This window comes from Aquabacterium sp. TM01, from assembly GCF_057808345.1.
On the sequence record NZ_AP046529.1, the window covers coordinates 113,791 to 169,816 of the forward strand.

Sequence of the window (56,026 nt, forward strand, 5' to 3'; positions counted from 1 at the left end):
CCCACAGCGAAGCCACTTGCACGGCCAGCACCAAGGGCGCCACCACCAGCAGGTTGCCCACGATGCCGGCCACCTGGGAGCGAATCAGGTGGGCCACCTCGTCAACGAAAGCCTCCACACCGGCCTCGCTGCGGGTGTCCTCCAACTTGGCGGCCATGGCCGGCGCGGTCATCGCCGGCTGCTTGGTGGCCACCGTGAAGTGCAGCCACTGCACCACCACAAAACTGGTCGCGTAGTTCAGGCCGGCGGCCATGCCGCCCCAGAAAGGCGGCAACCCCAAGCCCAGCATCAGAAACTTCATGAAGGTGGTCACCGCCATCACCGCCCCCCCGCCGGCGGCACTGCGCAGCATCGCGCGGTATTCGCCGCGCGTGCGGGTGATGTAGTGCTCGCCCGTTTCGGCGCTGCGCTCGGCCACCTTGCGCGCCAGCATCGAGTAATGCTGGGTGAACAGGGCGCGCACGCTGCGGCGCTCCTCGCTCACCTGCAGCAACTCGATCAAAAAGCGCCGCAGCACCGGGCCGGGCTTGGGGCTCAGCACGGCTTCCAGCAGGCGCTCCATGCGCCGGCAACGCTCGCACAGCTGGTCAATCTGAAAGACCAGGTCCATCGAAATGCCGTGCTCTTCCAGGTGCCCGTGCAAACCACGCGCGGCGCTGGCACAGGTGTCCAGCAGGGCGCGCAGGTACTGGGCCTCGTGCAGCAAGGCCGCCGAGGGCGGGGCATCGGGTCCGGCTTCCTCGGCGTGGGCCAAGGCCAGCTCATGCACCCGCTCGGTCGTTTGCGACAGGTGGCGGAAGGCATGCCGGGCAGTGGCCTCGTTGGAGCGCCCCTCCGCCTGCGCCATCTTGGTGTCAAAGTCCACGTCCACCCGCACGCCCATGCGCGAGCGAAACGCCGGCGAGAAGCCCGCCGCGCGGATCTGCGTGGCCAGATAGAGCATCGCGTCGTGGAAGGGCTCGCGCCAGCCCAGCGGACAGGCCGCACCGTTGCAGCGCGCCGGATCCAACTCGTGCATGGCATCGGCCCACAGCGTGCCGATGGCGTTGAGCGTGGGCTCGTCCAGATCGGCCAGCCATTGCGCGTCGGCCGGGTCATCGAACAGCAGGTTGAACAGCGTGCCCAGGTCGTCCGTGTCCGGGCTCAAAGGCAGCATGCGACGACGCAGGCGCTCGCCCAGCTCATTCAGAAAGGACGTGCGCGGCGAAAAGCCGAAATCGGCCAGCAACGCGGCCACGTCCCCATCGCGCCAGATGCTGGCCAGCATGCTGACCACGCGGGCACGGCGCGCCGGGTCTTGCTGAAGCACGGCCACCAGCGCACGGGTGCCCGGCAAAGGCTCGGCCCGCCGCACCCAGCCGAGCACGCGGATCAACCACAGGTGCCGCACGGCCTGGGGCGCTGCAGGATCGGCCCCGTCCAGCAGCGCCAAAAGTTCAATGTCTTGTCCGGGGCGGGACCACCAAGGGCCCCGTCGCCACCATTGCGTGATGCGGGAAAGCCTCTTCATCGATCAGTGCAGGGATTGCTGGCGCGCCAGCGTGAAGGCCGGAATCGGCGCCTCGAACGCTTCGGCGGTGTCGGTCATGCAAAAGTAGGTGCCCTGCATCAGGCCGTGGGGCGTGTCCAAGCGCGTCCAGCTCGTGTACTCGAAGCGCTCGCCAGGTTTGAGCAAGGGCTGCTGGCCCACCACGCCCAGGCCGCGCACCTCTTCGGTGCGGCCCGTGGCATCGGTGATCACCCAGTGGCGGCCGATCAACTGCGCCGGCACCTCGCCACTGTTGACGATGGTCACCGTGTAGGCAAAGGCGTACTCGTGTCGCACGGGGTTGCTCTGGTCCTCCAGGTACTGGGGAACCACGGCGCAGGTGAATTGGGCTTTGCTCATGCAGCCCATTCTAGGCAATCCCTTTTCATGGGCTCTGTGAGATACCCTGGCAAACCCTGGGGCTGTCTTTCTACAATGGCGTACCCCTCCACCGAAAGACCCTTCCATGTCGCGCACCTTCCGCATCGCTCCCAGCATCCTCTCCGCCGATTTCGCCCGCCTGGGCGAAGAGGTTCGCAACGTGATCGATGCGGGCGCCGACTGGATCCACTTCGACGTGATGGACAACCATTACGTGCCCAACCTCACCTTCGGGCCCATGATCTGCGAAGCCTTGCGCAAGCACAGCGTCAAGGCCGACGGCACGGCCGTGCCCATCGACGTGCACCTGATGGTGCAACCCGTGGACGCCCTGGCCCAGGCCTTTGCCAAGGCCGGCGCCGACATCGTCACCTTCCACCCCGATGCCTCCACCCACGTGGACCGCACCCTTCAGCTCATCAAGGCCGAGGGCTGCCAGGCGGGCCTGGTGTTCAACCCCGCCGCCTCGGTGGAGGTGCTGGAGTACGTCATCGACAAGGTCGACGTGGTGCTGTTGATGAGCGTGAACCCCGGTTTCGGTGGGCAGAGCTTCATCGACAGCACCTTGCGCAAGGCCGAGAAAGTGCGCAAGATCATCGACGCCTCCGGCCGCGACATCCGCCTGGAGATCGACGGGGGCGTGAAGGTGGACAACATCCGCCGCATCGCCGATGCGGGCGCCGACACCTTCGTGGCGGGCAGCGCGATTTTTGGCAAGCCGGACTACAAGGCGGTGATCGACGCGATGCGCGCCGAGCTGGCGAAGTAAGCCTTCGGCCGGGGCGTGCGCTCAAGCTATCCTTGCCGCCATGCCCAGCTACCCCCGCCCCCTCACCTCCCGCCTGCCCCAGGTCGGCACCACTATCTTCTCGGTGATGTCGGCCCTGGCGCAGCAACACGGCGCGCTCAACCTGTCGCAAGGCTTCCCGGACTTTGACGCGCCCGCCGACTTGCTGACCCTGCTCGACCAGCACGCCCGCGCCGGCCACAACCAGTACGCCCCCATGACGGGTGTGCCGGTGCTGCGCGAGGCCATTGCGGCCAAAGTGAGCACGTTGTACGGCGCGCAATACGACGTCGATGCCGAGATCACCATCACCGCTGGGGCCACACAGGCCATCTTCACCGCCGTGGCCGCCCTGGTGCATCCGGGCGACGAGGTCATCGTGTTCACCCCGGTGTACGACAGCTATGCACCCTCGGTCGAACTACAGGGTGGCAAGGTCGTGTACGTCCACCTGACCCTGCCTGACTACCGCCCTGATTGGGACGAGGTCACCCGCCTGATCACGCCGCGCACGCGCATGATCATCCTCAACTCGCCACACAACCCCACCGGCACGGTGTGGACGGCCGAGGACATGGCCCGGCTCGAAGCGCTGGTGAAAGACACCGACATCGTGCTGCTGAGCGATGAGGTCTACGAGCACATGGTCTTCGACCAGGCGCGCCATGAAAGCGTGCTGCGCTACCCCGGCCTGGCCGAGCGCAGCGTGGTGGTATCGAGCTTCGGCAAGACGTACCACATCACCGGCTGGAAAGTGGCCTACTGCCTGGCCCCGCGCGAGCTGATGGCCGAGTTCCGCAAGGCGCACCAGTTCATCGTCTTCACCGTGCACGCGCCTTCGCAGTACGCCCTGGCCGACTTCATGAAGCGCCCCGGCTGGTACGAGCAGCTCAAGGCGCTGTACCAAGGCAAGCGCGACATTTTCCGGCAGGCCCTGGCAGGCTCACGCTTTGAGCTGCTGCCATGTGAGGGCACCTACTTTCAGTGCGTCAAGTACGGCGCCATCAGCGACGAGGGCGACCGCGCCTTTGTCGAACGCCTCACGCGCGAACACGGCGTGGCGGCGATCCCCGTGTCGGCCTTCTACCCTGATGGCGAAGACCATGGCGTGATCCGCTTTTGCTTTGCCAAATCGGCGGCAACGCTGGAGCAGGCGCTGGAGCGCTTGATCAAGCTTTAAGGGCTTGGGCGCTCGGATGGCGCTGCAAGGTGGGGCTGCCGCTTGCGTTGATGCCAGGCCTCAGCGCGCGAACAACCGGGCCGCATGCAGGCCCAGCCCCGTGGCCACCGAGGCCATCCGGTCGCCGCGTGCCGCCCGGGCACCCGGGAAAGCCGCTTCCAACTGATCGGTCAGCAGTTTCAGGCCAGTCGAGCCTCCGGTGAAATACAGGGCGCTGATGTCGCTGAGCTGGATGCCAGCCTGGGCGACCGTCTCGTGCGCGCAGGTCACGATGCGGGCCAAGTCGTCGTGCAAGGCGGCTTCGGCCTGCGCACCGGTCAGCGGGCTGCGCAGGCCAGCTTCGATCAGGCTCAGGTCGATGTCGGTGTCGCCGCCTTCGGCCACCGCGATCTTGGCCGCTTCAGCGCGCCCCACCAGGGCGTGGCCCAGGCGCTCGCGCACCACTTTCATCAGGCGCTGGTGGTGCACCGGGTTGCCGTAGAAGTCGGCCATGCTGCGCAGCTCGGCCATGCGCTGGGGCTGGTACACCGTGTTGATCAGGTGCCAGGTCGTCAGGTCAAAGTAGACACGGCTGGGCACCGGACGCGGAGGCTGCCCTTGGATGCTCGGCCCGAACTCGCCATAGCCCAGCGGCGGCATCACGCTGGCCAGCGACAGGCGGCGGTCAAAGTCGGTACCGGCGACGTGCACACCGTGGTTGGCCAGGATGTCGTCGCGGCGATCCAGGCGGGGCGCACGCTGCGGCCCCACCCGCACCACCGAAAAGTCCGAGGTGCCGCCACCGATGTCGGCCACCAGCACCAGCTCTTCCTTCTGCGCGTGCTGCTCGTAGTCGAAGGCCGCCGCGATCGGCTCGAACTGAAACGCCACGTCGGTGAAGCCCACGGCCCGCGCCGCAGCTTCCAGCGAGGCCTGCGCCGCCGCATCCCGCGCGGGGTCGTCGTCCACGAAAAACACCGGGCGGCCCATCACCACCTGGGTCAAGGGCTGGCCGCCAGCCTTCTCGGCCAGACTGCGCAGGTGGCGCAGGTAGCCGGTGATGATGTCCAGGTACTTCACGCCCAGGCCATTGCCCACTTCGGTGGTCTGGTCGACCAGGGCGGTGCCCAGGATGCTCTTCATCGAGCGCATCAGGCGCCCCTCGTAGCCCTCGATGTAGGCCTGCACGGCGGCGCGCCCGAAGGTGCGCGGCAGGCTGTCGTCGAGGTGGGTGCCGCGCCAGGTGCCGGGGGGCAGGTCGTCGGCGTCGGTGCAATAGAACACCGCCGTCGGCATGGTCAGGTGTTCACCTTCCAGCGGCACCAGGCGCATCCCCGGCCCCTCGGTCGGCGCGCGCGGGATGGCGATGGCCGAGTTGGAGGTGCCGAAGTCGATGGCGCAGTAAGACATGGTGCAGGCCCGGGCGGGCAAAGAAACAGCGAGGCGGGCGATTGTAGGCGCCCTCGTCCTGGCACGTGCCGCAAGGTGGAAACGCCCCAGCGCGTAACGCTTGATTGCAATTTCCCCCCGCAGGCGGGGGGAGGCCGCGCGGACGGGCCTCAGACAATGTCCGGATACGACAAATGTCAGGTGAGTGATTCATGAGTTTCCCGTCCCTCGGTGAGGTGGGGGCGCGCACGGGCGCGTCCCTGCAGTCGCTGGCGTCGGCCGCATCGGCGGCGGCCCAGGCCCAGGCGGCCGCGCTGGGTGCGCCCCTGGTGTCGCGCCTGCAGGCCGCCCTCAAGCTGGGGCAGGCCACGCGCTTGCTCCAGATCGAAACCGCGCTGCCTTCAGCCTCGCTGGTGGTCGAGCGCTGCCGCATCACCGAAGCCGTGCACGCCACCGAGCCCCTGTGGGCCGAGGTCGACTGCGTCAGCACCCATGCCCTGCTGGAGCTCAAGGCGCTCAACGGCGAACAGGTCACCCTGCGCCTGATGCTGGCGGACGGCAGTTGGCGTGCCTGGCACGGCTATGTGGTGCAGGCCGCGCAACTAGGTGCCGACGGCGGCCTCGCCCGCTACCGCCTCACCCTGGCGGCCTGGACGCACTGGCTCACGCTGCGCCGCGACACCCGCATCTTTCAGGACCAGACTGCCGCCGACATCGTGAGCAGCGTGCTGTCGGCCTACCCGCAGGCGCACTTCAAGCTGGACGTGGCCGCGCCGGGGCCGGTGCGCGCCCTCACCACCCAATACCGCGAGACCGATTGGGCCTTCGTGCAGCGCCTGATGGCCGAAGAGGGCTGGAGCTGGCGCCTGTCTCACAGTGGCGCGCCCAAGGGGGCCATGGCCGGTGCGCGTGCGGCACGCCACACCCTGGTGATCTTTGATGCCCAGGCCGAGACGCCGGAGCTGGGCGCCCTGCGTTTCAGCCGCCCCGATATGCGCGGCGCGGGCGTGCTGGGCACGGGCCTGTTCGACACCGGCCTGGCCCAGGACACGGTGACCGCCTGGCAGGTGGGTCAGCAGCTCACGCCGAACGCCGTGACCTTGGGGGCGTGGGACGAGCGTCAACTGGCCGGCGTGGCGGCCGATGCGCGCAGCGTGGCCGAGCACGGTGACGTCCCCATGCTGGAACACTACCGGGGACACGGCGAGCGCCGCCATGCCGACGGCCGGGTGGACACCGCCCAGCCGGGCAGCCGCAGCGTGGCCGAGGCCCGTGCCGAAACCCGTCTGGCCGCCCACACCCTGACGCATCGCTTTGCCGAAGGCCGCAGCGCCGTGCGCGCGCTGCACGAGGGCGCGTGCTTTGCCCTGACCGAACACAGCCTCTATGGCCTGGATGCGCAAGCCTCCGGGGCCAACCGTTTTGTGGTGCTGCGTGTGACTCACGAAGCCGCCAACAACCTGGGCGCGCAAGCTGCCCAGATCCTGCTCGCCACCGACATCGAGCAGGGCAGCTACCGCAACCATTTTCAGGCGGTGCCGGCCACCGCTCGCCTGGTCCCTCCCCCCATCGACCGCCCGACGGCACCCGGCCTGCAAACCGCCACCGTGGTGGCTGCCGAAGGCGAGCCGCTCACCACCGACCGCGACGGTCGCATCCGCATCCAGTTTGGCTGGCAACGCGGCACCGTGCCCCTTCCAGGTGGTTTGGGCGCGCCGGCCAGCCCCACAGGCGCGGCCACCGGCCATGCCCCGGGGAACGAGCTCAGCGGCACCTGGGTGCGCGTGGCGCAAAGCGTGGCCGGCCCCAACTGGGGCGCGGTCTTCACCCCCCGTGCGGGGACCGAAGTGCTGGTGGACTTTGTGGACGGCGACATCGACCGCCCCATCGTGGTCGGCCAGTTGCACAACGGCCAGCACGACCTGCCCTGGCCGGCGGGCGTGGACGCGTCGGCCAACCACCCCGGCACCGTGTCGGGCTGGCACAGCCAGCACCTGGATGGCCAAGGGGCCAACCAATGGCTGATTGACGACGCCACCGGCCAGTTGCGCATGCGCCTGGCCAGCCACAGCGCGGCCACCGGCTGGAACGAGCTCAGCCTGGGTCACCTGATCCAGCACAGCGGCCAAGGCGGTCAAGGCCATGCCCATCGCGGTCAGTGGCTGGGATCGGGCTTTTATGGCGCCACCGACGGCTGGGCCGTGGTGCGTGCCGCCCAAGGCCTGCTGCTGACCACCAGCAGCCGGCCGGCGCAGGGCTCCAGCGTGGCCAGCACGCAGATGGATGCGGCCGAAGCGGTGGCGCAACTCAAGGCGGCGCGCCAGCTGGGCGAAGCCCTGAGCCAAAGCGCCCGCCAGCAAGGCGCACAAGGCCTAACCAGCCACGACGGCGCCCAGGCCTGGCAGCATCACACCGAGCAGATGGACCCGCAAGCCCAAGGCCGCTTTGAGGGCAGTGTGAGCGGACAGGAAGCTAAGAAGGCCCAGGGGCGCACCCTCACCGACCCGGTGGAGCGCTTTGCCAAGCCCTTGCTGCACCTCGACACCCCGGTGAGCGCCAGCTTCGTCACGCCCACCAGCATCCACCTGTTCAGCGGGCAAGACACGTCGTTGAGCGCCCAGGGGGATGTGCACAGCACCAGCGCGCACAGCTTCAGCGCGGTCAGCGGGCAGACGACGAGCTTGTACACACACTCAGGTGGCATCAAGGCCATCACGGCCAATGCGGGCTTGAGCTTACGCGCCCACACCGATGCCCAGCAGATCTGGAGCGAGAAAGACCTGACGGTGCAGAGCACCACGGATGAGATCCGCATCCAGGCCAGCGAAAGCATCACCTTGTCAGCAGGCCAGTCGGCCATCGTGATCAAGGGTGGAGACATCACCTTCACATGCCCGGGCAACTGGACGGTGAAGGGGGCTACGCATGATTGGGGATCGGGTGGAGGCGGTATTTATACATCGTTGGAGCTACCCACTGGATTGGCGCAAGCCAGTGCGCCCTCTACAGCATTGGCCTCACCCAAGCCTGATCAGTACAGCCAAAAACTGGTTGTGATCGATCCAGTGACTGGCGAGCCAATGGTTGCGAAGTACACCCTTATGAAGAGCGATCAAGTGATTCAGAAAGGTAAAACAGACGCAGATGGGCTGACATCGCGGCACCTGGATAAGGATAGTGGTGAGTTGGAGGTCTTGATTGGGGCAAGCGATCCTTGGTCTGTCGAGTACCACAGTGGGCTAGACCAATTGCCCTTGGCATATACCGACGAAGACTATTTGCAGTTGAGGGGCGAATCAAATGAGTGAGCCAAGTACCCTGATCGAGGAAAACGACACGAGTCCACATCCTCCAGAGCCTCAGAAAACGGCAGCACCTTCTGCCGAAAAGCCATTGACGACTAGCGATGCTGATGCCGGTGAAGGAAAGTCAAACTATTTTGCGGTCTTGTTTCGTGATGGGCTTGATATGCCTATTGATGGGCTGACATTCATCGCAACTTATCCATCGGGTTTTATGTGTACAGCCGAATCGACAGCGGCCGGAGCGATTGCATTGCCTGTTACGGATCAAGACAAGGGTGAAGTAAAAATTGAAGTGAAGGACTCGACGGGTAAGACGCAATCGGTTTGCTCCATCGACCCTTCGAAATGTGATGGTCCTGTAATCGTTCGCAGCCCTAAGACCAAGGCAAAGGTTGCAATGCAGCCGCACCAACAGGTTGCGCCTGCTCGTCCACCTGCGCAGGCCGCAAGTGCGCCAAGTAAAGGCAAGGAAGCAGAAAAAAAGAAGCAGACCGAAAAGCCCAAGGACACGCCTCAAAAAATCGATCAGTCGCAAGGTTGGTGGGGCGCGAATGGCTCGTTGGGCAAGGCGTGGGCTTGGCTGAGTTCGCGGCACATCTTTGGTACATCCCAGACATCCGCTGGAACAGCCAAGTCGCCGGCTCAGGGGCTCTCGAGTGCAGGACAACCCGTCGCTGCAATAGTCGGGCCGGAAGCTGACAATAAGGACAACCTCAGGTTGGGCCGAAACAATGTCTATCGCCAGCAAATTCTCGATGCGTCGAAGAGGTTGGGGCTTATTCCCCAAGCGCTCTGTGCCTTGATGGATTGCGAAGCTGGTAAGGTAACTGAGACAGTGCCTGTCGTGAACCCGGACGGTACAACCGCAAAGGACAAGAAAGGTCGCCCGCTTACAAAAAAAGTGCGAGAACTCTGGAATGCAAATGCTGGTAACGCAGAGAGTGGCGCAGCAGGCCTGACGCAATTCTTGGCAAGTACATGGCTAACGCATGTATTGATTCCTGGCTATTACATCCACGAGAAGAGCGTTGCCAACGGGTGGGTGAAGCAGGTTTCTGATGCCAAGGGCAGAAAGCAATGGATGTTTGTGCTCGCCGATGGTACGACAAATACAAAGCCGTATGCGAAGCGCCAGAGTGACGTGAATGTCAAAAAATGTCTGGCAATGAGAATGGACCCTGCTTGGTCCATCAATGCGGCTGCGGATTATGGAAATACGAACTTGAAGGTGCTTGAGCGAGCCGGGTTCAAGTTGTCCGGATTGAGTGACATGGATAGAGCCAAATTGATGTACTTGCTACACCATGAAGGCGAGGGTGCCGGACCAATGTTTCTGAAAAATTCGCTAGCCACCGGAAGAGGAGGTGCCGCGGCACTCAGAAGAAAGTTTGTTATGCAGCTTGGACGAAATGGCGAAGCGAAAGTGGACGAGCACGTAAAGGCAGCAAAGGGCGATGTGGAGTTCGCCTATCGTCGATGGTTGTCAAAATATATCGACAACAATTTTCGGCAAGCCACAAAGTATTTCTTTAAAAATCCCGTCAGCCCGAAGGACTTGTCCGATCTGGCTGAAATGATCGGTGGGGAGGCCGTAGAGTGAGCATGAAAACATTCCTACTGATTGGACTACTCATGCAGGTTGCAGCGTGTTCGGCACAAGTGACTTGCAAGGCTGGCCGCGCCATAGATACCCCGGCAGGAGATCTCGTAATTAGTCGGTGTGTTGATCAAAATCGGCAACCTGTTAGGAGGTTTGTTTCCGTGGCAGGCGAGAAGGTGTTGGAAGCGACCTATCTGAGCAACGAAGACTCCGACAAGGGACGAATGAAGTGGGTGTTTCGTGGGGATGCGCTGCGTGAAACAGGGTGTCCAGACAGGCTATTTTTGCTGGATTTATCTTATAAGCCATTTAGAGTTTTCTCGTTTGGCGTTCGAAAGGCCTGCAATGAATTTCAATGGTCGTCTTGGGGCAAGAAGCGAAGTGTTATTGCACTGAAGAATAACGTTGCTTTTTTCTACGAAAAAGGGAAATTCTCACTTCCAGCAGCGGGGGAGAAGCTGTGGAATTCGATCGAGCCTCCTCATGCAGGGGCAGGTATGACGATTGAAGACGCCGTTCCATTTGCGGAAGAGCTCGCCTTGCCGTGATTTGATGTCGCCAAGACGGGCGGTTGTAGCTGTCGCAAGGGCTTTTTGGCTATTCTTTGCCTGCGGGAAGGCTACCTGGGCCACGGCGAGCGCCAATATGCCTATGACCGCGTGACCGATGCCCAGCCCCTGTGTCAGGATAGTTGTCGCCCCGATAGAACCGAGAATCAAGGGGGCGAGAACATGAGAGACAGAAGTGGCCCGATACGGACAAGAATTAAAGAACAGGGCCGCAAAACCCTCGCCAGCGCTTCAGCGCCGAGATGGCCGATCCCTCAGAGCCTGGCGATGGCACGGTGCCTGCAGAGCGGTCGGCACAAGAACCTGTACGCCAGGGGAAGGCGCGCATCGCCTATCAACAAACCGGCTATGAGCACCAAGAAAGCTTCAAGGACGATGCAGTGATTTCATCCACCTTGCACGCAGTTTGCAAAATCGCCCTGCAATCTTTCACATGGAAGACCTGTTCATGAAGCGGCGTCACCTCACCACAGCCCTGTGCACGATACCGATCGCGCTTGCCTGCATCTCCCTCCCAACCGACGCCCGCAACATGACCACGCCCCGCATCGACCAAATGTTTGCAACGACCAAACCCGTTTGCTTCGGGCGTTTCGTGATGGACGTGCCCGCCAGTGCTAACGTGGTGCTGGGGTCGCAGGCGTTTGGGCCGGACATCGAGTCTTTGCCGAACGATGTGAAGTCACTGGCTCGCAGGGCCCAAACCAAACGAAATGTGATTCAGGCCAAAGCACACACGATAGACCGGGCGGAGGTCATCGCACTCAACGAAGGGCCGACGCCAAACAGCTGGATATTGCGCTATTGGGACAGTGACATAGCAAAAGAAGTTGGTGTGGAGACATTTGAAGTATTTCTTGCGTCTTCGCCTCATGGATTTCTCTACAAATCAAGCACAGCAAAAAGTGTTGGCCGCACCCGTGAAAAACTGATGCAAAACGTCACCTACGTCGCCACCCAACTCCGAGCCCGCGACCCCAAAGAAGTCCCCACCGAGCCCGGCGTGTGCCTGGACGTGGGCTTCATCGCCGATGACAGTGGCAAGTTCCAGGAAATCTTCGGCATCGGTCTGCGCTTCCCAGAGTTGCCCGATGCAAGCTTCTCAGTGTCGTCCAACAAGGACGCACAGCAAGGCGACAGCTTCGAAGACCGCCGTCCTGAGGCCAAACGAGCGGCATTCATGGTGGCGCCACTGACCTCCTTGTTCAACAAGGTCAAGACCCTGCGCGAGGGCAAGTTGAAGGTGCAGCAGGGTCAAGGCAGCGAGGCGCTCTTTCGTCGCCCCATGGAAGAAGGAGACGGCCACTGGCATGAGTTTCAGTTCGAGTACACCGGCAAGCAGTTTGACCACCGCAACCCGTCTTGGGATGCCTCCTTGTTCACGGGTGTCAGCCACGACCAGGCAGGCGCCAAACCCAGCAGCCTGACGGACGCAGAGGCCATGGCCCTGTGGGACAGGCTGATGGCATCAGTGCGTCTGCGCGTGCCAAACAAGTAATCGCAATGAGTGCCATGGGGTTGAGGGTGAGTCAATTTTTAGCTGAGCTGCTCAAAGTGATGCGGATGGGAGCGTTTGCTTTGCTGTGCATTGCTGGCCCAACCGACGCCCGCACCATGAACACGCCTCGCATCGATCAAATGTTTGCAACGACCAAACCCGTTTGTTTCGGTCGCTTCGTGATGGACGTGCCCGCCAGTGCCACCGTGGTGCCGGGCCCGCAGGCGTTTGGGCCGGACATCGAGTCTTTGCCAAACGATGCGGTGTCTCTAGCCAGCAAGGCCAAGGCCATGCGAGATGTGGTTCATGCAAAAGCACGCACAATTGATCGCGCAGAGGTGATCTCGTTTTCGTCGGGTCCGACCAAAGGGAGCTGGGTTCTGCGATATTGGGAAAGTGACACCTCAAAAGAGGTTGGCCTTCAGAACGCAACCGGTTTACTTGCCGCCGGCCCGCATGGCTTTATTTATCCCGACGAGACCGGCGACAAAGAAACACCCGAAGACCTCCAGAGGAACATCACCTACGTCGCCACGCACCTGCGACCTCGCGATCCACAAGAGGTTCCTAGCGAGCCTGGAGTGTGTCTGGATGTTGGCTTCATCGCAGATGACAGCGGCAGGTTTCAAGAGATTTTCGGCATCGGTCTGCGCTTCCCCGAGCTGCCCGATGCAAGCTTCTCGGTCTCGTCCAACAAGGACGCACAGCAAGGCGACAGCTTCGAAGACCGCCGCGCGGAGGCCAAACGAGCCGCATTCATGGTGGCACCACTGGCCACCTTGTTCAACAAGGTCAAGACGCTGCGCGAGGGCAAGTTGAAGGTGTCGCAAGGCCAAGGCAGCGAGGCGCTGTTTCGTCGTCCCATAGAAGACGGAAACGGCCACTGGCATGAGTTTCAGTTCGAGTACACCGGCAAGCAGTTTGACCACCGCAACCCGTCTTGGGATGCCTCCTTGTTCACGGGCGTCAGCCACGATCAAGCAGGCGCCAAACCCAGCAGCCTCACGGACGCAGAGGCCATGGCCCTATGGGACAGGCTGATGGCATCGGTACGGCTGCGCGTGCCAGGCAAGTAATCGCTATGAGCGTATGACCGAGAGGCTTGATGAGGATGGGCGCCTGCGCTTGCAGGCCCACCTCGGCTCGATCAACAAGAAAACAGCTCCGGCACGCCTCCTGCTTCATCTCGTTGCACCACACCGGCCTTCCTCCGCATACGATGAACGCCGGCTTCCGCAACCCGACGAGCACCCCATGAGCACCCTTCACCTCATCACCCACCCCCTGGTCCAGCACAAGCTCACGCTGATGCGTCAGAAGGACGCGAGCACCAACAGTTTTCGCCGCCTGCTCGATGAGCTGAGCACCTTGATGGCCTACGAGGTCACGCGCGACATGCCGCTGCAGGACGTCGAGATCGAGACGCCGCTGGAGACCATGACCGGCCAGGTGATCGACGGCAAGAAGTTGGTGCTGGTGTCGATCTTGCGCGCGGGTGATGGTTTCCTCGACGGCATGCTGCGCGTGGTGCCGGGCGCCCGCGTGGGTCACATCGGCCTGTACCGCGATCCGGCCACGCTGCAGCCGGTGGAGTACTACTTCAAGATGCCGTCCGAGATGAGCGAGCGCGATGTGGTCGTGGTGGACCCCATGCTGGCCACGGGCAATTCGGCCGCCGCGGCGGTGGCGCGCATCAAGCAGCTGAATCCAAAGTCGATCAAGTTCGTGTGCCTGCTGGCGGCGCCCGAAGGTGTGGCCGTGATGCAGGCCGCGCACCCCGATGTGGACATCTACACCGCTGCGGTGGACCGCTGCCTCAACGACCACGGCTACATCCTGCCCGGCTTGGGCGATGCGGGCGACCGCATTTTCGGCACGAAGTAAGCCCGAGGCTCTCACGCAAGAAAGGCTGCGGCCCCGTGAAGGGCGCAGCCTTTTGTTTGCGCGCTCGGCGACGGATGTGAAAGCTCGGTCTCCGAGCACCCCGGTCAACGAGGTGACCGCCTCACAGCCCCAGCTTCTGCGCCACGTAGTCGGCGTCCTTGTCACCACGGCCCGAGAGGTTGATCAGGATGTGCTGATCTTTGGGCAGGGTGGGGGCCACGCGCATGGCCCAGGCCACGGCGTGGGCGCTTTCCAGCGCAGGGATGATGCCTTCGACGCGCGACAGGGTCATGAAGGCATCCAGGCATTCCTGGTCGGAGGCGGTCTGGTAGTCAACCCGGCCGAGGTCCTTCAAATAGCTGTGCTGCGGGCCGACGCCTGGGTAGTCCAGGCCAGAGGCGATGGAATGCACAGCCGACGGCGTGCCGTCTTCGTTTTCCAGCACGTAGCAGGCCATGCCGTGCAGCTCGCCGGGCTTGCCCTTGCTCAGGGTGGCGGAGTGGCGGCCGGGCTTGTCCAGGCCTTCGCCGGCGGGCTCGACGCCGACCAGGTGCACGCCTTCGTCACCCAGGAAGGCGGTGAAGATGCCCATGGCGTTGGAGCCCCCGCCCACGCAGGCGGCCACGTGGTCGGGCAGGCGGCCGTGCTTGGCCAGGAACTGCTCGCGCGCTTCCGTGCCGATGATGGACTGGAAGTCACGCACCATCTTCGGGAAGGGGTGCGGGCCGACCACCGAGCCGATGGCGTAGATGAAGTTCGTGGGGTCCTTGAGGTATTCCTCGAAGGCGCTGTCCACGGCTTCCTTGAGGGTGGCGGCGCCGCGGGTGACGGGCACCAGCTTGCAGCCCAGGATCTTCATCTTGGTGACGTTGGGGTGCTCTTTTTCGATGTCGACCTGGCCCATGTGGATCTCGCAGGGGATGCCGACCAGGGCGCAGGCGGTGGCCAGGGCCACGCCGTGCTGGCCGGCACCGGTTTCAGCGATCACCTTGCTCTTGCCCATGAACTTGGCCAGCAGGGCTTCGCCCAGGCAGTGGTTGATCTTGTGGGCGCCGGTGTGGTTGAGGTCTTCGCGCTTGAGGTGGATCTGCGCGCCGCCCAGTTGCTCGGACAGGCGGCGGGCGTGGAAGATGGGGCTGGGGCGACCGACGTAATCGGCGAACAGCGAGGCCAGTTCTTCCTGGAAGTCGGCGCGCTGGCGGATGGTTTCGTAGGCGACGTTGATGTCGTCCATGGCCTGCTTCAGGTGCGGGGGCACCAGTTGACCACCGTAGGGTCCGAAGTAGCCTTCGGCGTTGGGCATGGGGGCGAAGGAAGTGGGCGTGCTCATGGGTGACGGGGCCGGGTCAGGCGGTAGGGTGGTTCAAGGTCGGGGTCAGCGTCGGCCCAGTGGGTGCGGTGACCCGCAGGCCAAAGGTGTGAGGATAGCGCGGCACGGTGCCGCCGTCGCTGGATGACTGTCAGCTTTGCTCGGGTTCCGTGGCTCGGGTCTCGGTGCAGTGGCCCGGTTCAGCGGCCCCATTCACCGACCCCACTCACCGACCTCGGAAAGCGGACGGGCTCATGCCGGCCCAGCGCTGAAACGCATGGATGAAGGCGGCCGATTCGGCGTAGCCCAGTTGCTGGGCGATGGCTTCCACCGGCAGGGTGGTGTGCCGCAGCAGGTGCTGGGCTTTGGTGTAACGGGCTTCGGCGAGCAGGTCGCGAAAGCTCTGCCCTTCCTCGCTCAGGGCGCGGCGCAGGCTGCGCTCCGACAGGCCCAGGGCGCGTGCCACCTCTTCGGCGCCGGGGTAGCTGCCGCTGAACAGGCCCAGGTGGGTGAGCACGCGTTCGGCCAGGGTCTCGGTGGTGGCGGCCTGGGCCACCAGCTGCTGGTCGCACATGCTGCGGTACATGGCGTGCGCGTTGGGGTCGGCCGAGGGCAGGCGCAGTTGCAGGTGCTCGTTGCGCAGCCAAAAGCGCGCCTCGGTCTCGCCAAAGCGCACGGGGCAGCCAAAGTAGGCTTCGTAATCGGCGGCTTCGGGCGGGCGCGGGTAGGGCATGTCGATGCGCTCGGCGTGGATGTCCACCCCCAGGGTGAGCTGCATGTCGCGCACCAGCTTGTAGGTGCCCGAGACCTCGCCGTCGACCCGAAAGCGAAAGGCGTGCGGCGTCATGGGCATGGGGGTGAGCACCAGGGCGCTGAGCTTGTCGCCGGGCTCCAAGCGCAGGGTGCCGAACAGGTAGGTCAGGTCCTGGTAGCGGATGCCGACCTGGAAGGCCTCGTAGGCGGTGGCGCAGGTCATCAGCAGCATGATGAGCGGACCGTAGCCGGCCAGGCCGTAAAAGCCCCCGAGCCGCAGGCCCACCAGCGGGTCTTTGACGGTTTCGGCGAGGTCGGCGTAGATGCGCATCTCGCGCGAGCGCTCGATGCGGGTGCTGGGGTCGAGCTGGGCCAGGCTCAGCCCGTGGCGGGCGAGCACGGGCTCGGGGTCTTCGCCCATCTGCTTGAGGCCTTGCACCATGTAGATCAGGCCGAGGATGGATCGGGTGCTCATCAGACTGTCAATTCAGGGGGAAGGGTTGACCCGTAAATTGCGGGGTTTTGGCCGAAACGATCAACTTTTGGTCGAATCTAGCATGGCCCAGATCAAGTCTGGATCGCACCATGGCAGCACTTCACCCCCTCTCACAGTTTCCACCGAGGTGCCGCATGTCGGATTCGATCACTCCCTCCCAGAACGTTCACCATGTCGAGGTGGCCATTGCGGGCGCCGGTTTCGGCGGGCTGTGCATGGCCATCAAGCTGCAGAAAGCCGGCATCACCGACTTCGTGATCCTGGAAAAGGGCGACGAGGTGGGCGGCACCTGGCGCGACAACCAGTACCCCGGCGCGGCCTGCGATGTGCAGTCGCACATGTACTCGTACTCGTTTGCGACCAGCCCGAAGTGGACCAAGCGCTACGCGCCGTGGAACGAGATTCAGCAATACATCTTGGATGTGACCGAGCAGTACCGCCTGCGCCCCAAGGTTCGCTTCCACCAGGAAGTGACGAGTGCGGTGTTCAACGAGGGCGCGGGCCGCTGGACGGTGAAGACGGCCGGGGGCGAGACCTACCTCTGCCGTCACTGGATCCTGGCGTCGGGCCCGCTGCATGTGCCGTCCATCCCGAAGATCAAGGGGCTGGACCAGTTCCAGGGCAAGGTGATGCACTCGGCGCAGTGGGACCACGGCTACGACCTGCGCGACAAGCGTGTGGCGTCGATCGGCACGGGCGGCTCGGCCATCCAGTACGTGCCCGAGATCGCGCCCAAGGTGAAGCAGTTGCATGTGTTCCAGCGCACAGCGGCGTGGGTGATCCCGCGTGACGAGCGCTCGTACTCTGCCTTTAGCAAGAAGATGTTCGCCGCCCTGCCCGTCACGCGCACGCTGCACCGCTGGCGCTGCTACTGGACCAACGAGTCGCGCGTGTGGCCCATCTTCCACCCCTCACTGGCCAAGGTGGGTGAGTTCTTCCTGAAGAAGTTCATCAGCTGGCAGGTGAAGGACCCTGCGCTGGTCCAGAAGCTCACGCCCGACTACACCCTGGGCTGCAAGCGCATCCTGATCTCGAACAAGTGGTTCCCCACCTTCAACCGCCCCAATGTGGAGCTGGTGACGGATGACATCCGCGAGTTCACGGCCACCGGCATCATCACGAAGGACGGCCGGACGCGTCCGCTGGACTGCGTGATCCTGGGCACGGGCTTCGTCGTCGACCCGCGCGTGTACATGAAAAGCTTCGAGCTGCGCGGCTTGAACGGTCACACCATCCAAGAAGACTGGAAGGTGAGCCCCACCGCCTACCTGGGCATCACGGCAGCCAACTACCCGAACATGTACCAGCTGGTCGGGCCGCACACGGGCCTGGGCCACAACTCCATCATCTTCATGATCGAGGCGCAGGCCGACTACATCGTCAACTGCGTCAAGCTGGTGCAGGCCAAGGGCGGCGGTTACCTGGACGTCAAGGAAGCCGCGCAAAACCGCTTCCTGGGTGAGATGACGCAGGCGCTCAAGGGCACGGTGTGGGATTCGGGCTGCAAGAGCTGGTACCAGACGGCCGAGGGCATCAACTTTGCGATCTGGCCCAAGTCGACCTGGCGCTACTGGCTGGCGACCCGCAAGGTGAACGAGGCCGATTACCGCTTTGTGAAATGCGCCGGACCGTCGACCCAGGACACCGCCCGGGTGCCCGGCGGCCAGGCGATGGCGCAGACGGCGGCACGTTGAACCCTCCACAGGGCAGATGCCCAAATCGTAACGGTGCGTGTCAAATTTTGTGAGGCGGCAGGCGTGACCAGAGGGCGAGATTCCGCACAATAGACTGCGTATGGAGTCGCCCATGGAAAACAACACGGTTCAGTCCCCCCCAGCCGCCTGCCTGCCCCCCCGCATGGATGGGCTCGTGTTGCGCACACCCGCTGCCGTGTGGAATGCGATCCGGGGAGATCACCCCATGGCGCCGCGCCATCGGCTGGGCGAAACCTTGGTGGTGCATGGGCTCAGTGAGCCGTCCGACATCGAGCGGGCCCTCACCTTGCAGCGCAAGGGGCAACCTCGGGCCTTGGGTCAGATCCTGCTGAGCGAAGGCATGGTCGTGGAAGACGACCTGAAGATCGCGCTGGCGGCGATGGCCGGCATGCCGGTGGTGGACTGCCTGGCCGTGCCGCCGCAGGACGACGCCGTGATGCTGGTGCCGCAAGGCACGGCCGAGCGCGCCCGCGTGCTGCCGCTGCTGCGCGAAGGCAGCACCCTGGTGGTGGCCATGGAGGACCCCTGGCACCGCCCTACGCTCGATGAGCTGCGCTTTCTGAGCAACCTGCACATCGAGGCGGTGATGGCCTTGCCGGGCACGCTGGCGCAGGCCCAGGCCAACGCGTATGTCGCCGCGCAGGACCGCGTGCGCGAATTGCACGCCCGCACCGACGTGCATGAGCTGGCCGCCGAGCTGGCCGTCGAGCTCGGCACGAATCACAACGATGCGGCCAAGGAGGTCATCACCGAGTCCAGCAGCACCCTGGTGCGCCTGGTCAACACGATGATCGAAGACGCCATCAAGCGCAACGCGTCCGACATCCACATCGAGTCCAGCTCGCCGCACAGCAAGGTGCTGATCCGCTTCCGGGTGGACGGGGCCTTGACGGTGTACCTGGAGCTGCCCTCGGAGTACCGCCCGGCGCTGGTGGCGCGCCTGAAGATCATGTCCGATCTGGACATTTCCGAGCGCCGCAAACCGCAGGACGGCAAGATCGACTTCTCGCGTTTTGGTGATGCCAAGGTCGAACTGCGCATCGTGACCGTCCCGACCACCCACGGGGTGGAAAACGTGGTGCTGCGCCTGCTGAACGGCGCCAAGCCGCTGCCCATCGAGCAGATCGGACTGAGCGAGGGCAACCTGGAGGCCTTGCGCAAGGTCATCGCCAAGCCCTACGGCCTGGTGTTGGTGTGCGGCCCCACCGGTTGCGGCAAGACCACGTCCTTGCACTCGGTGCTGCGCGAGCTCAACCAGGGCGATCGCAAGATCTGGACGGCCGAGGACCCGATTGAAATTTCGCAGCAGGGCCTGTGTCAGGTCCAGGTGAACGCCCGGATCGGCTGGACCTTTGCGGCGGCCATGCGCACCTTCCTGCGTGCCGACCCCGATGTGATCATGATCGGTGAAATGCGGGACTCGGAGACGGCCAACATCGCCATCGAAGCGTCGCTGACGGGCCACCTGGTGTTCTCGACCCTGCACACGAACTCGGCGGCCGAGAGCATTGCTCGGCTGCTGGAAATCGGGCTGGACCCGTTCAACTTCTCGGACTCGTTGTTGGCGGTGCTGGCGCAGCGTCTGGTGCGCCGGGTGTGCCCCGCGTGCGGCGTCACGGCCGAGGCCACGCAGACCGAGCTGGACGTGATGCTGTACGAATACCTGCACAGCGCCCGTGATGCCAGCGAGAGCAGCCGCGAGGCTTTGCTGAGCAGCTGGCGCAAGCAGTATGGCGATGCACAGGGCCGCATTCACCTGCGCCACCGTGGTGCCGGTTGCCCGACCTGCAACCAGCGCGGCTACAAGGGCCGCATGGGCATCCACGAACTGTTGGTGTCTGATGACGCCATCCGTTTGCACATTCGCCAGCGCAGCTCCGCCATGGAGATTCTGGCGACCAGCCTGAAGGGCGGGATGCGCACGCTGCGCCAGGACGGCATCGACAAGGTGTTGCAGGGGCTCACCGATGTCAAGGAAGTGCTGGCGGCCAGCAACAACTGAGATGATGCGCCATGCAGGCGGGTACTGACTCATGAGCCGTGCGCGTGGCACCGAAGCCGGGCGCTGGCTGCGCCATGCCCTGAAGTGGCTGGCGCTGGGCGTGGGCGTGGCTTTGCTGGCCGGCACGGCCTCGGCTTGGTTTCTGCTCGCGCTGGCCTGGGCCACCGAGACGCGCGAGGCGCACCGCTGGTTGCTGGCACTGCTGCCGCTGGCGGGCTTCGTGGTCGGCTGGGTGTACCTGCGGGTGGGGCAGCCGGTAGAGGCGGGCAACAACCTGTTGATTGACGAGGTTCACGACCCGCGCCAGGTGGTGCCGGTGCGCATGGCGCCGCTGATTTTCCTGAGCACCGTGGTGTCGCACCTGTGTGGCGCCTCGGTGGGGCGCGAGGGCACGGCCGTGCAGATGGGCGGAGCCTTGGCCGACCAGTTCACGCATGTGTTCCGCCTGCGCGCGGAAGACCGGCGCATTTTGTTGATGGCGGGCATCAGTGCAGGCTTTGCCTCGGTGTTCGGCACGCCGCTGGCCGGCGCGGTGTTCGGGCTGGAGGTGCTGGCCATCGGGCGCTTGCGCCATGAGGCGTTGTGGCCGTGTGTGGTGGCTGCCGTGGTGGCCGATCAGGTGTGCACGCTGTGGGGTGTGCACCATGGGGTGTACAGCGCCGGGTTGCTGCCGGCGCTGTCGGTGGGGACGCTGGGCGCCGCCATCGTGGTCGGGCTGCTGTGCGGGCTGGTGGGCATGGCGTTTGCGCGCGGCACGCACGGGCTGTCCGCGTTCATGAAGCAGCGCGTGGCGTATGCGCCGCTGCGGCCCTTGCTGGGCGGCATCGTGCTGGCGGGGGTGATCTGGGCCACCGATGCGTGGCGCTATGCGGGCCTGAGCCTGCCGGGCTTGGCCCAGGCTTTTACCGAGCCGCTGCCATGGTGGGACTTTGCGCTCAAGGGCCTGTTCACCAGTTTCTCGCTGGGCGTGGGCTTCAAGGGCGGTGAGGTGACGCCGCTGTTCTACATGGGCGCCACCTTGGGCAACGCGCTGGCCCCGCTGCTGCACCAGCCCTTCCCCTGGCTGGCGGCGCTGGGTTTTGTGGCGCTGTTTGCGGGGGCGGCCAACACCCCGCTGGCCTGCGTGTTCATGGCCATGGAGGTGTTCGGCGTCGGCATCGGGGCGCATGCGGCGCTGGCGTGTGCCATGAGCTATCTGGCGTCCGGCCACGCGGGCATCTACAAGGCGCAGCGGGTGGAAGGCTCGAAGTTCCGCTGGCGGCGGTGAGCGCCTACATGCGGATACCGATGATGCGAATGGGTTTGATCGCGCATTCATGAGTTGATTGCGGTTGCATATGCATTCATCAAATATCAACTGAGGAATGCGAAACAAGTCAGTTGGCGTGTGAGGCGGCCCCCGCCAGACTGAGCCGGTCTGTGTAAGGGACCCGCCGCCATGTCGATCACGCCGCTTTTTCAGAGTCAGAACCCCGAGTTCCTGTCGCCCACTTCCTGGCAATTGGGCCGCATCGTGGCTGAGCTGCGGCAGTCCCGGGAAGTCACGCACAACGTGCGGCACCAGGGGCGCTTGCGTGAGTTGCCCGCGCGCGAGGTGCTGTCGCGCATCGTGCTGGGGCTGTCGGCCGCGCTGTTTCCGACGCATTACGGCCGCCCCGATCTGAGCGACGACAGCATCGACTACTTCGTGGGCTACACGCTGCACAGCACGCTGCAGGAGCTGGTCGAGCAGGTGCGCCGCGGGCTGCTGTTCGTGCGCCCGGACGTGCACAGCGATGACCCGGACTTGGCCGAAGAGGCGCGGGGCATCACGCACGCGTTTGCGGCCGAGCTGCCCGGCATCCGCGCCCTGCTGGTGAGCGACCTGCAGTCGGCCTACCAGGGCGATCCGGCGGCCACCAGCATCTCCGAGATCCTGCTGTGCTATCCGGGCATGACGGCCATCATCCACCATCGCCTGGCGCATGCCCTGCACCAGCTCGGCGCGCCGCTGCTGGCGCGCCTGATTGCCGACATCGCGCATTCGCGCACCGGCATCGACATCCACCCTGGCGCGCAGATCGGCCCAGCCTTCTTCATCGACCACGGCACCGGCGTCGTCATCGGCGAGACCACCGTGATCGGTGAGCGCGTGCGCCTGTACCAGGCCGTCACGCTGGGCGCCAAGCGCTTTCCCGCCGACGAGACCGGGCAGTTGCTCAAGGGCCAGCCGCGTCACCCGATCGTCGAGGACGACGTCGTGATCTACGCCGGGGCCACGGTGCTGGGCCGCATCACGATCGGCCAAGGCTCGTCCATTGGCGGCAATGTGTGGCTGACCCACAGCGTGCCGCCGGGCAGCAGCATCACCCAGGCGCAAAGCCGGCACAGCGACTGAGCGGCCAAACAAGTTTCCCAACCCCACCTCAAACAGGAGAACGAGCCTCATGGCCAACACCCACGAACACAGCACCGCCTTGGGCGACATCGCCGCCCGGCAACTTGCCATCGCCACGCGCACCGTGCCGCAGATGGGCACGATCACGCCGCGCTGGCTGACCCACCTGCTGCAGTGGGTGCCGGTGGACGCCGGTATCTACCGTGTCAACCGCGTCAAGGATGCGTCCAGCGTGACCGTGGACTGTTCGGGCCGCGATGAGCGAGAACTGCCGCAGACCTTTGTGGACTACATCGACAACCCGCGCGAGTACCTGTTGTCGGCCGTGAACACGGTGCTGGACGTGCACACCCGCGTGTCGGACCTGTACTCCAAGCCCTACAACCAGATCGCCGAGCAGCTGCGCCTGACCATCGAGACGATCAAGGAGCGCCAGGAAGCCGAGCTGATCAACAACAAGGAATACGGCCTGCTGTCCAACATCGCGCCTCAGCAGCACATCCAGACGCGCACCGGTGCGCCCACGCCCGACGACCTCGACGAGCTGCTGGCCAAGGTCTGGAAGGAGCCTGGCTTCTTCCTGGCCCACCCGCTGGCCATCACGGCGTTCGGCCGTGAGTGCACCCGCCGCGGCGTGCCCCCGCCCACCGTCTCGCTGTTCGGCTCGCAGTTCATCACCTGGCGCGGCATCCCGCTGATCCCGTGCGACAAGATCAAGATCGAGGACAACAAGACCAAGATCCTGCTGATCCGCACCGGTGAGAGCCGCCAAGGCGTGGTGGGCCTGTACCAGCCGGACCTGCCGGGCGCGCAAAGCCCCGGCCTGGCGGTGCGCTTCATGGGCATCAACCACAAGGCCATCGCGTCCTACCTGGTGTCGCTGTACTGCTCGCTGGCGGTGCTGACCGACGACGCCATCGCGGTGCTCGAAGACGTTGAGATCGACAAGTACCATGAGTACAAGTGACCTCGCCGGCCTGGGTGTGCCCGATGCGCAAGCCTTGGCCCAGTTGGCCAACCAGTTCTTCTCGGCGCTACCTGGTTCGGCACCGAGTGGGGCCGCGTTGCCAGCCGGGTTGCCGCCAGGCTTGTCGCACCTGAGTTCGCCCACGGCCGCTCATCCTTTTGCCGTTCCGCCGGTGTCCAACGCACCGGTCGGTCCCGTGTCGACCGGCTACGAGGGCGTGCCGGCCTTGCCCACCGTGGCCGCACCCGGGCAGGTGCCGCCATCGCTTGCCGGCGACCTGCCTTTGGACGTCAACCCGGCCTCGCGCACAGGCGGTGTGCAACCCATCCTGACGCTGAACCCGCTGGACTGGGGCCTGCCGTCGGATGCGGAGCTCAGCGAGTTGCTGGCGCTGCGTTCACCGTCGCGGGCTCCGCAAGCCGCGGGGGCAGGGGCGACGCCGTCGTTCTACTTCCTGGGGGCAGGCTTGAGCGGCCTGGCAGGCCATGCGCCGGGCCTGCAGGTGCCGGGGCAAGCCGCTCAGCCGCTGTCGCCGCAGGCCCAGGGCTTTGCGCCGCCGTTTGACGTCAACCTGGTGCGGCGCGACTTTCCGGTGCTGCGTGAGCGGGTGAACGGCAAGCCGCTGATCTGGCTGGACAACGCCGCGACCACGCACAAGCCGCAATCAGTAATCGACCGCATCGCCTACTTCTATGCGCACGAAAACTCGAACATCCACCGCGCGGCGCATGAACTGGCCGCGCGCGCCACGGATGCCTACGAGGCGGCGCGCGAGAAGGTGCGAGGCTTCGTGAACGCGCGCTCGGTCAACGAGATCGTGTTCGTGCGCGGCACCACCGAGGCCATCAACCTGGTGGCCAAGAGCTGGGGCGAGGCCAACATCGGTGCCGGTGACGAGATCATCGTCAGCCACCTGGAACACCACGCCAACATCGTGCCGTGGCAGCAGCTGTGTGCCCGCACGGGCGCCAAGCTGCGCGTGATCCCGGTGGACGACGACGGTCAGGTGCGCCTGGACGAGTACGCCAAGCTGCTCAATGCGCGCACGAAACTGGTGTCGTTCACGCAGGTGTCGAACGCGCTGGGCACGGTCACGCCGGCCAAGCAGATCGTGGCGATGGCACGCAGCACCGGCGCCAAGGTACTGGTCGACGGAGCGCAGTCGGTCTCGCACCTGCGCGCCGACGTGATCGACCTGGACTGTGACTGGTTCGTGTTCTCGGGCCACAAGGTGTTCGGGCCGACCGGCATCGGTGTGCTGTACGGTAAGGGAGCGCTCTTGAACGAGACGCCCCCCTGGCAAGGCGGCGGCAACATGATCAAGGACGTGACCTTCGAGCACACCGAGTACCACGATGCACCCGGCCGTTTCGAAGCCGGCACGGGCAACATCGCGGACGCGGTGGGCCTGGGGGCGGCGATCGACTATGTGCAAAATCTGGGCATCGACCACATCGCGGCCTACGAGCACCAGTTGCTCCTGTACGGGACCCGACTGCTGCAGGACGTGCCGGGCCTGAAGTTGATCGGCACGGCGCCAGACAAGGCGGCGGTGCTGTCTTTCACCTTGCAAGGGTTCAAAACCGAAGAGGTGGGCGCGGCGCTGAACAAGGAAGGCATCGCGGTGCGCTCGGGCCACCACTGCGCGCAGCCCATCTTGCGTCGCTTTGGTCTGGAGGCCACGGTACGGCCCTCGCTGGCCTTCTACAACACCTGTGCGGAGATCGACACCCTGGTGGCGACGCTGCACAGGTTGAGCAGCAGCCAGCGGCGGGTGTACTGACCCACAGGCTCAGTTGCTGAGCGACCAGAGGCGCCAGCGGCCAGTCTTGGCCCTGGCGCCTTTCTCATGCCCAGGTGCTGCCTGACGGCATCGCATAACCGTTTTCCGGATAAGGATGGGACAAATCCTTCGTTTTCGCGCAGATGGGGACTGCCTACGATCGCGGCATTCCTTTTGTTGTCGCTTTCGCGAAGATCGTCATGTCCACACGCCAGGATCGCCTGATTCACTGGCTGCTCGGCAGCCTGGAACTGCAGACCACCTTGTTCCACCTGGGGCAGTACTGTGGCTCATGGAAAGCCTCCACGACCGGACTGGCGCGGGCGGGCTTTCATGTCATCCTGAATGGGGACTGTTGGCTGCACCTGATCGACTCGGGCGAGAAGCACGCGCTCAAGGCGGGCGATGCCGTCTTCTTCCTGAGGGATGTGCCTCACCTGCTCAGTCCACATGAAGAGGTGGCGCAGGCGTCTGCGGCGCCGCGCTCCACCATGGAACCCGTGGACCTGTCGGTGCCCTGCAGCACGGCCCTGGCCTGTGGCTTCTTTGACTTCAAGGCGCCGCTCAACAACGTCTTCCTCGGCTCCTTCCCGGCCCACGTGATCGTGTCCCGCGAACGCTCGGCCCTGCAGGAGATCCGCCCCATCTTCGATCTGATCATGGCCGAAGCCCAGCGGGAGGGCGAGGAGCCTTCGCCGCTGATCACCCGTCTGGTGGACCTGCTCTTCTTCTATGTGGTGCGCGAGCTGTGTCAGCGCCATGAGGTGAGTGCCGGGTTGTGGGCGGTGCTGGCGCGGCCCGAGTTCACCTCGCTGCTGGAAGCCATCGTCCACGAGCCCGGCCGCGACTGGAGCGTGGAGGACATGGCCGACCTCAGTCGCATGTCACGCGCCACCTTCTTCAAGCGCTTCACGCAAACGGCGGGCACCTCGCCCAGCCAGTTTCTGGCGCAGGTCCGCATGAAGCTGGCCACGCAGTTGATCGGCGAGGGCATGTCCCTCGCGCGCACGGCCGAGGCGGTGGGCTACCAATCGGACGCGGCCTTCTCGCGGGCCTTCAAGAAGATCACCGGCACGCTGCCCGGCGCGTTCCGCCGCTCGGGGCATGGGGTGGAGCGGCAAGCAGCCTGAGGGGAGTGAGGGCCGCGTGACCTGCGCTGGCCGTGCATCGCATCGAGACGTTCAAGCAAAAGAACGCGACGTTTGCGCATTGAGGCCAAACGCCCCCCTCGGGACAATCAGCTCAACCCCTTGAATCGGAGTCTCCATGTCCCGCCTCACTGTTCAAACACTCGAATCCGCGCTCGAAGCCAGCCAACCGTATCTGGCCAAGGCCAAGGCCAAAAACGGCTTCATCCCCAATCTGCTGGGCGTGCTGGCCAATGCCCCCACGGCCATCGAAACCTATGTCACCGTCTCGGAGATCAACGGTCGCACCAGCCTGACCTTGGCCGAACGCGAAACAGTGCAGATCACGGCGGCGACGAATCACGGTTGCGCGTTCTGCGTGGCCGGTCACACCGCGGTTTGCTACAAGGTGGGCAAGCTCGAACCTGAGCTGGTCAACGCGATGCGCGACCAGACGCCGCTGCCCGACGCCAAGCTCGAAGCTGTGGCCGAGTTCACCCGTGCGGTGATCCGCAGCCGTGGCGCCGTGACACCCGATGAGCTGCAAGCGTTCACGGACGCAGGCTATGGTGAGCAGCAGGTGCTGGAAGTCATCCTGGGTGTGTCGCTGGCCACCTTGTGCAACTTCGCCAACACCCTGGCCGGCACCGACCTGAACCCCGAGCTCAGCGCCTACCGCTGGGAACGCAAGGCCTGATGATGAGCCAGGAAAATGCCCTGCTGGCCGCACGCCAACTGGCGTTTTCCTACGGCCATCGCCCGGTGTTTGAGGGCGTCGACCTGCACATTCAGCGGCAGGAGATCGTCTGTCTGATCGGCGCTTCGGGCTGCGGCAAGTCCACCTTGCTGCGGCTGCTGGCCGGTTTGGCCGAGCCCACCACCGGCGAGGTGCTGATGTACGGCGCGGTGCAAGCCGACCGGGCTGCCCGGGCCAGCGTGGTCTTTCAGTCGCCGGCCTTGCTGCCCTGGCTGAGCGTGGCCGACAACGTCGGCTTCGGCCTGGACTTTGCCTGCCGCACCCCGGCCTGCCGCGCGCAACGCCATGAGCGTGTCCAGCAGGTACTGCAGCAAGTCGGGCTGAGCGAGCACGCGAACAAGAAGCCGCACGCCCTGTCGGGCGGCATGGCACAGCGGGTGTCGCTGGCACGGGCCCTGGCCCGCAACCCCGAGATCATCTACCTGGATGAGCCCTTCTCGGCGCTGGACGCCATCACCCGCGAGTCGATGCAGGACCTGCTGGTGGCGTTGGCGCACCAACAACAGAGCGCCGCGCTGCTGGTCACGCACGACATCGACGAGGCCCTGCGCATTGGCGACCGGGTGCTGTTGCTGGCGGGATCGCCGGCCCGCATCGTGGGCGAGTGGCGCCCCAGTGGCACCGCACCGCGCCAGCACCGCTCCAGCGACCTCAACGCGCTGCGCGAAGACATTCTCAACGCCCTGTCCAGTCCCGAAGCGGCCTGGTATCCCATTTTGTGAGGACCCCCATGATCGACAAACTGCTCTCGAACCTGTCTGAAGATCTGCCCGTGTCGCGGCGCGACATGCTGCGCCTGTCGGCCTTGCTCAGTGGCGCCGCCACGATGCCGGTGCTGGCCCAGGCCGCCAACCCCAACGACCCGGTGCGCATCGGCTACCTGCCGATCACCGACGCGTCCCCGCTGCTGGTGGCCCACGCGCGCCAGCTGTTCGAGCAACAGGGCTTGCAGGTGGAAGCGCCGCGCATGTTCCGCTCGTGGGCGCAGATTGTCGAAGCCTTCATGGCCGGCCAGGTCAATGTGGTGCACCTGCTCTCGCCCATGACCGTGTGGGCGCGCTATGGCAGCCAGTTCCCCGCCAAGGTGGTGGCCTGGAACCACATGAGCGGCTCGGCCCTGACGGTGGCCCCCAGCATTCGCACGGTCAAGGACCTGGGTGGCAAGAAGGTGGGCGTGCCCTTCTGGTATTCGATCCACAACGTGGTGCTGCAACACCTGTTGCGCGAAAGCGGCTTGAAGGTGGTGACCAAGCCAGGTGGCGAGCTCAAGGCCAATGAGGTGGCGCTGTCCATCATGGCACCGGCCGACATGGGCCCGGCGCTGGCCAATGGCGCGATTGCCGGCTTCATCGTGGCCGAGCCCTTCAACGCGGCGGCCGAAACCAATGGCATTGGCCGCGTGTTGCGCTTCACCGGCGATGTGTGGCGTGACCATGCATGCTGCGTGGTCACCATGCACGAGCGGGATCTGCAAGGCCGCCCGGAGTGGTCGCAAAAGGTGGTCAACGCCATCGTCAACGCCCAGCACTGGCTGCGCGATCACCGCCCTGAAGGCGCCCAGCTGCTGTCCAAAGACGGCGCGGGCAAGTACACCCCCTTCCCCACGCCGGTGCTCGAGCGCGTGCTGGTGGCCAATGCAGCGCGCGACAAGCAGTACGCCGCAGAGGGCGCGATCCGCCACCCCGAGTGGAAGGATGCCCGCATCGACTACCAACCTTATCCCTTCCCGTCGTACACCGAGCAGCTGGTCAAGCTGCTCAAGGTCACGCAGGTGGAAGGAGACAACCGCTTCCTGAGCAAGCTGGACCCGGCCTTTGTGGCGCGCGATCTGGTGGACGACCGTTTCGTCAAGAAGTCGATCGCCGCGCTGGGCGGGCTGAAGGCCTTTGGCCTGCCCGAGTCCTTCACCCGCAGCGAAACCATCGTTGCCTGAGCCTGACCCGCACCCTTCCCCATGTCTGATCGCTCCTCTGCTTCTGCCCGTCCTGTGGGCGCGGCCCTGCTCAGCGTGGCCTGGCCCGTGCTGGGCCTGCTGCTGACCATCGGCCTGTGGTGGCTGGGCGTGCATGTGTGGGGCCGGGACTCGCTGATGGCAGCACGCTTCGCCCCCGAGCAGACCTGGGATGCCGCGATCGAGCTGGCCCGCCACGGCGACATCTGGCTGCATGCCCGCTACAGCCTGCAGCGGGTGGGCCTGGGGCTGCTGATCGCGACCCTGGTGGGCGTGCCAGTGGGCCTGTTAGTCGGATCGTGGCCGGCCTTCAACCGCCTGACCTCGGCCACCTTCCAGTTCCTGCGCATGATCTCGCCGCTGTCGTGGATGCCTCTGGCCGTGATGGCCCTGGGCGTGGGCGAGGCGCCGGTGGTGTTCCTGATCGCGTTTGCGGCGGTCTGGCCCATCGTGCTGAATGTGGCCTCGGGCATTCAGGCGATCGATCCCTTGTGGTTGACGCTGGCCGACAGCCTGGGTGCCAACCGGCTGGAGCGCTTGTGGCGCGTGACGGTGCCCGCGATTGCCACCCACTTGCTCACCGGCATCCGTCTGGCCATCGGCCTGATCTGGGTGGTGCTGGTGCCCGCCGAAATGCTGGGCGTGCAGGCCGGGCTGGGCTATTTCATCCTGGACACGCGTGACCGCATGGCCTATCCGGAGTTGATGGCCACCATCTTGTTCATCGGCCTGTTGGGCTTTGCGCTCGACTGGCTGGCCCGTGTGGTGCATCGGCGCTGGAACGGTGCCTGATTTCCTCTTCGGAGCTCCCTCATGTCTGCTGTCATCTCCCCACCCACCGAGCACCTGTCCATCGACGCCTTGATCGTCCGTGAGCTGGCGCCGCGGGTCACCGCCATCGATCTGGAGGGCGAGTACCCCGAGGCCTTCTTGCGTGCCCTGGGCGGCCTCGGCGGCCTGGGCGCGGTGGTGCCGCCGGCGTATGGCGGCAGCGGCCAATGGCTGGTGGACACGATTGCCATCATGTCCAAAGTGGGTGAGGTGTGCCTGTCCACCGCGTTCACGCACTGGTGTCACACGGCCTGCGCCCGCTACATCGCCAAGTCCGACAACGAACAGGCCAAGGCGGCCTTGCTGCCGGCGCTGGCGCGTGGCGAGCTGCTGGGCGGCACCGGCTTGTCCAACACGCTGAAGTCGTCGTGCGAGATCGAGCGCTTTCTGCTCAGTGCCAAACGGGTGGATGGCGGGTATGAGATCAACGGCACGCTGCCCTGGGTGTCCAACCTGGGCGCCGACCATGTCTTCGTGACCGGCTGCCCGGTGGAAGGTGACGGGCGCCTCGTCTTTGTGGTGGTCCATTGCAACCAGGAGGGCTTTCGGCTGATCAATGGGGCGGAGTTCACGGCGCTGGAAGGCACGCGCACCTTTGCCTGCCAGTTCCGGGGTGTGCGCATCAACGATGACCGCGTGCTGGCGCACCCCGATCAATCGGGCGCCTACCTGCCGCAGATCCAGCCCGGCATGATCCTGGCGCAGATGGGGATGGGGATCGGCTTGGTGCGTGACTGCATCAGCCTGGTCGAGGCCGTGGACCGCACCCACAGCCATGTCAACTGCTACGAGACGGACCAGGCGGACGAGCTGCGCGAGGCGCTGCACGCCGCCGAAGCCGAGACCTTCCGGCTGGCGGCTTTGCTGGACGCGGGGCCCGAGCCCGCCGCCTTGCCCAAGCTCATCACCGAGGTGATGCGCGTGCGACTGGCCGGCGGCGAGCTGTCGCTGCGCGCGGCCAACGCGGCCATGCTGCATCAGGGCGCGCGAGGCTATTTGCGCAAGGCCACGGCGCAACGCCGTTTGCGTGAGGCTTACTTCGTGGCCATCGTCACGCCCGCCTTGAAGCACCTGCGACGCGAGATTGCCCGCCGAGAGGCGCTGGGCCTGTGACGCAGCCGAGGCGGGCGCCAGGCGCTGGTCCTGGGGGTGTCGTTCAGGGCTGTGGCGTGAGGGGCCTCAGCCCTTGGCGACTGGCCGAGACGGGTCGCGGCACCACTCGCTCCAGCTGCCCGCAAACAGGCGGGTGGGGGCAAAGCCGGCCACCTCCATCGCCAGCAGATTGGGCACGGCGCTGACGCCGCTGCCGCACTGGTGCACGACGCTGGCCGGGTCGCGGCCGGCCAGCAGGGCCTCGAACTCGGCGCGCAGTGTGGCGGCGGGCTTGAAGCGGCCTTGCTCGTCCAGGTTGAGGCCAAAGGGGCGGTTGAGAGCGCCGGGGATGTGGCCGGCCACCGGGTCCAGGGGCTCGACCTCGCCGCGGTAGCGCGGGGTGGCGCGTGCGTCGATCACGGTCTGATCGGGCTGATCCAGATGGGCTCGCACCTCGTCAGCTGTGACCAACTCACGCAAGGGCGGTTGCAGCGTCCAGTTGGAGGGCGTGCGCGGTGCAGCCGGTCCGGCTTCCACGGCGCCACCGGATGCGGTCCAGGTGGCCAGGCCGCCGTCGAGCACCGCCACGGCCTCATGGCCTGCCCATTTCAGCATCCACCACAGGCGGCCGCAGAAGTTCAGGCCGTTGCGGTCGTAGACGACGACCTGGGTGTGGGTCTGCAGGCCGATCTGGCGCAGCCACTGGGCGAACACCTCGCGACGCGGCAGGGGGTGGCGGCCACCGGAGGCGGCATCGGCCGCGCCGTGCGCGCTCAGGTGCTGGTCCAGGTCGGCGTGCAGCGCGCCAGGCAGGTGCGCGTCCAGGAACTGCTGCCGTCCTGCCGACGGGTTCATCAGGTCGGCGGTGCAGTCGAGGATCAGCAGGGACGCACCTCGCTGTTGCAGGGCTTGCAGCTCGTTGCAGGTGATCAGGGTGGTGAACATGGCGGGGCTGGCAGGTCAGTGGATCCGGACATTCTCAGGTGAAACGTGGCGATGTGGTGCACAGCGACGCAGGGCGGTCGGTCGGATACACGTACCCGCGCAAACCGCAGAACCATAGAACCATTCCTTCCTTCTGCTGTGCAGCACCGATGGCGACACTGAACACGCCCCCCAACGCAACGGCACGGGGTTCCTGTTGTTTCGTCATGAAAGGTCCGCCATGAGCATCACCGCCATCAACGTCCGCAACCAGTTCCGCGGCAAAGTCAAAGAGATCATCGAAGGCCCCGTGGTCTCCGAGATCGATGTCGAAACCCCCTCCGGCCTGATCGTCACCTCGGTCATCACCACCCGCTCGGTCAAGGACCTGGGCCTGGTGATCGGCAAGGAGGTCATCGCCCTGGTCAAGTCCACCGAGGTGTCCATCGCCGCCCTATGATGAGGGCATGCAATGGGTTGACTGCACCGACGCGCGACACGGCGAGGCCATCCTCGCCATCTTCAACGAGGCCATCGTGCATTCGACGGCCCTGTATGACTACGAGCCGCGCACCCGCGCCCAGATGACGAGCTGGTTCGAGGCCAAGCGCGCCGGGGGCTTTCCGGTCATCGGGGTGGAGTCGGATGCGGGCGAGCTGATGGGCTTTGCCTCTTACGGCACCTTCCGCACCTGGCCGGCCTACAAGTACACGGTCGAGCATTCCGTGTATGTGCACCAGGCGCATCGTGGCAAGGGGCTGGGGCCGCAGCTCATGCAGGCCTTGATTCGTGCTGCGCAAGACCAGGGCAAGCACGTGCTGGTGGGGGTGATCGACGCCAGCAATGCCGTGAGCATCCGCCTGCACCAGGCTCTAGGCTTCACCCATGCCGGCACCGTTCGCCAGGCCGGCTTCAAGTTCGGCCGCTGGCTGGACATCGACCTGTATCAGTTGATCCTGGCCACGCCGACCGATCCTCAGGACGGCTGAGGAGGCCCGGCGCCGACCGCTCGCCGCCATTGACCTGATCGTCATATCGATATGCGAACTGAGGGCTTGGGCTGAGCGGGCATCGATGACATAGTGAAAGATCGCAGGCATTGCGACCTGCATGTTTCATGGTCATGGATTCGATGCTTCGCCTGCCTTCCCGCCTCCTGAATGCCTTGCCACTGTGGCTGATCACCTCGATGCTGAGCGGGGGCGGTGCCTTCGCGCAATCCGCGCCACCACCGTCCTCCTTCCAGACCGATCAGGTCGAAGTGCGCCTCGTGCCGGCCACCGCGCAGGTGCGCCCGGGCGAGCGCCTCACCGTCGGCCTACACCAGCGCATCGCGCCGCAGTGGCACACCTACTGGCGCAATCCGGGGGACTCGGGTCTGGCCACGCGGCTGGACTGGCAACTGCCTACAGGTGCGCAGGCCGGCCCGATCCAGTGGCCGATCCCGCAGCATTTTGAAATCGGCCCGGTCACCAATTACGGCTATGCCGATGCGGTGACCCTGCTCGCCGAGGTGAGTTTGCCCAGCACGCTGCCGGTGGGCGGTGAGGTGCCCATTCAGGTCGAGGCGCATTGGCTGGTGTGCCATGAGGTCTGCATCCCGCAGAAGGCCACGCTGGGCCTGAGCTTGCCCGTGGTGGCCGCCGACACGCCGGCCTCGCCCATCGACCCGCTCATCACGCAGGCGCGCGCCCAGCTGCCGCAGTCCCCCACCTGGTCGGCCACGGTGGCCCGCTCAGGCAACGGTCTGACGCTGACCCTGCCGGCGCAGGCCGTGTCAGCGCAGGCACGGGCGACGCCAGGTTTGCGCTTCTTCCCTTCGGAAGGTGGCCCGGTGTCTCACGCCGGCGCGCAGACCGTGACCCGGCAAGGCGAGGCCTGGGTGCTGCAGTTGCCCGCAGGCGACGCTCCGCTGACCGAGGGCCAGGTGCTCGACGGCGTGCTGGTGGTGGACCCAGGCGAAGGCGATGGCCCACAGGCTCACAGGGTGGGCTACACGGTACAAGGCACGGTACAAGCCCCAGGCACGGCCGCCGCGTTCGGCAAGCCGGTGGCGGCATCGGTCAACGCCTCGGCAGACGCACCGAGCACCCACCCTCTGGGACTGGCCCCGGCCTTGCTCCTGGCCCTGCTCGGCGGCCTGGTGCTCAACCTGATGCCCTGCGTGTTCCCGGTGTTGTCGATCAAGGCGCTGGCCTTGTTGCAGCACAGCGCGCAGTCGCCGGCCAAGGCCCGTCTGCATGGGCTGGCCTACACGGGCGGGGTGCTGGCCAGCTTTGCCTTGCTCGCCGCCGTGTTGATCATCCTGAAAGCCGGCGGCGACCAGGTGGGCTGGGGCTTTCAGTTCCACTCGCCGGTGTTCGTGCTGGCCGTCGCCTACCTGATGTTTGCCGTGGGCCTGAGCCTGTCGGGCGTGTTCACCCTCGGTCAGTCGGTGACCGGACTGGGCCAATCGCTGGCCGATCGCTCGGGCTATGCCGGCAGCTTCTTTGCCGGGGTGCTGGCCACCATCGTCGCCACACCCTGCACGGCGCCGTTCATGGGAGGCGCGATCGGCTTTGCGCTGACGCAACCGGCAGCGGTGCTGCTCGCGGTGTTCCTCAGCCTGGGCCTGGGCCTGGCCCTGCCCTACCTGCTGCTGAGCACCTGGCCGGCACTGCAGCGCTGGATGCCCCGACCGGGCGTCTGGATGGAGCGGCTCAAGCAGGTGCTGGCCTTCCCGATGTACGCGACCACGGCCTGGTTGATCTGGGTGCTGGCGCAGCAGGCGGGCGTCGATGCGGTCGCCATTGCCCTGGCAGGCCTGATCGCCCTCGCCTTCGCGGCCTGGGCGTATGACAGCTCACGGCTGGCCGGGCCGATTGCCCAGCGAGGCGGGGCTGCTCTGGCGCTCATCGCGCTCAGCGGTGCCCTGGCCGCCAGCCATGTCGGACTGACCGCCATCGAGCCATCCGCCCCCGGTGCCACGGCTTCGCTGCGTACGGGCGAGTCGGTCGACAGCCAGCCTTACAACGCGGCAGCCTTCGAGGCCCGGCGCGCCGAGGGCAAGCCGGTCTTCCTCAACTTCACAGCCGCGTGGTGCATCACCTGCCTGGTCAATGAACGGGTGGCCTTGAGCCAGAGCTCGGTGCAATCGGCCTTCCAGGCCCAGGGTGTCACCTACCTCAAGGGGGACTGGACGCGCCAGGATCCGGCCATCACCGCCGTGCTGCAGCGCTTCGGGCGCAGCGGCGTGCCTTTGTACGTGTACTACCCACCGGGCTCAGACAGCGAGCCCGTGGTGCTGCCGCAGATCCTGACACCCGGCCTGGTGCGGTCGTCGATCGGCGACGCAGACCGGGTGGCCAAGGCCCTGTAGGCTCTTTAGGCCCTTGCGTCGGGGGCCATCCCCCTCTTGTCACCGCATATGCAAAGACGAATTGATTGCTTCCTTTGTGTGGTGAGGCGTGAAAGACTCCTCTGAAGGATCACCGCCCGTGATCACCTGATGACTGATAAAGGAGTCCCACATGGGGTCATCACTTCCCTTGCTGTGCAACCCGGTGCGGGTCTTGATCATTCCTGGCTTGAACAACAGCGGGCCCGATCATTGGCAGACCTGGTTGGGCACGCAGTACCGAGACTCGCGGCGCGTACAACAGGCCGACTGGGCGCACCCGGAGGTGGCCGCGTGGTCCGAACAGATTGAGCGCACCGTGCAGAAGGCCAGGCCCGGCACCATCTGGGTGGCCGTCGCACACAGCTTTGGCTGCCTGGCCTTGGCGCACCACCTGGACAAGGTGTCCGCCCGCGAACAAGAGGGCAGCGGCGCCAGCGCACGCATCCACGCGGCCTTGCTGGTGGCCCCGGCGGACCCCGTGAAATTCAACGTCGTGCATCGCCTGCCCCAAACCGGGCTGGGCATTCCGTCGTTGATGATCGGCAGCGAAAACGATCCCTGGATGCCGCTGGAGCGGGCGCATTCATGGGCCAGGATCTGGGGCAGCAAGTTCCTCAATCTGGGGCAGGCGGGCCACATCAATGCCGAGTCGGGCCATGGTGCCTGGCCCTTGGCCCGTTTCAAGGTCGATGAGCTGATCCGCGATCAGTACCGTCAACGACGCCTGTCGCAACTGAGCCCACTGGACCTGCACTACGCCGTGTGACGGCCGGGCTGAGGGGTGCGGCCGCCCGGCCGCACCCACCGATCAAGTGACCGGATCGACCAGGCCCGACCAGCGCTGGCGGCGCAGCCACCAGCCGGCCAACAGACCCAGCCCCGCGAACAGCAGGAACACCCAGCCTGACGCGGCCGCCGCCATGATGCCCGACAGCAGCGTGCCCACCGTGCAACCCAGGGCCAGCATGCTGCCCAGGCCCATCAGCACGCCGCCGAGCAGCGCACGCACCGACTCGCGCACGCTGGGCCAGCGCGGACGGAAGTCCCCGGCCAGCACAGCCGCCGCCAGCGAGCCCAGCACGATGCCCACCACCAGCGAGCCGTTGTTCGACCACAGCGTCTCCTTGACGGTGGTCACGCAGCCGCGAAAGGTATCGAGCCCTTCCAGCCGGCTGGGCAGCCACTGCTGTTGGTCGGCCAGGGTGCGGGCAATGCTGCCCAACTCCGACGTGACGCCCAGCGGCGACACGCGCAGGAAGGCGATCACGCCCAGACTGCCGATCAGGATGCCGCCGGTGTGCGGCGCCCAGCGACGGCGCCACCAGGGCGTGTCCAGCGCGGCCGGGGCGGGCGCACGGTGACGCCACCACAGCAGCGCCGCCAGCAGACCCAGGCCCAGCAGTTGCACGGCGATCGAGCCCTCATAACCCAGGTGATGGGGCAGCCACACCACCGGCGCCTCCTGGATGTGGTCCAGGTAGAGCGTGTTCCACACGCGCAGACCGAGGATGAAGCCCACCACCGTGCCGAGCAGGGCCAAAGGTGCGGTCACCACCCCTTCACCCAGCCGGTAGAGCTGCGCACTGATGCACGAGCCGGCCAGCGCCATGCCCAGCCCAAAGGTGAACGACGCCCCGACCAGCACGATGCTGACCGGCCCGATGTGCGCGCCCGGTGGCAAGCGACCGGGTGCAGGCTCGGGCAGGAAGGCGCCGAACACCGCGTGGTAGCCCAGCGTGCCCACCACCAGCGCGGCCACGATGCCCAGCAGGCCACGCGCGTCACGCTGCTCGATGAAGTCGCGGCTCACGCAGTAAAAGCAAAAGCGTGAGCGTTGCAGCAGCACGCCAAAGCTCAGGCCAAAGACCAGCGAGAGCGCCAGCGCCGCCCCACCGGGCAAACTGCCCAGGTGCTTGTGGAGAAAAAAAGCCGTGCTGAGCACGGCCACGGAGGTCAGGACAGCGGCCCATCCGGGCCGCCCCTGCACGGCTTGAAACTGCGCCATGCTCAACTCACTTTCAGGTCAGCGACCGCCCCAGACCGTGCCGGCCGGGTTGGCAATCGGCACGCCCACGGTGTTGCCGTACTCGGTCCACGAACCGTCGTAGTTGCGCACCTCATAGCCCAGCAGCTTCTTCAGCGCGAACCAGGTGTGGCTGGAGCGCTCGCCAATGCGGCAGTAGGTGATGATGGGCTTCTTGCCATCAATGCCCACGCCCGCATACAGCTTGCGCAGCTCTTCCACCGACTTGAAGGTGCCATCGGCGGCCACCGCCTGGCCCCAAGGCACGTTCACCGCACCGGGCACGTGGCCAGCACGCACGGCCAGCTCCTGCACGCCAACGGGGGCGAACACCTTGCCGCTGTACTCATCGGCCGAGCGGATGTCCACCAGCGCGGTGTTGGTCTTCTTGTCTGCAGCGGCGACCACGTCGGTCAGGCGCGCACGCAGCGCCGGGTTGGCGGCACTCACCTTGATGTTGCCCGCGGTGGGCGTGGCAGCCAGCGGCGACAGCGCGCGGCCTTCGGCTTTCCACTTCTTGCGGCCACCGTCGAGCAGCTTCACGTTCTTGAGGCTGTAGACGTCCAGCACCCAGGCGCCCCAGGCGGCAAACCAGTTGTTGTTGTCACCGTAGAGGATCACCGTGCTGTCCTGGTTCACGCCGGCCGCGCGCAGCTTCTTTTCCAGGTTGGCCTGGTTGACGATGTCACGGCGCACCGGGTCGACCAGGTCGGTGTGCCACTCGAAGTTGACGGCGCCGGGGATGTGGCCGCGCTCGTACACGCCGGGCACCACGCTGACTTCGATCACCTTGACCTTGGGGTCGTTCAGGTTCTTCTCCAGCCAGTCGGTGCTGACCAGGAAGGGCGAGTTGGCCAGGGCCGGCAGGGACAGCAGCCAGGCACCGGCTGCCAGGATCTTGTGGAAAGGCTTCATCGTCTTGACCTCATACATCGGGAGGGTGGAAAGGATCAGGTGTGTGAACACCCTGAACGCAGTCTCATCGGACGTGATGGTTTTGCGAACTGATGCTTTGGCATGTGCTCATGCACAAAATGCAGCAGGCTGTTGAGATCGCAGCAACGCGCATAAGCCGAACAGGCGCCATGACAAACGCCCTGCCGCGCAGAGGGCTGCGCGTGCAGGGCGTTCCAAGCCGTGCAGACACGGCCAGTGGTTCATCGATCAGAAGCCGCCGCCAAAGCCCCCTTCATCGTGATGCGGTGCGGCAGGCACCTTGGGCTCAGGCACTTCGGCCACGATGGCCTCGGTCGTCAGAATCAGGCTGGCCACCGAGGCGGCGTTCTGCAGCGCCGTGCGCGTCACCTTGGCCGGGTCCAGCACGCCTTGCTCGACCAGGTCACCATAGCTGTCGTTGGCCGCATTGAAGCCAAAGTTGCCCGTGCCTTCCAGCACGCGGTTCACCACCACAGACGGCTCGCCACCAGCGTTGGCCACGATCTGGCGCAGCGGCTCTTCAATCGCGCGCAGCACCAGCTTGATGCCAGCGTCCTGATCGGCGTTATCGCCCTTCAAGGTGCCCACGGCCTTCTTGGCACGCAGCAGCGCCACGCCACCGCCCGGCACCACGCCTTCTTCCACGGCTGCACGGGTCGCGTGCAGCGCGTCTTCCACGCGGGCCTTCTTCTCCTTCAGCTCCACCTCGGTCGCGGCGCCCACCTTGATCACCGCCACGCCACCGGCCAGCTTGGCCACGCGCTCTTGCAGCTTCTCGCGGTCGTAGTCGCTGGTGGCCTCAGAAATCTGCACGCGGATCTGCTTGACGCGCGCCTCGATCTGCACGGCCTCGCCCGCACCGTCGATCAAGATGGTGTTCTCCTTGCCCACTTCCACGCGCTTGGCCTGGCCCAGGTCCTCCAGCGTCACCTTGTCCAGCGACAGGCCCACTTCCTCGGCGATCACCTTGGCGCCGGTCAGCACGGCGATGTCTTCCAGGATGGCCTTGCGGCGGTCGCCAAAGCCCGGCGCCTTCACGGCCACCACCTTGAGGATGCCGCGGATGGCGTTGACCACCAGGGTGGCCAGCGCTTCACCTTCGATGTCTTCGGCAATGATCAGCAGCGGCCGACCGGCCTTGGCCACGGCTTCCAGCGCCGGGATCAGCTCGCGGATGTGGCTGACCTTCTTGTTGATCAGCAGCACCAGCGGCTCGTCCAACTCGACGGCCTGCTTGTCGGGGTTGTTGATGAAATAGGGCGACAGGTAGCCACGGTCGAACTGCAGGCCTTCGACCACGTCCAGCTCGTTGTGCAGGCTCTTGCCGTCTTCCACGGTGATCACGCCTTCCTTGCCCACCTTGTCGATGGCATCGGCAATGATCTGGCCGATGTCCCAGTCGGAGTTGGCCGAGATGGCGCCCACCTGGGCGATTTCCTTGGAGGTCGTGGTGGGCTTGGCGATCTGCTGGATCTCGGCGACCAGGGCGGTCACGGCCTTGTCGATGCCGCGCTTGAGGTCGGTCGGGTTCAGGCCGGCGGCCACGTACTTGAAGCCTTCGCGCACGATGGCCTGGGCCAGCACGGTGGCGGTGGTGGTGCCGTCACCGGCGTTGTCGGACGTGCGCGAGGCCACTTCCTTGACCAGCTGCGCGCCGATGTTCTCGTAGCGGTCCTTCAGCTCGATTTCCTTGGCGACCGAGACACCGTCCTTGGTCACGGTGGGCGAGCCGAAGCTGCGCTCGAGCACCACGTTGCGGCCCTTGGGGCCGAGCGTCACTTTGACGGCGTTGGCGAGGACATCGACCCCGCGCACGATCTTGGCACGGGCGTCATCCCCGAATACGACATGTTTGGCTGCCATGTGGGCGTTCTCCAGTTACTTCAATGAGGGGGATCAGGCAGTGAGGATCGCGAGGACGTCTTCCTCGCGGATGACGAGCAGCTCCTCGCCATCGAGCTTGACGGTCTGGCCGGTGTACTTGCCAAACAGCACGGTCTCACCGGGCTGGACGATCAGCGGCACGAGCTGGCCCTGATCGGTACGGCGACCGGGGCCGATGGCCACGACCACGCCTTGCTCGGGCTTCTCGCCGGCCGAGTCGGGGATGACGATGCCGCTGGCGGTCTTGAGTTCAGGTTCTTTGCGTTGGACGATCAGGCGATCGTGCAGGGGACGGAGAGGCATGGCCGAGAGATTCCTGTGTGACTGACAAACGGGGCGAGCGAAAGACCGGCATGCCGCGCGGCGACCGATGCGGTGCGGCTTTCGCTGCCATGACGCAACGATAGGAGCGCGTCAGGCACAGAGGAACTGATGTTTGCGCATGAGGGTGGGTGGCAAACACATATGACAGGTGGATGCCGCGACATTGCATAGTTCCGTCAAGAGCGCTCAACCTTCCACAGGCAGGGGGGGCAAATCAGGCCTATCGGACCAATTAGCTGGCACCTTTAGGACAAGGCCCAAGCACGATTGCGCGCCGTACCGCTCTTGAACATGTTGTCATTTATGTACATCCAGATTCTCCAGTTGAACGCTAAAATTCAGATCCACAGATACGTTCATTAGTCTTGGTTTTATTAATAGCTGAAGACAGGCTAGTCGGATAAAAAAATATCAGGAGGAAGCATGGCAGTACGGGTTGAGATCACAAACCTGAAGTCAATCAAGCATCTCAGTTTCAGTGTTCCCAAAAGGGGGGCATTTGTCGTAACTGGAGCTAACGGGTGTGGCAAGACATCGCTATTGACTGTGTTGCATCGGATGGGGGCGCCAAATGCTTTCCAACTTGGACTTCCAGGAGGAAAAGCATCGACAGGGATTGACGGCCTGACAGATGCAACGATCACCTACCATATTAATAACAAGAATGTTGCCTATCGATACAATCAGATCCGATGGTCGGCCACGCCAAGATCTAACTCACAACTAGTGCGAGATGCATTCACAGAGGTGCTTTTTTTAAAGGCTGATTCATCGCGAGTAGAGCCAACTCAAGATGAATTAAAAGGTTTGAGGAAACAGCCTGCAGACGTTCAACTCAGAGATTTCCTCAACGCCGTTTTTGATACCGACAAGTTCGACAGTCTGCACAGGATAAATCTACGCGGGCGAGGCTTGGTTGCGCATTTGATTGATAGAACGAAACCGGGCGACAAGCGAAAGACTTGGTATTCTGAGAAAGCTTTCAGTCTTGGTGAGCTTTGTGTTATGCGACTTGGTCAAAAGTTGTTAGCAATGAAGAACGGCGGCCTTTACATTGTTGATGAGTTTGAAATGGCCTTGCATCCCGCGGCTCAAATCCGCCTTTTCAAGGAAATTGAAAAATTGGCAGAGGATGCGCCATGCACCGTTCTTGTGTCAACACACTCTTCGAGTTTAATTAAAAGTGTGGGCCGCAAGCACATTATCTATCTCGAAAATGACGGTGGCGAGGTAAACATCCACCAAAATGTTTATCCCACATATGCTTTGCAGCATCTGGCATTGGATGAAGAGAACTCTCCTGATAAGTTGATTTTTGTCGAAGATATCTCTGCTAAGCAGTGTGTTGATGAAATGTGGAAGCAACACCTCAGCGCCAATCAAGCGAATGGAAACAAAAGCGTACCTACAACTCAAACTGCTGTAATCGGAGGCTACAAGGAGGTTCTTCGGTTTCTTGAGCGAAGCAAGTCTTTCGTCCCGGCGCTCACGAAGAGAATGGCAGCGCTTGATGCCGACTCTCAGGATGAGTGCTTGCCGCCAGTGACTGCCGCGGGGCAAGAACCGCCGGCGCTAACGGTCCCTCAACAACTCTACAAAGCTCAAAGGGCTCAAGTCGAGTTTTTGCCTTGGACACCTGAAGTAGGGCTATGCGATCTCTTGGCATCGAATGTCACACTCCATCGGAGTGGCATTCAGGCATTTACAGGCGCTGCCAATTTGCAGATCTCTATGGTGCTCGCCAAGTCTCATTTATTGCTAACGGGCAAAGCACAGAGAGACGAATGCAAGAAGACAGTCCACGGTATTGCCAAGCAGATCTCAGAAAAAATGGCGTGGTCACATGAGAGAGCACATGAATCCTTGATGGGATATTTGGTTCATGAGTGGATGAGGGCTGATCAGAATACGGCACGCGCGCTGTGTGGACGACTATTCAACTAAAGGCCAACGCCCCAGTATTTTTTGCCTACTCCGTCTTCTTGCTAAATATTTAGCGTCGGCCCTACCTCGCGGGTTGGTACAGACATTTATTGGAGGGATGTCGGCAACTGCTCATGGCCGAGTGCCCAATGATTGCAGGCGACGGTAGAGGCGCAACACCTGCTTGCTCAGGGGTGAGACGCTTCTGCGCCTTGCTCCTGTGCTGCAAGCCATTGGGCCTTGCGGATATTGGCCTCAATCGACGCACGCAATTCATCACCCCGCGGCACCAGGCTCAACAGCTGACCCCAAGTCGCAATCGCGCCTTGGTAGTCCCTCTTCTCAAACGACGCACTGCCTGCCAAAGCCAGCGCCTGCACATGCCGCGGGTTCAAGCTCAGCGCCTGCTGGATCACGGTCTCTGGCGCGCCCACCAGCGTGCGCCCCTGGCTCATGCCCAGCGTCACCGCATAGTCGGTCAACAGGTCGGCATCGGGTGGCTGCAGGGCCAGCAGGCGCTGGTAGGCCTGCACGGCCTCGTCAAAGCGGCCCAGCGTTTCATACGAGCGCGCCAGCATGCGCCATCCGGCAGCGTCATCGGGCTGGGTCTGCAGTCGCGTGGCCAGGCGGTTCACCATGCCTTCGATCTGGACTTGGGTGGGAGCAGTTGTCCCGCCGGGGGCGGGGGCCTCGGGCGCCGCTGGGGCTTCCGCCTCGCTGGACGCTGGCTCTTCCCACTGCGCCACCGGGATGGGGCCGTTCAGCGCCTGGGGCGTGCCCACCCACACATAGACGCCAGCGGTGAAGGCGGCCAAGGCCACCGTCAAGCCCGCAGCCCAGGCACGCCCAGTAACCGGCCGCAGATCGGCCGCACGGGCGCGCCACAGCGGCCAGGTCACGCACGCACCGGCGGTCAGCACCAGGGCGCCACTCACCACAGCAAACCCACTCATGCCTGCTCCTTGGGGGTGGGTTCATCGGGCCACACCGAGTCCAGTGTCGAGTCGGGCGCATCCGGGCGGTTCGCGTCCAGGCGCCGGCGTGCGCGGATGTGCTGCACCAGCAGCCCCAGTCCGATCAGCAGCAGCAGAGCCGGGCCCGCCCACAGCAGCGCCGTCGCGGTGCTCACCGGGGGGCGGTACAGCACGAAGTCGCCATAGCGCGCCACCATGAAGTCGCGCACCTCGTCTTCGCTGCGGCCCTGGGCCAGCTGGGTGCGCACCTCGTTTTTCAGTTGCACGGCCAGTTCGGCGTGCGAGTCGGCAATCGTCTGGTTCTGGCACACCAGGCAGCGCAGCTCGGAGGCCAGCTGGTTGACTCGCAGCTCCAGCGCCGCGTTGCCGCTGTCTTGCGGACTGACCACGGGTTGGGCGTGCGCGCAGGTGGCGGCCAGCACCCACAGGCCGGCCGTGAGCCCTTGCCTGGCCCAGCGCAGAAGGTCAGCCACGTTGCAGCTCCTTGAGCAGGGGCAGCAAGGTCTGCTGCACCCACTCGGGGGTGACGGGCCCGGCGTGCTTGTGGCGGATCACGCCCTGCTTGTCGATGACGAAGGTCTCGGGCACGCCGATGATGCCCAGGTCCATGCCGGCGCGGCCATCCTCGTCGAACACGGTGAGCTGATAGGGGTTGCCGTGCTTTTGCAGCCATTGCTTGCCGGGCTCACGCTGGTCCTGGTAGTTGAAGCCGACGAGGGGGACGACGCCCTTGCGCGCCAGGTCCAGCAGCACCGGGTGCTCCTTGCGGCACGACACGCACCACGAGGCCCAGGCATTGAGCAACCAGACCTGGCCCTTGAAGCGCGCCGGGGTGATGTGGGTTTGCGGGGCGTCCAGCTGCGTGAGGTTGAAGGCAGGCACGGGCTTGCCGACCAGGGGCGAGGGCAGGGCTTGCGGGTCCACGCGTTTGAGGCCCAGGGCCAGGGTCGAAGCCAGGCCCAGGAACAGGGCCAAGGGGAGCAGAAAGCGTTTCATGGTCATCTCACAGCGTGGCCGGGGCCACGTTCAAATCGGAAGCCGTGGGGGTGCCCGAAGCGGGCGTGTGCGCAGGGGTGGTGGCGCGGGCGCGTTGGCGGTAGCGTCGGTCGGCGGCGGCCAGGGCCCCGCCCAGTGCCATCAAGAGCGTGCCGCCCCAGACCCAGCCCATGAAGGGCTTGACCTGCACGCGCACGCCCCAGGCGCCGCTCGGCGCGGTGTCGCCCAGGGACACGTACAGGTCGCGCGTGAGGCCGCGGTCGATGGCGGCCTCGGTCATGGGCATGCGCTGCACGACGTAAAAGCGCTTTTCCGGGTGCAGGGTGGCCAGGTGGCGTCCGTGGTGGAAGACCTCGAAGGTGGCGCGCCCGGCCAGGTAGTTCGCGCCCTTGTGCTTGTCCAGGGCCTTGAAGTCGAAACGGTAGTCGCCCAGGGTGAGGCTTTGGCCCACCTGCAGGCTGGCGTCGCGCACCTGGTCCAGCCCCTTGACGAGGGTGACGCCCAGCACGAACACGCCCACGCCGATGTGGGCCACGATCATGCCCCAGAAGGCCAGCGGCACGGCGCGCCAGCGTTGCGCCAGCGACCGTTGTTCAGACCCGGCACGCAGGCGCTGCACCGCGTGCTGGACGCTGCCAAGCAGCACCCAGAAGGCCAGCAGCAGGCCGGTGCTCACGCCCACCGAGGTGCGCTGCGACAGCGCAATGCCGCCGGCCAGCAACACCGACACCAGCGCTACGCCGCGCAGCTCGTGCCAGGCACGCGCCACCGAGCCTTGCTTCCAGGCCACATAGGGGCCGACCGAGATCAGTAGCAAGAGCGGCAGCATCAGCGGCGCGAAGACGGCATCGAAGTAGGGCGGGCCCACCGAGATTTTGCCCAGGCCGAAAGCGTCGAGCGCCAGTGGGTAGAGCGTGCCCAGCAGCACGGTGCCCATGCTCACCACCAGGAAGACGTTGTTGAGCAGCAGCAGGGACTCGCGCGAGAAGGCGGCGAAGCGCCCACCCAGGCCCACCTGCGAGGCGCGCCACGCATACAGGGCCAGCGAGCCGCCGATGACGATGAGCAGGAAGACGAGGATGTAGAGACCGCGTTGCGGGTCGGACGCGAAGGCGTGCACCGAGGTCAGCACGCCCGAGCGCACGAGGAAGGTGCCCAGCAGCGACAGCGAGAAGGCCAGGATGGCCAGCAACACCGTCCAGTTCTTGAAGCTGCCGCGCTTTTCGGTCACGGACAGCGAGTGGATCAGCGCGGTGCCCACCAGCCAGGGCATGAAGGAGGCGTTTTCTACCGCATCCCAGAACCACCAGCCACCCCAGCCCAGCTCGTAATAGGCCCAGAAGCTGCCCAGCAAGATGCCCAGGGTGAGGAAGACCCAGGCGGCCAGCGTCCACGGCCGGGTCCACTTGGCCCAGGCGGCGTCCAGCTTGCCTTCGAGCAAGGCGGCAATCGCAAACGCAAAGGCCACTGAGAAACCCACATAGCCCATGTAGAGCAGGGGCGGGTGGAAGATCATGCCGGGGTCTTGCAGCAGCGGGTTCAGGTCTTGCCCATCGGGCGCCGAGGGAATCAGGCGTGCAAAGGGGTTGGACGTGAACAGCGTGAAGCTGAGGATGCCCACGCTGATGAGGCCCAGCACGGCCAGCACCCGCGCCACGGTGGCGGGTGGCAGTTGGCGGCTGAACAGCGCCACGGCCAGCGTCCAGCCCGACAGCATCAGCTGCCACAGCAAGAGCGAGCCCTCATGCCCGCCCCAGGCCGCCGCTACGCGGAACTGCACGGGCAGCAGCGAGTTGGCGTTGCCCGCCACATAGGCCACGGAGAAGTCCATGACCACGAAGGCATGGATCAGGATGCCAAAGGCCAGCGCGGCAAAGGCGAACTGACCGGCGGCCAGCGGGCGCGCCAGGCTCATGAAATGCGCCTGTTGGCGGTAGGCGCCCCACAGCGGCAGGCTGCCCAGCAGCAGCGACAGGCCCAGGGCCACGATCAGGGCGGTCTGCCCGAGTTCGGGGATCATGGTCGTGCTCCTTGTGGCAGCAGATCGGCTGGCGTGGGGCCACTCTGGCGGGCCGCCTTGCCTTGTTCGAGCGCGTAGGCGGCTTCGGGCGGCATGTAGTTCTCGTCGTGCTTGGCCAGCACCTCGTCGGCCACGAACAGCGGGCCGCCGGTCGCATTGGCCTGCAAACGGCCCTGGGCGACCACGCCCTTGCCTTCCTGGAACAGATCGGGCAGCAGGCCCTGGTAGCTCACGCGCACGCGCTGCGCCGTGTCGGTCACGACAAAGCTGTGGGTGATGCCATCGGCCTCGCGGCGGTGGCTGCCGGACTCGACCATGCCGCCCACGCGGAAGCTGCGCTGGCTCGGTGCCTCACCGGCCTGGATCTGCGTGGGGGTGAAGAAGAACACCAGGTTCTGCTGAAAGGCGGACAGCACCAGCCAGGCCGCCAGGCCCAGGCCGGAGAGTCCCAGCAGCACCAGGGTCAAACGTTTGTGACGGGGCTTCATGCTTCGCTTCGGCTTTCGTGTCGGATGTCATCCAGCAGGGCACGGCGGCTCAGCGCCAGGCCCACCAGTTCGGCGACGATGAAGAGCAGCACGGCCCCCACCGATCCCCACACATACAGGCCGTAGCCCCCCATGGCCCAGAAGGCCTCCCAGTTGGGCCAGTTCATGCGTGTGCCTCCTGTGTTTGCAGCTCGGGCAGATGTGCCACCCACTGGGCGTCGCGCTCACGCTCCAAGACCAGCGTGCGCAGTCGCCACAGCGACACGGCGATGGCGTAGGCCCACAGGCCCAGCGCGCACAGCAACATGCCCCACAGCATCGTGCTGGCCATGGTGGGCGCGGCCTTGAAGCTGATGGAGGCGCCCTGGTGGAGCGTGTTCCACCACTTCACCGAGAAGTAGATGATGGGGATGTTGACCACGCCCACCAGGGCCAGCAGGGCGCCGGCCTTGTCGCCGCGGCGCGGGTCGTCGATGGCCGATTGCAGCGCCATGAAGCCGATGTAGAGGAAGAGCAGGATCAGCTCCGAGGTCAGGCGCGCATCCCACACCCACCAGGTGCCCCAGGTCGGCTTGCCCCACAGGGCGCCGGTCCACAGGGCCAGGAAGGTGAAGGCGGCACCCGTGGGGGCCAGGGCGCGGGCCATCAAGGACGACAGGCGGGTGTTGAACACCCAGCCCAGCACGGCCCAGAAGGCCATGGCCAGGTAGATGAGCATGGACAGCCACGCGGCGGGCACGTGCACGAAGATGATGCGGTAGGCCTCGCCCTGCTGGTGGTCGGTGGGCGCGACGAAGAAGCCCACGTACAGGCCCGCCACCGTGAGCACGAAGGCCACGGCGAACAAGAGGGGCAGCAGGCGCGCGCTCAGCGCATAGGCGCGCTGCGGCGAGGCGTATTGCCAGAATGTCGATCCGATCACAGACACGGTTACGTTTCCTTCTTCAGCCCATCAGTCCACAGAGATGCGCAGCGCGGCGGCCGCAGCCCACGGCGTCAGCACGAGCGAGCCGGCCAGCAGCCCGGCCAGCAGGTAGAGGTGGGCGCTGGCGCCCAGGCCACTGGTGTGCGCCCCCACTGCGCCGGCGCCAAAGATCAGCACCGGGATGGAGAGTGGCAAGACCAGCAGCGACACCAGCACCCCGCCGCCGCGCACGCCCAGCGTCAGCGCGGCCCCGATGGCGCCGACCAGGCTCAGCACCGGGGTGCCCAGCAGCAGGCTGGCTGTCAGCACGGCGATGGCCTCGCCAGTGAGGTCGAACTGCAGGGCCAGCAGTGGGGCCAGGACCACCAGGGGCAGGCCCGAGACCAGCCAGTGCGCCAGCACCTTGGCCGCCACGATGACGCTCAGCGGCTCGGGCGACAGCAGCATCTGCTCCAGCGTGCCGTCGGCATGGTCGAGGGCGAACAGACGGCCCAGCGACACGGTGCTGGCCAGCAGGGCAGCCACCCACAGCACGCCGGGGGCCAGGGTGCGCAGAAGCTCGCGCTCCGGCCCCACGCCCAGCGGGAACAGGCTGACCACCATGATGAAAAAGAAGACCGTGGTCAGCACATCGGCACGGCGCCTGAACGCCAGCCGCACATCACGTTGGATGACCGCGGTGAAGACAGCCCACATCAGCCCCCCTCACCCGCGAGATCCTGCCCCAGCACGATCTCGTGGTGTCGGCGCGCCTGCAGGCGCTGCGGCTGGTGGGTGGTGTAGACCACGCTGGCCCCGTCGGCCAGTTGCTGTTCAAGCCAGTGAGAGAGCACGTCCACCGATTCGGTGTCGAGTGCGGTGAAGGGCTCGTCCAGGATCAACAGGGGCGCCACTGGCGGGATGGCCAGACGCGCCAGCAGCACGCGGCGACGCTGGCCTTGCGAGAGCGAGCGCACCGGCAGTTGCGCGCGCGAGCCCAGGCCCATGTGCTGCAAGGCGGCCAGTGCCTGCGCGCTGGTGCAGGTGCGGCCGGCCAGCGCAGCGCTGGTGCGCACGTTCTCCAGCGCGGTCAGGTCATCTTTGAGGCCTTGACGGTGTCCGATGTAGAGCAGGTCGCGGTGGAACACATCGCGCTGGCGACGGATGGCGCGGCCTTGCCAGCGCACCTCGCCGTGCTGCGGATCGGCCAGGCCGCACAGCAGGCCCAGTAAACTGGTCTTGCCACTGCCATTGCGACCGGCCACGCGCAGCGCCTCGCCCGCACCGACCTCGAAATCGAGGCCCGTGAAGAGCTGGCGTCGCCCTCGGGCGTAGCTGAGGCCGCAGGCCTGCAATGTCATGGTCGTCTGCCTTCAGAGGGAGTGGTCTGAGGGGGACTTTATCGACCGGGGGGTGAGGCACCAACGAATGAAAATGCACATCCATATGCAAGCCGTGGGGCGCGACCTCGGCGCCCTCAACAGAACAGGCCCCCGAAGGGGCCTGTCTGCGTCACGCCGTGGCGTGCATGCTCACTTGGTGGCGAAGCAGTACAGATAGCCCGCACCACCGGAGCTGACCAGCTTGGGCTGGCTGCAACCGCGGCTGGGGTGAGCCGAGTTCCACGACAGGGCCGTGGCGACACCACCGGTGCGGTCGAAGTGACCCACCTGCACTGCGCCGTCCTCGGCGCTGCTCGTGTAGTTCTTGCAGGTGCGGTCGCCGGCGTCCACCGGGAAGGCGCGACCATCCGGTGTCGAGCCGGTGAGGATGTCGTGCTCGTTGGGCGTGTCGCCGCTGCGCTTGACGAAGGCACCGGTCTCGGTGAGGGCGCTGCGCCAGTTCAGGGCGTTGCCAATGCGGGCTTCCTCGTGCACGTCACCATGCAGGTGGCTCACACTGCGCGCCACCAGGCCGCCTTGCACGTTGTACCAAGGGCCGGTGCCGATGCGATCACGGGCGTTGATGGCGGGCTGGCCGTTCGCGGCCTGGGTGCTCAGGTAGGCATGCCAGGTCTTGTCGCCCGCGCCCACAGCGGCGGCCAGCTTCTGACAGTGCGCATCGGCGCCAGCCAGGCCGCCAAAGTCAGCACCCTTGCCCGAGCCCACGCTGGTCACGAAGAAGCTGAACGGGCCCTTTTCCTGAGGCGGCGGGGTTTGTGCCTGGGCCATGCCGGCCAGGGTCAACAGGCTCACGGCCAGGGCCGAGGCTGCAAAGCGGTGCGTGCGGTTCATGGGGTCAGTCCTTCTTGCGGTAGTCGTCATGGCAGGCCTTGCAGGTGCCTTGCAGCTTGCCCAGCTGTGTCTTGATGGTGGCCACATCGCCCAGGGCAGCCACGCGGGCCAGCTCGTTGGCTTCCTTGTTGAAGCGGCCGGCCACTTCACCGGCCTTGGGGTCAGTGAAGAGCTCCGGCTTGACGGTGGTTTCCTTCCAGCCCTTGCCGGTTTCGGTGCCAGGCGCAAACAGTGAGCCCAGGCCCGAGTTGGCGATGGCGGCGATGGTGTTGGCCGCCTTGACGACCTCGTCCTTGTTGAAGCTGCCGTCCACATTGGCTTTGACGCGGCCGGTGTTCCAGGCAATGACCTGGTAAGCCGACTGGCGCCATTTGATGAGTTGTTCGGGCTTGGGTGCCTGCTGGGCCACGGCCGAGGCCGAGGCGGCCAGGGCGGCGATGGCCAGCACCGGTGCAACGATGCGGTTCACACGCTGGTTCATGGGTGTTCCTTCACGGAGTTGGGGATGAAAAGGGCTGCGCTCAGGAACGCAGGTGTTGCTGGAAGAAGGCCACCGTGCGTTGCCAGGCCAACGCAGCGGCGGCCTGGTCGTAACGCGGGGTGGTGTCGTTGTGGAAGCCGTGCTGGGTGTCCGGGTAGACATAGGCTTGGTAGTTGCGCTGGTGGCGCTGGAGCGCGGCCTCGTAGCGAGGCCAGTCGGCATTGATGCGCTCGTCGTTGGATGCGAGTTGCACCAGCAGGGGCGCCTGGATGCGGGCGACATCGGCGTCAGGCGGGTGGGCGCCGTAGAAGGGCACGGCGGCGGCCAGGTCCGGCACCTGGGTGGCCAGGAAGTTGGCCATGCCCCCGCCATAGCAAAAGCCCACGACCCCGACCTTGCCGTTGCCCCGTGGCAGCTGCTTCAGGTAGGCGGCCGAGGCCAGGAAGTCGGCGCGCGTGCGCGTCTGGTCCAGTTGCGGGAACAGGGCACGGGCCTTGTCTTCGTCGCCGGGGTAGCCACCCAGTGGGTAGAGCGCATCGGGGGCAAAGGCGATGAAGCCTTCCAATGCCAGGCGGCGGGCCACGTCTTCGATGTGGGGGTTGAGGCCCCGGTTCTCGTGCACCACCAGCACGGTGGGCAAGCGCCCCGGGCGGCCGACGGGTTGCACCAGGTAGCCACGCACGGTCTCGTAACCCTGCGGCGAGGGGATCTCGATGTAGGTGGCGCGAATGCGCTCGTCGGTGTGGTGCACCTGCTGCGCGTGGGCAAAGTTGGGGCTCAGCTCGGCCAGCACGGCTTCGGCGGCCACGATGCCGGCGGTGTACTTGGCTGCGCCTTGCACAAAGCCGCGGCGGCTGAGCAGGCCGTGCACATACTGGTCGAACAGCTTGAGCACTTCCGGGGCGAAATCCTGGGCAGTCTTGCGGGTCATGTCGTCGGCTCCTGGGTGAATGAGGGGCTGAGGGGCGAGGGGCTCAGTTCGTGGGCTGGGCGGTGCGGCCGCTCAGGCCCTGGACCACGCTCAGCGTCTGCTCGACGTTGGCCACCGGCGGCAGTCCGCCCACGGTGGCGGCCACCTTGCCGTCGGGGGTGAGGATGAAGGTGGTGCGCTCCACGAAGGCGTGGTCGATGTCCTCGCCACGCGTGTCCTTGCGCCCGGCCCGTTCGGCCACGCTCAATGCAAAGGCGCGCGAGACCTCGCCCTTGGCGTCAGAGGCCACGGCCACCTTGCCGGCGCAGTACTCGGGGTCGGCCGAAAACTTGTTGAGGCGGTCGATGCTGTCCAGCGACACCCCGATCACCGACGCGCCGGCTGCGGCGAACTTGTCAGCGTGGACCGCAAAGGTGCGCGCCTGGACGTTGCAGCCGCCCGTGTAGGCCGAGGGGTAGAAATAGACCACCACCGGGCCCTTTTGCAACTGGGCCTTGAGCGAGTAGGCAAAGGCCTTGCCGTTGAGCGAGGCTTGCAGGGTGAAGTCCGGGGCCGCATCGCCGGCTTGAAGGGCAGCCCAGGCGGGCAGGCTCATCAGGGCTGAGACGAGGCCACTCACGATCCATCTTTTCATCGGGTTCTCCAAAAGGTTGTTCAAAGGGGTTCACAAGCCCGACAGGTACAGCGCCAGGCTTTCCACCTCGGCATCGGTCAGGGGCTTGAGCACCTGGTTCATCACGCCGTCGGCGCTGTTGCGGCGCTCGCCCGAGCGCCAGTCACGCAGTTGCTGGTCGAGGTATCGCCACTCCTGTCCGCCAATCACCGGCACCAGCGGCAGCCCGGCCACGCCTTTGCCTTGTGCGCCGTGGCATTGCACGCAGGCCAGCACGCCGCGCGCGGCATCGCCCTGCTCATAGAGCTGACGGCCCACCGTGTGCGCGGCGCCGCCTTCGCCCTTCATGCCGGGCTGGCTGGCGAAGTAGGCAGCGATGTCGCGCACGTCCTCGTCGGCCACGCTGCGGGCCATGATGGCCATCTGGTCGTGCTTGCGGGCACCGGAGCGGAAATCGCGGATCTGCTTGAGGATGTAGTCCGGATGCTGGCCGGCCAGCTTCGCGAACTTGCCCTCTGGGCCGTTGGCGTGGCCGGCACCGTGGCCGTCCACCCCATGACATTCGATGCAGCGCTCGGCATCGGCTTTTTCCTTGCCCAGCACCGGGTCACCGGGCGGGGTCACTTTCGCAGGGGCTGCCTTGCCCTTGGCATTGGCGGCGTGAGCCGACCAGGCCAGGCCCAAGCCCAGGGACAGCGACAACAGCACGGGGTACAACCATGACTTCACAGACGATCCTTCATGTCAGGATTGCTTGTAGAAGGTGTGGCACGCACGGCAGGTGCGAGACAGCTCGGTGGCCGACTCCGAGGCGCCCCCGAAGTCCTTGCCCTCGACCTGCTGGACGATCTTGCGCGTCAACGCCAGGCTCTTGCGCGACAGCTCCACGCCATCGGGGGCATCGCCTTTGCCGACGTAGTGGGCCTCCACGGCGCCAAACAGCTGGTGCAGTTCCTGGGCATCCTTCAGGCTGCCAGCTGCATCGCTGCCGGCAATGTGGGAGGCCATGCTCTTGTTGGTGTCCTCGATGGTTTGCATCAGGTCCATGTCCAGCGCGGGCAGCGCGGCATGCACGGCGCTGGCCAAGGCCAGCAGGGCACTGATCACCAGGGGGGTCTTGCGCATAAGAAAACGACTGCTCTTTCCAGCGTGGACTCGCGATCCCGCTTTTTGTGTTGTTGTGTCATCGGGGGCCGGTCAGCCGCCACGCCCAGGTGACGGCTGAACCGGACTGGGGGCGTCAAGCCAGGATGTCGGTCACGACCTTGCCGTAGACCACCGTGGGGCGCTCGGTGCGGCCGTTCGTCAGGAAGGTCGTCTTCAGGTGGTTCAGGCCCAGCAACTGCAAGACGGTGGCGTGCAGGTCGTAGGTGTCCACGGCCTTGTCCTTGTCGGCCGTCTGCAGGCCGATCTCGTCGGTGGCGCCGTAGGTGTAGCCCGCCTTGAGGCCGCCACCGGCCAGCCACTGGGTGTAGCCCCAGGGGTTGTGGTCGCGGCCGGTGCCGCTTTCGCCCCAGGAGGTGCGGCCGAACTCGGAGGTCCAGACCACCAGCGTGCTCTCCAGCAGGCCGCGCGACTTCAGGTCGGCCAGCAAGCCGGCAATCGGCTTGTCCACCATGCGGGCCATCGTGGCGTGGTTCGTTTCCAGGTCATCGTGGGCGTCCCAGTCGCGGCGCTCGGACTCGACGTTGTTGGGCAGGCCCGAGACCACCTGGATGAAGCGCACGCCGTTCTCGACCAAGCGACGGGCCCGCAGCAGCACCTCGCCGTAGCTCTGGCTGACCTTGTCGTTGATGCCATACAGGTCACGGGTGGCGGCGGTTTCCTTGCTGATGTCCACGGCCACCGGGGCGGCAGCTTGCATGCGGTCGGCCAGCTCGTAGGACTGCAGGCGGGCGCGCAACTCCGAGTCATGCGGATAGCGTTCGGCACCCAGGTTGTTCAGGCGCTTGAGCAGGTCCAGCGACTTGCGCTGCTGTGTCGGGTTGCGGGCGTCCGGGCGGTCCAGGTACAGGATGGGCGAGTTGCCGGGGCGGAAGGGCGTGCCCTGGTACACCGCTGGCAGGAAACCCGCGTTCCAGTTGGCCGAGCCGGCACGCGGCTCGCGGTCGCCGTTGTAGAGCACGACGTAAGCGGGCAAGTCTTGGTTGCGTGAGCCCAGCGCATAGGTGATCCACGCACCCAGTGACGGACGGCCCGGGTTCAGGTCGCCGGTGTTGAGTTTGAGGATGGAGATGTCGTGGGTGGCCCCCACGGTCACGCTCGACTTGATGAAGGTCATCTTGTCGCCATGCTTGGCCAGGTTGGGCAACAGGTCAGAGAACCAGGCACCGCTTTCGCCATGCTGTTTCCAGGTGCGCTTGGACGCGTACAGCTTGCCCAACCCACCCTGGGTGCTGGTCTTGATGCCCTTGAGGAAGGAGGCAGGCACGTGCTGGCCGGCCAGCTTGATCAGGTCAGGTTTGTAGTCATACAGGTCCAGCGTGCTGGGCGCGCCTTCCTGATGCAACCAGATCACCGACTGGACCTTGGCGGGAAAGTGCGGGTCCTTGGGGGCCAAGGGATCGGCCAGCTCGGCCGCGCTCGCTGCCTGGATGGTGCCCACGCCCGGGATGAAACCGCCCAGGGCGGCCCCACCGACGCCCAGGCCGGACTTGAAGAGGAATTGACGACGTGAATCGTGGCTCATGTGATGTCCTTGTGTGTTCGTGATGTGAGGAGGCTCAGAAGCGGTAGGCGAAGTCGTTGGAGTTGGCAACCGTGTGGACGAGGTCCACAAAGGCGGCCGACTTCACCGGGTCGAATTGCGCGTTGGTCTTGATGCCCGAGGGCACGGCCACTTCGAACTTGCCGTTGGCGGCGCGTTGGCGGATGGCGATCTGCTGCTCGGCCAGGAAGTGCTTGAGCGTGGCCAGCTCCTGCTTGTTGGCCGGGCGGGCAAACAGGATCTCGTAGAGGCGATTGAGCTGCGAGGTCTCGTTCGCACCGGCTTCGTTCACCACCCGTCCAGCCAGGGCCTGCGACCAGTCGAACACCACTTCGCTGTTGAACAGCGTCAGCGCCTGCAGCGGCGTGGTGGTCACATCGCGCTTGTGGTGCGGCGCGTTGGGGTTGGGCAGGTCAAAGTTCGAGGTGACAGGGTAGGGGAAGCTGCGACGTGAGAACACGTACAGGCTACGGCGATACCAGTCCTCCTTGTTCTCCGACACGGCCCAGGTGGTGTCCCCGGCGAAGTCCACCGAGTTGCCCAGACCGGCCCCCCCCTTGACGATGGGAGGCAGCACCGAGGGGCCGCCCACCTTGTCGACCAGCAGGCCCGATGCGTACAGCAGCGAGTCGCGGATGACTTCGGCGTCCAGGCGCTTGCGCGGATAGACGGCCAGCAGCTTGTTGTACGGATCGACCTTCAGCACGTCGGCGCGCTCGTCCGAGGCCTGGCGGTAGGTGCTCGACAGCAGGATCTCACGGTGCAGCTTCTTGACGCTCCAGCCGTTTTGCACGAACTGGCTCGCCAGGTGATCCAGTAGCTCGGGGTGGGTGGGCTTGGCACCGGCGCGACCGAAGTCCTGCACGGTTTCGATGATGCCCTTGTCAAAGTACTGGGCCCAGACGCGGTTGGCGTAGACGCGGGCAGTCAGCGGGTTGCTGTCGCTGCTCAGCCAGTTGGCCAGTGCGGCGCGGCGGCCAGACGAGGTGGCCGTGGGTTTGATGTCCAACTGCACCTTGCCACCC

General features: G+C 65.3%; 53 protein-coding genes (2 of these 53 running past the window's edge). 26 read left to right on the plus strand and 27 right to left on the minus strand.

The window, feature by feature from the left end; translation table 11 throughout:
- Together AC3WW4_RS00710 and apaG are read right to left on the minus strand one after the other, a co-directional pair.
- Positions 1-1,510 carry the 5' portion of a site-specific recombinase gene (locus tag AC3WW4_RS00710; protein ID WP_488826421.1) on the minus strand. Its footprint begins 614 nt before the window's first position, so 1,510 of the gene's 2,124 nt are visible here — the first part of the coding sequence; it begins with the start codon at positions 1,508-1,510; the stop codon falls past the left edge of the window.
- 3 nt (positions 1,511-1,513) lie between these two features.
- Positions 1,514-1,888, minus strand: coding sequence for a Co2+/Mg2+ efflux protein ApaG (gene apaG / locus AC3WW4_RS00715; RefSeq protein WP_488826422.1), 375 nt, complete (start codon positions 1,886-1,888; stop codon positions 1,514-1,516).
- Between the two features lie 106 nt (positions 1,889-1,994).
- Here apaG and rpe point away from each other — a divergent pair, with 106 nt between their 5' ends.
- Positions 1,995-2,678, plus strand: a complete 684-nt coding sequence (rpe, locus tag AC3WW4_RS00720; protein ID WP_428021510.1) for a ribulose-phosphate 3-epimerase — start codon at positions 1,995-1,997, stop codon at positions 2,676-2,678.
- Positions 2,679-2,718: 40 nt separating this feature from the next.
- Positions 2,719-3,876, plus strand: coding sequence for a pyridoxal phosphate-dependent aminotransferase (locus AC3WW4_RS00725; RefSeq protein ID WP_488826423.1), 1,158 nt, complete (start codon positions 2,719-2,721; stop codon positions 3,874-3,876).
- Between the two features lie 60 nt (positions 3,877-3,936).
- Here AC3WW4_RS00725 and AC3WW4_RS00730 read toward each other — a convergent pair whose 3' ends face one another.
- The gene (locus tag AC3WW4_RS00730; protein WP_488826424.1) at positions 3,937-5,265 is read right to left on the minus strand and encodes an Hsp70 family protein; all 1,329 of its coding nucleotides are present in this window, start codon (positions 5,263-5,265) and stop codon (positions 3,937-3,939) included.
- A gap of 191 nt (positions 5,266-5,456) precedes the next feature.
- On the opposite strand from AC3WW4_RS00730, the gene AC3WW4_RS00735 reads away from it, so the two are divergent.
- The 7 genes from AC3WW4_RS00735 (at position 5,457) to upp (ending at position 14,100) form a co-directional block, all read left to right on the plus strand.
- On the plus strand, positions 5,457-8,552 hold the full coding sequence (locus AC3WW4_RS00735; protein WP_488826425.1) for a type VI secretion system Vgr family protein: 3,096 nt from the start codon (positions 5,457-5,459) through the stop codon (positions 8,550-8,552).
- Positions 8,545-10,149: a hypothetical protein gene (locus AC3WW4_RS00740; RefSeq protein ID WP_488826426.1), complete on the plus strand. Its 1,605-nt coding sequence runs from the start codon at positions 8,545-8,547 to the stop codon at positions 10,147-10,149. The genes AC3WW4_RS00735 and AC3WW4_RS00740 overlap by 8 nt, the downstream gene beginning before the upstream one ends.
- A 2-nt stretch (positions 10,150-10,151) precedes the next feature.
- Positions 10,152-10,697, plus strand: coding sequence for a hypothetical protein (locus tag AC3WW4_RS00745; RefSeq protein WP_488826427.1), 546 nt, complete (start codon positions 10,152-10,154; stop codon positions 10,695-10,697).
- 263 nt (positions 10,698-10,960) lie between these two features.
- Complete coding sequence (locus tag AC3WW4_RS00750) at positions 10,961-11,170, plus strand: hypothetical protein (protein ID WP_488826428.1); 210 nt, start codon at positions 10,961-10,963, stop codon at positions 11,168-11,170.
- Complete coding sequence (locus tag AC3WW4_RS00755) at positions 11,152-12,216, plus strand: T6SS immunity protein Tli4 family protein (protein WP_488826429.1); 1,065 nt, start codon at positions 11,152-11,154, stop codon at positions 12,214-12,216. The genes AC3WW4_RS00750 and AC3WW4_RS00755 overlap by 19 nt, the downstream gene beginning before the upstream one ends.
- Positions 12,217-12,221: 5 nt before the next feature.
- Complete coding sequence (locus AC3WW4_RS00760; RefSeq protein ID WP_488826430.1) at positions 12,222-13,292, plus strand: T6SS immunity protein Tli4 family protein; 1,071 nt, start codon at positions 12,222-12,224, stop codon at positions 13,290-13,292.
- 178 nt (positions 13,293-13,470) lie between these two features.
- Positions 13,471-14,100, plus strand: a complete 630-nt coding sequence (gene upp / locus AC3WW4_RS00765) for a uracil phosphoribosyltransferase (RefSeq protein WP_488826431.1) — start codon at positions 13,471-13,473, stop codon at positions 14,098-14,100.
- Positions 14,101-14,221: 121 nt separating this feature from the next.
- Here the strand turns inward: upp and trpB are convergent, their stop codons facing one another.
- Together trpB and AC3WW4_RS00775 are read right to left on the minus strand one after the other, a co-directional pair.
- On the minus strand, positions 14,222-15,430 hold the full coding sequence (trpB, locus tag AC3WW4_RS00770) for a tryptophan synthase subunit beta (protein ID WP_488826432.1): 1,209 nt from the start codon (positions 15,428-15,430) through the stop codon (positions 14,222-14,224).
- A 205-nt stretch (positions 15,431-15,635) separates the two neighbouring features.
- The gene (locus AC3WW4_RS00775; RefSeq protein ID WP_488826433.1) at positions 15,636-16,637 is read right to left on the minus strand and encodes an AraC family transcriptional regulator; all 1,002 of its coding nucleotides are present in this window, start codon (positions 16,635-16,637) and stop codon (positions 15,636-15,638) included.
- A gap of 155 nt (positions 16,638-16,792) precedes the next feature.
- On the opposite strand from AC3WW4_RS00775, the gene AC3WW4_RS00780 reads away from it, so the two are divergent.
- The 12 genes from AC3WW4_RS00780 (at position 16,793) to AC3WW4_RS00835 (ending at position 31,281) form a co-directional block, all read left to right on the plus strand.
- Positions 16,793-18,352, plus strand: a complete 1,560-nt coding sequence (locus AC3WW4_RS00780) for a flavin-containing monooxygenase (protein ID WP_488826434.1) — start codon at positions 16,793-16,795, stop codon at positions 18,350-18,352.
- 112 nt (positions 18,353-18,464) lie between these two features.
- The gene (locus tag AC3WW4_RS00785; protein ID WP_488826435.1) at positions 18,465-20,375 is read left to right on the plus strand and encodes a GspE/PulE family protein; all 1,911 of its coding nucleotides are present in this window, start codon (positions 18,465-18,467) and stop codon (positions 20,373-20,375) included.
- 31 nt (positions 20,376-20,406) lie between these two features.
- Complete coding sequence (locus AC3WW4_RS00790; RefSeq protein ID WP_488826436.1) at positions 20,407-21,642, plus strand: voltage-gated chloride channel family protein; 1,236 nt, start codon at positions 20,407-20,409, stop codon at positions 21,640-21,642.
- Positions 21,643-21,813: 171 nt separating this feature from the next.
- Entirely contained in the window at positions 21,814-22,752 is a 939-nt protein-coding gene (epsC, locus tag AC3WW4_RS00795; RefSeq protein ID WP_488826437.1) for a serine O-acetyltransferase EpsC, read from the plus strand.
- A gap of 49 nt (positions 22,753-22,801) precedes the next feature.
- Positions 22,802-23,719, plus strand: a complete 918-nt coding sequence (locus tag AC3WW4_RS00800; protein ID WP_488826438.1) for a family 2A encapsulin nanocompartment shell protein — start codon at positions 22,802-22,804, stop codon at positions 23,717-23,719.
- A complete protein-coding gene (locus AC3WW4_RS00805; RefSeq protein ID WP_488826439.1) occupies positions 23,706-25,502 on the plus strand; it encodes a family 2A encapsulin nanocompartment cargo protein cysteine desulfurase in 1,797 nt (598 codons plus the stop codon). Before AC3WW4_RS00800 ends, AC3WW4_RS00805 begins: the two co-directional genes overlap by 14 nt.
- Before the next feature lie 200 nt (positions 25,503-25,702).
- Positions 25,703-26,632 (plus strand): AraC family transcriptional regulator, encoded by a 930-nt coding sequence (locus AC3WW4_RS00810; protein WP_488826440.1) that lies wholly within the window; start codon positions 25,703-25,705, stop codon positions 26,630-26,632.
- A 136-nt stretch (positions 26,633-26,768) separates the two neighbouring features.
- Positions 26,769-27,326, plus strand: a complete 558-nt coding sequence (locus AC3WW4_RS00815) for a carboxymuconolactone decarboxylase family protein (RefSeq protein WP_488826441.1) — start codon at positions 26,769-26,771, stop codon at positions 27,324-27,326.
- Positions 27,326-28,108 carry an ABC transporter ATP-binding protein gene (locus tag AC3WW4_RS00820; RefSeq protein WP_488826442.1) on the plus strand — a complete coding sequence of 261 codons (783 nt, stop codon included), beginning with the start codon at positions 27,326-27,328 and terminating at the stop codon, positions 28,106-28,108. The genes AC3WW4_RS00815 and AC3WW4_RS00820 overlap by 1 nt, the downstream gene beginning before the upstream one ends.
- 8 nt (positions 28,109-28,116) lie before the next feature.
- A complete protein-coding gene (locus AC3WW4_RS00825) occupies positions 28,117-29,319 on the plus strand; it encodes an ABC transporter substrate-binding protein (protein WP_488826443.1) in 1,203 nt (400 codons plus the stop codon).
- Between the two features lie 21 nt (positions 29,320-29,340).
- Positions 29,341-30,129, plus strand: coding sequence for an ABC transporter permease (locus AC3WW4_RS00830; protein ID WP_488826444.1), 789 nt, complete (start codon positions 29,341-29,343; stop codon positions 30,127-30,129).
- Between the two features lie 21 nt (positions 30,130-30,150).
- Positions 30,151-31,281 (plus strand): acyl-CoA dehydrogenase family protein, encoded by a 1,131-nt coding sequence (locus tag AC3WW4_RS00835; protein ID WP_488826445.1) that lies wholly within the window; start codon positions 30,151-30,153, stop codon positions 31,279-31,281.
- A gap of 66 nt (positions 31,282-31,347) precedes the next feature.
- Here the strand turns inward: AC3WW4_RS00835 and AC3WW4_RS00840 are convergent, their stop codons facing one another.
- Positions 31,348-32,205, minus strand: a complete 858-nt coding sequence (locus tag AC3WW4_RS00840) for a sulfurtransferase (protein ID WP_488826446.1) — start codon at positions 32,203-32,205, stop codon at positions 31,348-31,350.
- Between the two features lie 220 nt (positions 32,206-32,425).
- Between AC3WW4_RS00840 and AC3WW4_RS00845 the strand changes: the two genes are divergently transcribed.
- The 4 genes from AC3WW4_RS00845 (at position 32,426) to AC3WW4_RS00860 (ending at position 36,329) form a co-directional block, all read left to right on the plus strand.
- Positions 32,426-32,644, plus strand: a complete 219-nt coding sequence (locus AC3WW4_RS00845) for a TOBE domain-containing protein (RefSeq protein ID WP_488826447.1) — start codon at positions 32,426-32,428, stop codon at positions 32,642-32,644.
- Between the two features lie 7 nt (positions 32,645-32,651).
- Positions 32,652-33,173: a GNAT family N-acetyltransferase gene (locus tag AC3WW4_RS00850; RefSeq protein ID WP_488826448.1), complete on the plus strand. Its 522-nt coding sequence runs from the start codon at positions 32,652-32,654 to the stop codon at positions 33,171-33,173.
- Positions 33,174-33,307: 134 nt separating this feature from the next.
- Positions 33,308-35,542: a protein-disulfide reductase DsbD family protein gene (locus tag AC3WW4_RS00855; protein ID WP_488826449.1), complete on the plus strand. Its 2,235-nt coding sequence runs from the start codon at positions 33,308-33,310 to the stop codon at positions 35,540-35,542.
- 151 nt (positions 35,543-35,693) lie between these two features.
- Positions 35,694-36,329: an RBBP9/YdeN family alpha/beta hydrolase gene (locus AC3WW4_RS00860; RefSeq protein WP_488826450.1), complete on the plus strand. Its 636-nt coding sequence runs from the start codon at positions 35,694-35,696 to the stop codon at positions 36,327-36,329.
- Between the two features lie 42 nt (positions 36,330-36,371).
- Here AC3WW4_RS00860 and AC3WW4_RS00865 read toward each other — a convergent pair whose 3' ends face one another.
- The 4 genes from AC3WW4_RS00865 to AC3WW4_RS00880 all read right to left on the minus strand — a co-directional run bounded on the left by AC3WW4_RS00865 (position 36,372) and on the right by AC3WW4_RS00880 (position 40,709).
- Complete coding sequence (locus AC3WW4_RS00865; RefSeq protein WP_488826451.1) at positions 36,372-37,568, minus strand: YeeE/YedE family protein; 1,197 nt, start codon at positions 37,566-37,568, stop codon at positions 36,372-36,374.
- A gap of 18 nt (positions 37,569-37,586) precedes the next feature.
- Positions 37,587-38,501 (minus strand): sulfurtransferase, encoded by a 915-nt coding sequence (locus AC3WW4_RS00870; protein ID WP_488826452.1) that lies wholly within the window; start codon positions 38,499-38,501, stop codon positions 37,587-37,589.
- 249 nt (positions 38,502-38,750) lie between these two features.
- Positions 38,751-40,385: a chaperonin GroEL gene (groL, locus tag AC3WW4_RS00875; protein ID WP_488826453.1), complete on the minus strand. Its 1,635-nt coding sequence runs from the start codon at positions 40,383-40,385 to the stop codon at positions 38,751-38,753.
- A gap of 33 nt (positions 40,386-40,418) precedes the next feature.
- The gene (locus AC3WW4_RS00880; RefSeq protein ID WP_488826454.1) at positions 40,419-40,709 is read right to left on the minus strand and encodes a co-chaperone GroES; all 291 of its coding nucleotides are present in this window, start codon (positions 40,707-40,709) and stop codon (positions 40,419-40,421) included.
- Between the two features lie 444 nt (positions 40,710-41,153).
- Between AC3WW4_RS00880 and AC3WW4_RS00885 the strand changes: the two genes are divergently transcribed.
- The gene (locus tag AC3WW4_RS00885; RefSeq protein ID WP_488826455.1) at positions 41,154-42,674 is read left to right on the plus strand and encodes an ATP-dependent nuclease; all 1,521 of its coding nucleotides are present in this window, start codon (positions 41,154-41,156) and stop codon (positions 42,672-42,674) included.
- A gap of 167 nt (positions 42,675-42,841) precedes the next feature.
- Here the strand turns inward: AC3WW4_RS00885 and AC3WW4_RS00890 are convergent, their stop codons facing one another.
- The 17 genes from AC3WW4_RS00890 to AC3WW4_RS00970 form a co-directional block, all read right to left on the minus strand.
- A complete protein-coding gene (locus AC3WW4_RS00890; protein ID WP_488826456.1) occupies positions 42,842-43,606 on the minus strand; it encodes a tetratricopeptide repeat protein in 765 nt (254 codons plus the stop codon).
- Positions 43,603-44,100, minus strand: a complete 498-nt coding sequence (locus AC3WW4_RS00895; RefSeq protein WP_488826457.1) for a cytochrome c-type biogenesis protein — start codon at positions 44,098-44,100, stop codon at positions 43,603-43,605. The genes AC3WW4_RS00890 and AC3WW4_RS00895 overlap by 4 nt, the downstream gene beginning before the upstream one ends.
- The gene (locus AC3WW4_RS00900) at positions 44,093-44,623 is read right to left on the minus strand and encodes a DsbE family thiol:disulfide interchange protein (RefSeq protein ID WP_488826458.1); all 531 of its coding nucleotides are present in this window, start codon (positions 44,621-44,623) and stop codon (positions 44,093-44,095) included. Before AC3WW4_RS00900 ends, AC3WW4_RS00895 begins: the two co-directional genes overlap by 8 nt.
- A gap of 7 nt (positions 44,624-44,630) precedes the next feature.
- The gene (locus tag AC3WW4_RS00905) at positions 44,631-46,643 is read right to left on the minus strand and encodes a heme lyase CcmF/NrfE family subunit (RefSeq protein ID WP_488826459.1); all 2,013 of its coding nucleotides are present in this window, start codon (positions 46,641-46,643) and stop codon (positions 44,631-44,633) included.
- A complete protein-coding gene (gene ccmE / locus AC3WW4_RS00910) occupies positions 46,640-47,131 on the minus strand; it encodes a cytochrome c maturation protein CcmE (protein WP_488826460.1) in 492 nt (163 codons plus the stop codon). The genes AC3WW4_RS00905 and ccmE overlap by 4 nt, the downstream gene beginning before the upstream one ends.
- Positions 47,128-47,298, minus strand: a complete 171-nt coding sequence (gene ccmD / locus AC3WW4_RS00915) for a heme exporter protein CcmD (RefSeq protein WP_306565225.1) — start codon at positions 47,296-47,298, stop codon at positions 47,128-47,130. Before ccmD ends, ccmE begins: the two co-directional genes overlap by 4 nt.
- Positions 47,295-48,059, minus strand: coding sequence for a heme ABC transporter permease CcmC (ccmC, locus tag AC3WW4_RS00920; protein ID WP_488826461.1), 765 nt, complete (start codon positions 48,057-48,059; stop codon positions 47,295-47,297). The genes ccmD and ccmC overlap by 4 nt, the downstream gene beginning before the upstream one ends.
- Positions 48,060-48,083: 24 nt before the next feature.
- Entirely contained in the window at positions 48,084-48,752 is a 669-nt protein-coding gene (gene ccmB, locus AC3WW4_RS00925) for a heme exporter protein CcmB (RefSeq protein ID WP_488826462.1), read from the minus strand.
- Entirely contained in the window at positions 48,752-49,396 is a 645-nt protein-coding gene (gene ccmA, locus AC3WW4_RS00930) for a cytochrome c biogenesis heme-transporting ATPase CcmA (RefSeq protein ID WP_488826463.1), read from the minus strand. The genes ccmB and ccmA overlap by 1 nt, the downstream gene beginning before the upstream one ends.
- A gap of 171 nt (positions 49,397-49,567) precedes the next feature.
- Positions 49,568-50,269, minus strand: a complete 702-nt coding sequence (locus AC3WW4_RS00935; protein ID WP_488826464.1) for a lectin — start codon at positions 50,267-50,269, stop codon at positions 49,568-49,570.
- A gap of 4 nt (positions 50,270-50,273) precedes the next feature.
- A complete protein-coding gene (locus AC3WW4_RS00940; RefSeq protein ID WP_488826465.1) occupies positions 50,274-50,750 on the minus strand; it encodes a c-type cytochrome in 477 nt (158 codons plus the stop codon).
- 40 nt (positions 50,751-50,790) lie between these two features.
- Entirely contained in the window at positions 50,791-51,681 is an 891-nt protein-coding gene (locus AC3WW4_RS00945) for a dienelactone hydrolase family protein (protein WP_488826466.1), read from the minus strand.
- 43 nt (positions 51,682-51,724) lie between these two features.
- Positions 51,725-52,315, minus strand: a complete 591-nt coding sequence (locus AC3WW4_RS00950; RefSeq protein ID WP_488826468.1) for a peroxiredoxin — start codon at positions 52,313-52,315, stop codon at positions 51,725-51,727.
- Between the two features lie 30 nt (positions 52,316-52,345).
- Entirely contained in the window at positions 52,346-53,023 is a 678-nt protein-coding gene (locus AC3WW4_RS00955; RefSeq protein ID WP_488826470.1) for a c-type cytochrome, read from the minus strand.
- A 15-nt stretch (positions 53,024-53,038) separates the two neighbouring features.
- Complete coding sequence (locus AC3WW4_RS00960) at positions 53,039-53,419, minus strand: hypothetical protein (RefSeq protein ID WP_488826472.1); 381 nt, start codon at positions 53,417-53,419, stop codon at positions 53,039-53,041.
- Between the two features lie 115 nt (positions 53,420-53,534).
- Positions 53,535-54,983: a DUF1501 domain-containing protein gene (locus tag AC3WW4_RS00965; protein WP_488826473.1), complete on the minus strand. Its 1,449-nt coding sequence runs from the start codon at positions 54,981-54,983 to the stop codon at positions 53,535-53,537.
- A gap of 34 nt (positions 54,984-55,017) precedes the next feature.
- A protein-coding gene (locus AC3WW4_RS00970; RefSeq protein WP_488826475.1) for a DUF1549 and DUF1553 domain-containing protein crosses the window boundary here: on the minus strand, positions 55,018-56,026 show its end. The gene runs 1,334 nt beyond the window's last position; the window shows 1,009 of its 2,343 coding nt (coding positions 1,335-2,343); its start codon lies beyond the right edge, outside the window — the gene reads right to left on this strand; its stop codon occupies positions 55,018-55,020.

Excerpts from the sequence above, each read along its gene's own strand:
- rpe (WP_428021510.1), top strand. The coding sequence starts at position 1,995 with ATGTCGCGCACCTTCCGCATCGCTCCCAGCATCCTCTCCGCCGATTTC.
- AC3WW4_RS00935 (WP_488826464.1), bottom strand. The coding sequence starts at position 50,269 with ATGAACCGCACGCACCGCTTTGCAGCCTCGGCCCTGGCCGTGAGCCTG.
- trpB (WP_488826432.1), bottom strand. The coding sequence starts at position 15,430 with ATGAGCACGCCCACTTCCTTCGCCCCCATGCCCAACGCCGAAGGCTAC.
- AC3WW4_RS00750 (WP_488826428.1), top strand. The coding sequence starts at position 10,961 with ATGGCCGATCCCTCAGAGCCTGGCGATGGCACGGTGCCTGCAGAGCGG.
- AC3WW4_RS00950 (WP_488826468.1), bottom strand. The coding sequence starts at position 52,315 with ATGAAAAGATGGATCGTGAGTGGCCTCGTCTCAGCCCTGATGAGCCTG.
- upp (WP_488826431.1), top strand. The coding sequence starts at position 13,471 with ATGAGCACCCTTCACCTCATCACCCACCCCCTGGTCCAGCACAAGCTC.
- AC3WW4_RS00900 (WP_488826458.1), bottom strand. The coding sequence starts at position 44,623 with ATGAAACGCTTTCTGCTCCCCTTGGCCCTGTTCCTGGGCCTGGCTTCG.
- AC3WW4_RS00745 (WP_488826427.1), top strand. The coding sequence starts at position 10,152 with ATGAAAACATTCCTACTGATTGGACTACTCATGCAGGTTGCAGCGTGT.
- AC3WW4_RS00730 (WP_488826424.1), bottom strand. The coding sequence starts at position 5,265 with ATGTCTTACTGCGCCATCGACTTCGGCACCTCCAACTCGGCCATCGCC.
- ccmD (WP_306565225.1), bottom strand. The coding sequence starts at position 47,298 with ATGAACTGGCCCAACTGGGAGGCCTTCTGGGCCATGGGGGGCTACGGC.
- ccmA (WP_488826463.1), bottom strand. The coding sequence starts at position 49,396 with ATGACATTGCAGGCCTGCGGCCTCAGCTACGCCCGAGGGCGACGCCAG.
- AC3WW4_RS00820 (WP_488826442.1), top strand. The coding sequence starts at position 27,326 with ATGATGAGCCAGGAAAATGCCCTGCTGGCCGCACGCCAACTGGCGTTT.
- AC3WW4_RS00805 (WP_488826439.1), top strand. The coding sequence starts at position 23,706 with ATGAGTACAAGTGACCTCGCCGGCCTGGGTGTGCCCGATGCGCAAGCC.
- AC3WW4_RS00790 (WP_488826436.1), top strand. The coding sequence starts at position 20,407 with ATGAGCCGTGCGCGTGGCACCGAAGCCGGGCGCTGGCTGCGCCATGCC.
- AC3WW4_RS00945 (WP_488826466.1), bottom strand. The coding sequence starts at position 51,681 with ATGACCCGCAAGACTGCCCAGGATTTCGCCCCGGAAGTGCTCAAGCTG.
- AC3WW4_RS00825 (WP_488826443.1), top strand. The coding sequence starts at position 28,117 with ATGATCGACAAACTGCTCTCGAACCTGTCTGAAGATCTGCCCGTGTCG.
- AC3WW4_RS00725 (WP_488826423.1), top strand. The coding sequence starts at position 2,719 with ATGCCCAGCTACCCCCGCCCCCTCACCTCCCGCCTGCCCCAGGTCGGC.
- AC3WW4_RS00800 (WP_488826438.1), top strand. The coding sequence starts at position 22,802 with ATGGCCAACACCCACGAACACAGCACCGCCTTGGGCGACATCGCCGCC.
- AC3WW4_RS00775 (WP_488826433.1), bottom strand. The coding sequence starts at position 16,637 with ATGAGCACCCGATCCATCCTCGGCCTGATCTACATGGTGCAAGGCCTC.
- AC3WW4_RS00845 (WP_488826447.1), top strand. The coding sequence starts at position 32,426 with ATGAGCATCACCGCCATCAACGTCCGCAACCAGTTCCGCGGCAAAGTC.
- AC3WW4_RS00785 (WP_488826435.1), top strand. The coding sequence starts at position 18,465 with ATGGAAAACAACACGGTTCAGTCCCCCCCAGCCGCCTGCCTGCCCCCC.
- AC3WW4_RS00870 (WP_488826452.1), bottom strand. The coding sequence starts at position 38,501 with ATGAAGCCTTTCCACAAGATCCTGGCAGCCGGTGCCTGGCTGCTGTCC.
- AC3WW4_RS00760 (WP_488826430.1), top strand. The coding sequence starts at position 12,222 with ATGAGTGCCATGGGGTTGAGGGTGAGTCAATTTTTAGCTGAGCTGCTC.
- AC3WW4_RS00890 (WP_488826456.1), bottom strand. The coding sequence starts at position 43,606 with ATGAGTGGGTTTGCTGTGGTGAGTGGCGCCCTGGTGCTGACCGCCGGT.
- AC3WW4_RS00885 (WP_488826455.1), top strand. The coding sequence starts at position 41,154 with ATGGCAGTACGGGTTGAGATCACAAACCTGAAGTCAATCAAGCATCTC.
- AC3WW4_RS00755 (WP_488826429.1), top strand. The coding sequence starts at position 11,152 with ATGGAAGACCTGTTCATGAAGCGGCGTCACCTCACCACAGCCCTGTGC.
- AC3WW4_RS00835 (WP_488826445.1), top strand. The coding sequence starts at position 30,151 with ATGTCTGCTGTCATCTCCCCACCCACCGAGCACCTGTCCATCGACGCC.
- AC3WW4_RS00830 (WP_488826444.1), top strand. The coding sequence starts at position 29,341 with ATGTCTGATCGCTCCTCTGCTTCTGCCCGTCCTGTGGGCGCGGCCCTG.
- AC3WW4_RS00740 (WP_488826426.1), top strand. The coding sequence starts at position 8,545 with ATGAGTGAGCCAAGTACCCTGATCGAGGAAAACGACACGAGTCCACAT.
- AC3WW4_RS00815 (WP_488826441.1), top strand. The coding sequence starts at position 26,769 with ATGTCCCGCCTCACTGTTCAAACACTCGAATCCGCGCTCGAAGCCAGC.
- epsC (WP_488826437.1), top strand. The coding sequence starts at position 21,814 with ATGTCGATCACGCCGCTTTTTCAGAGTCAGAACCCCGAGTTCCTGTCG.
- AC3WW4_RS00855 (WP_488826449.1), top strand. The coding sequence starts at position 33,308 with ATGGATTCGATGCTTCGCCTGCCTTCCCGCCTCCTGAATGCCTTGCCA.
- apaG (WP_488826422.1), bottom strand. The coding sequence starts at position 1,888 with ATGAGCAAAGCCCAATTCACCTGCGCCGTGGTTCCCCAGTACCTGGAG.
- ccmB (WP_488826462.1), bottom strand. The coding sequence starts at position 48,752 with ATGTGGGCTGTCTTCACCGCGGTCATCCAACGTGATGTGCGGCTGGCG.
- AC3WW4_RS00780 (WP_488826434.1), top strand. The coding sequence starts at position 16,793 with ATGTCGGATTCGATCACTCCCTCCCAGAACGTTCACCATGTCGAGGTG.
- groL (WP_488826453.1), bottom strand. The coding sequence starts at position 40,385 with ATGGCAGCCAAACATGTCGTATTCGGGGATGACGCCCGTGCCAAGATC.
- ccmE (WP_488826460.1), bottom strand. The coding sequence starts at position 47,131 with ATGAAGCCCCGTCACAAACGTTTGACCCTGGTGCTGCTGGGACTCTCC.
- AC3WW4_RS00860 (WP_488826450.1), top strand. The coding sequence starts at position 35,694 with ATGGGGTCATCACTTCCCTTGCTGTGCAACCCGGTGCGGGTCTTGATC.
- AC3WW4_RS00880 (WP_488826454.1), bottom strand. The coding sequence starts at position 40,709 with ATGCCTCTCCGTCCCCTGCACGATCGCCTGATCGTCCAACGCAAAGAA.
- AC3WW4_RS00905 (WP_488826459.1), bottom strand. The coding sequence starts at position 46,643 with ATGATCCCCGAACTCGGGCAGACCGCCCTGATCGTGGCCCTGGGCCTG.
- AC3WW4_RS00735 (WP_488826425.1), top strand. The coding sequence starts at position 5,457 with ATGAGTTTCCCGTCCCTCGGTGAGGTGGGGGCGCGCACGGGCGCGTCC.
- AC3WW4_RS00840 (WP_488826446.1), bottom strand. The coding sequence starts at position 32,205 with ATGTTCACCACCCTGATCACCTGCAACGAGCTGCAAGCCCTGCAACAG.
- AC3WW4_RS00940 (WP_488826465.1), bottom strand. The coding sequence starts at position 50,750 with ATGAACCAGCGTGTGAACCGCATCGTTGCACCGGTGCTGGCCATCGCC.
- AC3WW4_RS00865 (WP_488826451.1), bottom strand. The coding sequence starts at position 37,568 with ATGGCGCAGTTTCAAGCCGTGCAGGGGCGGCCCGGATGGGCCGCTGTC.
- AC3WW4_RS00960 (WP_488826472.1), bottom strand. The coding sequence starts at position 53,419 with ATGCGCAAGACCCCCCTGGTGATCAGTGCCCTGCTGGCCTTGGCCAGC.
- AC3WW4_RS00965 (WP_488826473.1), bottom strand. The coding sequence starts at position 54,983 with ATGAGCCACGATTCACGTCGTCAATTCCTCTTCAAGTCCGGCCTGGGC.
- AC3WW4_RS00810 (WP_488826440.1), top strand. The coding sequence starts at position 25,703 with ATGTCCACACGCCAGGATCGCCTGATTCACTGGCTGCTCGGCAGCCTG.
- AC3WW4_RS00850 (WP_488826448.1), top strand. The coding sequence starts at position 32,652 with ATGCAATGGGTTGACTGCACCGACGCGCGACACGGCGAGGCCATCCTC.